The 57,225-nt window shown below is 56.6% G+C and carries 58 protein-coding genes and 1 tRNA gene (2 of these 59 only partly in view); 26 read left to right on the plus strand and 33 right to left on the minus strand.

Annotated elements, in window-relative coordinates:
• Positions 1–1,539: the 5' portion of a protein translocase subunit SecD gene (secD, locus tag GC165_13880; GenBank protein ID MBI1333957.1), read on the minus strand. Its footprint begins 981 nt before the window's first position; 1,539 of the gene's 2,520 nt are visible here — the first part of the coding sequence; it begins with the start codon at positions 1,537–1,539; its stop codon lies off the left edge, out of view.
• Here secD and GC165_13885 point away from each other — a divergent pair.
• Both GC165_13885 and kdsA read left to right on the plus strand, forming a co-directional pair.
• Positions 1,539–2,099 carry a hypothetical protein gene (locus tag GC165_13885; protein MBI1333958.1) on the plus strand — a complete coding sequence of 187 codons (561 nt, stop codon included), beginning with the start codon at positions 1,539–1,541 and terminating at the stop codon, positions 2,097–2,099. The two genes, secD and GC165_13885, sit on opposite strands and share 1 nt — an antisense overlap.
• Entirely contained in the window at positions 2,096–2,911 is an 816-nt protein-coding gene (kdsA, locus tag GC165_13890) for a 3-deoxy-8-phosphooctulonate synthase (protein MBI1333959.1), read from the plus strand. Before GC165_13885 ends, kdsA begins: the two co-directional genes overlap by 4 nt.
• Before the next feature lie 4 nt (positions 2,912–2,915).
• On the opposite strand, the gene GC165_13895 is transcribed toward kdsA, so the two are convergent.
• Both GC165_13895 and GC165_13900 read right to left on the minus strand, forming a co-directional pair.
• Positions 2,916–3,809 carry a hypothetical protein gene (locus GC165_13895; GenBank protein ID MBI1333960.1) on the minus strand — a complete coding sequence of 298 codons (894 nt, stop codon included), beginning with the start codon at positions 3,807–3,809 and terminating at the stop codon, positions 2,916–2,918.
• The gene (locus tag GC165_13900; GenBank protein MBI1333961.1) at positions 3,806–4,045 is read right to left on the minus strand and encodes a FeS-binding protein; all 240 of its coding nucleotides are present in this window, start codon (positions 4,043–4,045) and stop codon (positions 3,806–3,808) included. Before GC165_13900 ends, GC165_13895 begins: the two co-directional genes overlap by 4 nt.
• Positions 4,046–4,102: 57 nt before the next feature.
• On the opposite strand from GC165_13900, the gene GC165_13905 reads away from it, so the two are divergent.
• On the plus strand, positions 4,103–5,248 hold the full coding sequence (locus GC165_13905; GenBank protein MBI1333962.1) for a 2-isopropylmalate synthase: 1,146 nt from the start codon (positions 4,103–4,105) through the stop codon (positions 5,246–5,248).
• Here the strand turns inward: GC165_13905 and GC165_13910 are convergent.
• The 10 genes from GC165_13910 to GC165_13955 all read right to left on the minus strand — a co-directional run bounded on the left by GC165_13910 (position 5,245) and on the right by GC165_13955 (position 14,279).
• Positions 5,245–5,976, minus strand: a complete 732-nt coding sequence (locus GC165_13910) for a hypothetical protein (GenBank protein ID MBI1333963.1) — start codon at positions 5,974–5,976, stop codon at positions 5,245–5,247. The genes GC165_13905 and GC165_13910 overlap by 4 nt on opposite strands.
• Before the next feature lie 40 nt (positions 5,977–6,016).
• Positions 6,017–7,279: a 2-oxo acid dehydrogenase subunit E2 gene (locus tag GC165_13915; protein ID MBI1333964.1), complete on the minus strand. Its 1,263-nt coding sequence runs from the start codon at positions 7,277–7,279 to the stop codon at positions 6,017–6,019.
• Between the two features lie 4 nt (positions 7,280–7,283).
• A complete protein-coding gene (locus tag GC165_13920; GenBank protein MBI1333965.1) occupies positions 7,284–8,237 on the minus strand; it encodes a phenylalanine 4-monooxygenase in 954 nt (317 codons plus the stop codon).
• A gap of 23 nt (positions 8,238–8,260) precedes the next feature.
• Positions 8,261–8,629, minus strand: a complete 369-nt coding sequence (locus GC165_13925) for a hypothetical protein (GenBank protein MBI1333966.1) — start codon at positions 8,627–8,629, stop codon at positions 8,261–8,263.
• Between the two features lie 179 nt (positions 8,630–8,808).
• Positions 8,809–9,093, minus strand: a complete 285-nt coding sequence (locus GC165_13930) for a hypothetical protein (GenBank protein ID MBI1333967.1) — start codon at positions 9,091–9,093, stop codon at positions 8,809–8,811.
• A 67-nt stretch (positions 9,094–9,160) separates the two neighbouring features.
• Positions 9,161–10,099 carry a prepilin-type N-terminal cleavage/methylation domain-containing protein gene (locus GC165_13935; protein MBI1333968.1) on the minus strand — a complete coding sequence of 313 codons (939 nt, stop codon included), beginning with the start codon at positions 10,097–10,099 and terminating at the stop codon, positions 9,161–9,163.
• Positions 10,096–12,231 carry an alpha-glycosidase gene (locus GC165_13940; GenBank protein ID MBI1333969.1) on the minus strand — a complete coding sequence of 712 codons (2,136 nt, stop codon included), beginning with the start codon at positions 12,229–12,231 and terminating at the stop codon, positions 10,096–10,098. Before GC165_13940 ends, GC165_13935 begins: the two co-directional genes overlap by 4 nt.
• Positions 12,228–13,274 carry a LacI family DNA-binding transcriptional regulator gene (locus GC165_13945; GenBank protein ID MBI1333970.1) on the minus strand — a complete coding sequence of 349 codons (1,047 nt, stop codon included), beginning with the start codon at positions 13,272–13,274 and terminating at the stop codon, positions 12,228–12,230. Before GC165_13945 ends, GC165_13940 begins: the two co-directional genes overlap by 4 nt.
• 125 nt (positions 13,275–13,399) lie before the next feature.
• Entirely contained in the window at positions 13,400–13,810 is a 411-nt protein-coding gene (locus GC165_13950; protein ID MBI1333971.1) for a response regulator, read from the minus strand.
• Between the two features lie 76 nt (positions 13,811–13,886).
• The gene (locus tag GC165_13955; GenBank protein ID MBI1333972.1) at positions 13,887–14,279 is read right to left on the minus strand and encodes a response regulator; all 393 of its coding nucleotides are present in this window, start codon (positions 14,277–14,279) and stop codon (positions 13,887–13,889) included.
• Positions 14,280–14,397: 118 nt separating this feature from the next.
• Between GC165_13955 and GC165_13960 the strand changes: the two genes are divergently transcribed.
• The 7 genes from GC165_13960 (at position 14,398) to GC165_13990 (ending at position 21,055) form a co-directional block, all read left to right on the plus strand.
• Positions 14,398–15,117, plus strand: a complete 720-nt coding sequence (locus tag GC165_13960) for a hypothetical protein (protein ID MBI1333973.1) — start codon at positions 14,398–14,400, stop codon at positions 15,115–15,117.
• Positions 15,104–16,333 (plus strand): insulinase family protein, encoded by a 1,230-nt coding sequence (locus GC165_13965; protein MBI1333974.1) that lies wholly within the window; start codon positions 15,104–15,106, stop codon positions 16,331–16,333. Before GC165_13960 ends, GC165_13965 begins: the two co-directional genes overlap by 14 nt.
• A 5-nt stretch (positions 16,334–16,338) precedes the next feature.
• The gene (locus GC165_13970; protein ID MBI1333975.1) at positions 16,339–17,937 is read left to right on the plus strand and encodes a GAF domain-containing protein; all 1,599 of its coding nucleotides are present in this window, start codon (positions 16,339–16,341) and stop codon (positions 17,935–17,937) included.
• Between the two features lie 22 nt (positions 17,938–17,959).
• Complete coding sequence (locus GC165_13975; protein ID MBI1333976.1) at positions 17,960–19,000, plus strand: hypothetical protein; 1,041 nt, start codon at positions 17,960–17,962, stop codon at positions 18,998–19,000.
• Positions 19,001–19,036: 36 nt separating this feature from the next.
• Positions 19,037–19,786: a hypothetical protein gene (locus GC165_13980; protein ID MBI1333977.1), complete on the plus strand. Its 750-nt coding sequence runs from the start codon at positions 19,037–19,039 to the stop codon at positions 19,784–19,786.
• Between the two features lie 19 nt (positions 19,787–19,805).
• Positions 19,806–20,399, plus strand: coding sequence for a hypothetical protein (locus GC165_13985; GenBank protein MBI1333978.1), 594 nt, complete (start codon positions 19,806–19,808; stop codon positions 20,397–20,399).
• Between the two features lie 77 nt (positions 20,400–20,476).
• The gene (locus GC165_13990) at positions 20,477–21,055 is read left to right on the plus strand and encodes a hypothetical protein (GenBank protein MBI1333979.1); all 579 of its coding nucleotides are present in this window, start codon (positions 20,477–20,479) and stop codon (positions 21,053–21,055) included.
• Between the two features lie 132 nt (positions 21,056–21,187).
• Here the strand turns inward: GC165_13990 and GC165_13995 are convergent, their stop codons facing one another.
• From GC165_13995 to GC165_14005, 3 genes are all read right to left on the minus strand, one after another.
• Positions 21,188–21,793, minus strand: coding sequence for an HAD-IA family hydrolase (locus GC165_13995; protein ID MBI1333980.1), 606 nt, complete (start codon positions 21,791–21,793; stop codon positions 21,188–21,190).
• A 240-nt stretch (positions 21,794–22,033) separates the two neighbouring features.
• Positions 22,034–22,891: an ABC transporter substrate-binding protein gene (locus GC165_14000; protein ID MBI1333981.1), complete on the minus strand. Its 858-nt coding sequence runs from the start codon at positions 22,889–22,891 to the stop codon at positions 22,034–22,036.
• 86 nt (positions 22,892–22,977) lie between these two features.
• Complete coding sequence (locus tag GC165_14005; GenBank protein MBI1333982.1) at positions 22,978–23,496, minus strand: hypothetical protein; 519 nt, start codon at positions 23,494–23,496, stop codon at positions 22,978–22,980.
• Between the two features lie 74 nt (positions 23,497–23,570).
• Between GC165_14005 and GC165_14010 the strand changes: the two genes are divergently transcribed.
• Positions 23,571–24,332, plus strand: a complete 762-nt coding sequence (locus GC165_14010; protein MBI1333983.1) for a hypothetical protein — start codon at positions 23,571–23,573, stop codon at positions 24,330–24,332.
• On the opposite strand, the gene GC165_14015 is transcribed toward GC165_14010, so the two are convergent.
• Entirely contained in the window at positions 24,329–25,492 is a 1,164-nt protein-coding gene (locus GC165_14015) for a hypothetical protein (GenBank protein MBI1333984.1), read from the minus strand. The genes GC165_14010 and GC165_14015 overlap by 4 nt on opposite strands.
• A complete protein-coding gene (locus GC165_14020) occupies positions 25,489–26,604 on the minus strand; it encodes a hypothetical protein (GenBank protein MBI1333985.1) in 1,116 nt (371 codons plus the stop codon). The genes GC165_14015 and GC165_14020 overlap by 4 nt, the downstream gene beginning before the upstream one ends.
• Positions 26,605–26,726: 122 nt before the next feature.
• Between GC165_14020 and GC165_14025 the strand changes: the two genes are divergently transcribed.
• Both GC165_14025 and GC165_14030 read left to right on the plus strand, forming a co-directional pair.
• Positions 26,727–27,386, plus strand: coding sequence for a hypothetical protein (locus tag GC165_14025; protein MBI1333986.1), 660 nt, complete (start codon positions 26,727–26,729; stop codon positions 27,384–27,386).
• Positions 27,383–28,087: a hypothetical protein gene (locus tag GC165_14030; GenBank protein ID MBI1333987.1), complete on the plus strand. Its 705-nt coding sequence runs from the start codon at positions 27,383–27,385 to the stop codon at positions 28,085–28,087. Before GC165_14025 ends, GC165_14030 begins: the two co-directional genes overlap by 4 nt.
• Here the strand turns inward: GC165_14030 and GC165_14035 are convergent.
• Positions 28,070–28,417 (minus strand): hypothetical protein, encoded by a 348-nt coding sequence (locus tag GC165_14035; GenBank protein ID MBI1333988.1) that lies wholly within the window; start codon positions 28,415–28,417, stop codon positions 28,070–28,072. The two genes, GC165_14030 and GC165_14035, sit on opposite strands and share 18 nt — an antisense overlap.
• 25 nt (positions 28,418–28,442) lie before the next feature.
• On the opposite strand from GC165_14035, the gene GC165_14040 reads away from it, so the two are divergent.
• Positions 28,443–29,093, plus strand: coding sequence for a uracil-DNA glycosylase (locus GC165_14040; GenBank protein ID MBI1333989.1), 651 nt, complete (start codon positions 28,443–28,445; stop codon positions 29,091–29,093).
• Here GC165_14040 and GC165_14045 read toward each other — a convergent pair.
• Genes GC165_14045 through leuD form a run of 4 tightly spaced genes read right to left on the minus strand, consistent with a single transcriptional unit; the run spans position 29,083 to position 32,829 of the window.
• On the minus strand, positions 29,083–30,327 hold the full coding sequence (locus GC165_14045; protein MBI1333990.1) for a hypothetical protein: 1,245 nt from the start codon (positions 30,325–30,327) through the stop codon (positions 29,083–29,085). The genes GC165_14040 and GC165_14045 overlap by 11 nt on opposite strands.
• On the minus strand, positions 30,324–31,547 hold the full coding sequence (locus GC165_14050) for a hypothetical protein (GenBank protein MBI1333991.1): 1,224 nt from the start codon (positions 31,545–31,547) through the stop codon (positions 30,324–30,326). The genes GC165_14045 and GC165_14050 overlap by 4 nt, the downstream gene beginning before the upstream one ends.
• Before the next feature lie 33 nt (positions 31,548–31,580).
• Positions 31,581–32,282, minus strand: a complete 702-nt coding sequence (locus GC165_14055) for a hypothetical protein (protein ID MBI1333992.1) — start codon at positions 32,280–32,282, stop codon at positions 31,581–31,583.
• Positions 32,221–32,829, minus strand: coding sequence for a 3-isopropylmalate dehydratase small subunit (gene leuD / locus GC165_14060; protein ID MBI1333993.1), 609 nt, complete (start codon positions 32,827–32,829; stop codon positions 32,221–32,223). The genes GC165_14055 and leuD overlap by 62 nt, the downstream gene beginning before the upstream one ends.
• 51 nt (positions 32,830–32,880) lie before the next feature.
• Here leuD and trpE point away from each other — a divergent pair, with 51 nt between their 5' ends.
• Positions 32,881–34,347, plus strand: coding sequence for an anthranilate synthase component I (gene trpE / locus GC165_14065; GenBank protein ID MBI1333994.1), 1,467 nt, complete (start codon positions 32,881–32,883; stop codon positions 34,345–34,347).
• On the opposite strand, the gene GC165_14070 is transcribed toward trpE, so the two are convergent.
• The 3 genes from GC165_14070 to glgP are packed head-to-tail and all read right to left on the minus strand — an operon-like array spanning position 34,344 to position 39,334.
• The gene (locus GC165_14070; protein ID MBI1333995.1) at positions 34,344–35,195 is read right to left on the minus strand and encodes a tetratricopeptide repeat protein; all 852 of its coding nucleotides are present in this window, start codon (positions 35,193–35,195) and stop codon (positions 34,344–34,346) included. The genes trpE and GC165_14070 overlap by 4 nt on opposite strands.
• Complete coding sequence (locus GC165_14075) at positions 35,195–36,733, minus strand: hypothetical protein (GenBank protein MBI1333996.1); 1,539 nt, start codon at positions 36,731–36,733, stop codon at positions 35,195–35,197. The genes GC165_14070 and GC165_14075 overlap by 1 nt, the downstream gene beginning before the upstream one ends.
• Positions 36,734–36,766: 33 nt before the next feature.
• Positions 36,767–39,334, minus strand: coding sequence for an alpha-glucan family phosphorylase (gene glgP, locus GC165_14080; GenBank protein MBI1333997.1), 2,568 nt, complete (start codon positions 39,332–39,334; stop codon positions 36,767–36,769).
• An 84-nt stretch (positions 39,335–39,418) separates the two neighbouring features.
• Here glgP and GC165_14085 point away from each other — a divergent pair, with 84 nt between their 5' ends.
• From GC165_14085 to tsaD, 3 genes are read left to right on the plus strand one after another with little or no spacing between them, the layout of a single operon-like run.
• On the plus strand, positions 39,419–40,123 hold the full coding sequence (locus tag GC165_14085) for an ATP-binding cassette domain-containing protein (GenBank protein ID MBI1333998.1): 705 nt from the start codon (positions 39,419–39,421) through the stop codon (positions 40,121–40,123).
• Complete coding sequence (rimI, locus tag GC165_14090; GenBank protein MBI1333999.1) at positions 40,123–40,593, plus strand: ribosomal-protein-alanine N-acetyltransferase; 471 nt, start codon at positions 40,123–40,125, stop codon at positions 40,591–40,593. The genes GC165_14085 and rimI overlap by 1 nt, the downstream gene beginning before the upstream one ends.
• Positions 40,593–41,600, plus strand: coding sequence for a tRNA (adenosine(37)-N6)-threonylcarbamoyltransferase complex transferase subunit TsaD (gene tsaD / locus GC165_14095; GenBank protein MBI1334000.1), 1,008 nt, complete (start codon positions 40,593–40,595; stop codon positions 41,598–41,600). Before rimI ends, tsaD begins: the two co-directional genes overlap by 1 nt.
• Here the strand turns inward: tsaD and GC165_14100 are convergent.
• Both GC165_14100 and GC165_14105 read right to left on the minus strand, forming a co-directional pair.
• Positions 41,597–42,469 carry a hypothetical protein gene (locus tag GC165_14100; protein MBI1334001.1) on the minus strand — a complete coding sequence of 291 codons (873 nt, stop codon included), beginning with the start codon at positions 42,467–42,469 and terminating at the stop codon, positions 41,597–41,599. The genes tsaD and GC165_14100 overlap by 4 nt on opposite strands.
• Positions 42,470–42,475: 6 nt before the next feature.
• Positions 42,476–44,629: a hypothetical protein gene (locus GC165_14105; protein ID MBI1334002.1), complete on the minus strand. Its 2,154-nt coding sequence runs from the start codon at positions 44,627–44,629 to the stop codon at positions 42,476–42,478.
• Between the two features lie 64 nt (positions 44,630–44,693).
• On the opposite strand from GC165_14105, the gene GC165_14110 reads away from it, so the two are divergent.
• A tRNA-Met gene (locus tag GC165_14110) sits at positions 44,694–44,770 on the plus strand.
• 45 nt (positions 44,771–44,815) lie between these two features.
• Here the strand turns inward: GC165_14110 and GC165_14115 are convergent.
• The gene (locus GC165_14115) at positions 44,816–45,988 is read right to left on the minus strand and encodes a cation:proton antiporter (protein ID MBI1334003.1); all 1,173 of its coding nucleotides are present in this window, start codon (positions 45,986–45,988) and stop codon (positions 44,816–44,818) included.
• A 217-nt stretch (positions 45,989–46,205) separates the two neighbouring features.
• On the opposite strand from GC165_14115, the gene GC165_14120 reads away from it, so the two are divergent.
• A complete protein-coding gene (locus tag GC165_14120; protein ID MBI1334004.1) occupies positions 46,206–47,144 on the plus strand; it encodes a prepilin-type N-terminal cleavage/methylation domain-containing protein in 939 nt (312 codons plus the stop codon).
• Positions 47,145–47,244: 100 nt separating this feature from the next.
• Positions 47,245–48,318 carry a hypothetical protein gene (locus GC165_14125; GenBank protein ID MBI1334005.1) on the plus strand — a complete coding sequence of 358 codons (1,074 nt, stop codon included), beginning with the start codon at positions 47,245–47,247 and terminating at the stop codon, positions 48,316–48,318.
• Here the strand turns inward: GC165_14125 and GC165_14130 are convergent.
• Positions 48,315–49,238, minus strand: a complete 924-nt coding sequence (locus GC165_14130; GenBank protein ID MBI1334006.1) for a pyridoxal-phosphate dependent enzyme — start codon at positions 49,236–49,238, stop codon at positions 48,315–48,317. The two genes, GC165_14125 and GC165_14130, sit on opposite strands and share 4 nt — an antisense overlap.
• Positions 49,239–49,278: 40 nt before the next feature.
• Between GC165_14130 and GC165_14135 the strand changes: the two genes are divergently transcribed.
• From GC165_14135 to GC165_14145, 3 genes are read left to right on the plus strand one after another with little or no spacing between them, the layout of a single operon-like run.
• Positions 49,279–51,150, plus strand: a complete 1,872-nt coding sequence (locus GC165_14135; GenBank protein ID MBI1334007.1) for a hypothetical protein — start codon at positions 49,279–49,281, stop codon at positions 51,148–51,150.
• Positions 51,151–51,210: 60 nt separating this feature from the next.
• The gene (locus GC165_14140) at positions 51,211–52,866 is read left to right on the plus strand and encodes a hypothetical protein (GenBank protein ID MBI1334008.1); all 1,656 of its coding nucleotides are present in this window, start codon (positions 51,211–51,213) and stop codon (positions 52,864–52,866) included.
• 47 nt (positions 52,867–52,913) lie between these two features.
• On the plus strand, positions 52,914–53,309 hold the full coding sequence (locus tag GC165_14145; protein ID MBI1334009.1) for a tautomerase family protein: 396 nt from the start codon (positions 52,914–52,916) through the stop codon (positions 53,307–53,309).
• Here the strand turns inward: GC165_14145 and GC165_14150 are convergent.
• Genes GC165_14150 through GC165_14160 form a run of 3 tightly spaced genes read right to left on the minus strand, consistent with a single transcriptional unit; the run spans position 53,293 to position 54,899 of the window.
• A complete protein-coding gene (locus GC165_14150) occupies positions 53,293–53,475 on the minus strand; it encodes a hypothetical protein (protein MBI1334010.1) in 183 nt (60 codons plus the stop codon). The genes GC165_14145 and GC165_14150 overlap by 17 nt on opposite strands.
• Positions 53,457–54,179, minus strand: coding sequence for a prepilin-type N-terminal cleavage/methylation domain-containing protein (locus tag GC165_14155; protein MBI1334011.1), 723 nt, complete (start codon positions 54,177–54,179; stop codon positions 53,457–53,459). Before GC165_14155 ends, GC165_14150 begins: the two co-directional genes overlap by 19 nt.
• Before the next feature lie 42 nt (positions 54,180–54,221).
• Positions 54,222–54,899, minus strand: coding sequence for a PEP-CTERM sorting domain-containing protein (locus GC165_14160; protein ID MBI1334012.1), 678 nt, complete (start codon positions 54,897–54,899; stop codon positions 54,222–54,224).
• Positions 54,900–55,082: 183 nt separating this feature from the next.
• Between GC165_14160 and GC165_14165 the strand changes: the two genes are divergently transcribed.
• Entirely contained in the window at positions 55,083–55,766 is a 684-nt protein-coding gene (locus GC165_14165) for a GNAT family N-acetyltransferase (GenBank protein MBI1334013.1), read from the plus strand.
• A gap of 52 nt (positions 55,767–55,818) precedes the next feature.
• Positions 55,819–57,225, plus strand: the 5' portion of a protein-coding gene (locus GC165_14170; GenBank protein ID MBI1334014.1) for a phosphoesterase. It continues 993 nt past the right edge of the window; 1,407 of the gene's 2,400 nt are visible here — the first part of the coding sequence; the start codon lies at positions 55,819–55,821; its stop codon lies beyond the right edge, outside the window.

The following is a 57,225-nucleotide window of genomic DNA, read 5'->3' on the forward strand; positions in this document are numbered from 1 at the left end:
CTGAGCCTCGGAACCACCCTGCAGTTCAACGTTCAGCTTAAAGCCACCCGCCGGGACAAACAGCATGCCGAAGACGACGGTGATGGCCGAGATCAGGAACCACTTCTTGGACTTCTGCAGAACCGGCATGACGCCATCGGTCTTCTTCAGGAATGCGCCAAACCAATCTCGGTCGATGGCGTACCACTTTTCGTGGTCGCCGATGCCGGAGTCCACAAAGAAGAACAGGAGCGATCGGGTGACCGTCACCGCGGTGAAGAGCGAAATGACGACGCCGATAATCAGGGTCGTGGCAAAGCCTTTAACCGGTCCCGTGCCAATGTTTGAAAGCACCAAACAAGTGAGGATGGTACAGGCGTTCGAGTCGACAATGGCCGGCAAAGCGCGTTTGAAGCCTATCTCGATGGCCGCGTGAAGCGACCTGCCATTCTTCATCTCCTCCTTAAAGCGTTCAAAGACGAGAATATTCGCGTCGACCGCCATGCCTACCGATAAGATAAAGCCCGCAATGGCCGCAAGCGAGAAGGTGGCATTGATGAATTTCAGAGCCGCCAAGGTCAAGCCAGTGTAGAGAAGTAGGGCGAGGAAGGCGACGAAGCCAGCGAAAGCGTAGTAAACGATCAGGTAGACGCTGATGATCGAGAACGCGATGATTCCCGCAGTGAGAATCTTGTTGTACGCCGTAGCACCGATGGTGGCGCTGACGTTATAAGCGCCAAGCTCGTGCAGGTTCGCTGGTAGCGAACCACCGTTGATGAGATCGACCAGAGCAAGAACGTATTGGTTGGTGAAGTTGCCTTCGGTTACGCAGTTCTGTTCGAGCCGCGTATCCTTCTTCATGTTCGCGATGCTAAGGACCTTGCCATCGAGAACGACCGCCAACGGCTCCTCTTTGCCGAAGTAGCGGGTGCTCCAAGCGGACATCTTTCGCTGGCCGTCAACACTGAATTCCATCAGCGGCTGGTAACCGTCGCCGCCTGGTTTGGGTTCGGCTTTGGCATCCTTGACGTCGGTACCGGCGAGAATTAGGGTCCACCCCTGAATCATCTCCTTATATTCGTCAGATTTCGGCTCAACTTTCTTGCCGTCACTGACTCTGACAAAGTGAACCAGCGGGTCGTTGGGATTCTCGCTCGCAGCCGGCATGTACGTTCGCTTCTGGTCTTGACCAGAAACGACGTTGCGGGCGTGGTAGAACTCCATGCGCGCACTGGTACCCATGACCTCACGGGCCTTTTGGATATCGGTTTCGCCGGGGAGTTCGACAATCACCTGATCGTCGCCCTTGGCGGCAACCAATGGCTCAGCGGCACCCATGCCCATGGCTCGACGCTGGAGGACCTTGATGATCTGACCTCGGGCTTCTTCCATGGAAACCTTGCCTTCGAGGTCCTTTGTGATCTCGAGTCGGTAGGTCAGACGAGTTCCACCCGTGATGTCGAGACCAAAAATCGTTTTTAGTTTGAAATCGCCCAGGAGCGCCAGAGCTGCTAGCGCGAGGACAATTAAAAGGAAGTAGAAGCTTTTACGGCGTTGCAATGCTAAATGGCCACTCCTGGCGTTTTGAACACGTTAGTATACCGACTTATGTCCTATCGCCGAAACGAGGGACCTGCCCTGCGCATCTAACTTATGAGTTCGCTCATAATGAAGTTATGATCACCGCCGCCGCTTCCCTGTTTCTGGCCCTCGGCTTTCAAGAAGTCGCCCCGACCGTCGCCTTCAAAGTCGAGTCCTTTAAGAAGGACGTCGTCAAGGGCACGGTAACCGTCTCGATCCCGCAGGGATGGCACGCCTACCAGAACCCGCCGAAGGACGAATACGAAAATCCGCTGACTCTGACGGCGAAGACGAAAGGCTTTAAGCTCGCCAAGATCACCTATCCGAAGGGCGAACCGATGACCTCGTTCGGCACCGACACGCTGGTCTACCAGGGCGACGTCAAGATTCCGTTCGAAGGCAAGATCGAGAAGGCTCTGCAACCGAAGAAGGGAGTTTACAGCGTCGATTTCGACATCAGCTATCAGATTTGCAACGAATCGACCTGCAAGCCGCCGTCCTCGGTGAAGGCAACCCTGAACATTAAGGTCGGTAAGTGACGCCCTTTTCGGTTGGAAATTTCACCGTCGGTGACGGTTCACTCACGATCATCGGCGGACCTTGTCTTGCCGAATCTCTCGCTTTGTGTGAAGAGGTGGCTGGTGTTACGGCCGAGGCATGTAAGAAACTGGGCCTCAACTATATTTTCAAAGCATCCTTTGATAAGGCCAATCGCACCTCGGGTGGTTCGGTTCGCGGGTTTGGAATCGGCGAGGGCCTCGGAATCATTCATTCGGTCGGGAAGCGGTTCGGCCTACCGACCACCACGGACATCCACTTGCCCGACCAAGCTCAGGTCGCAGCCGAGGTGGTTGATGTTCTTCAGATCCCGGCTTTTCTCTGTCGTCAGTCCGATATTCTTGAGGCGGCCGCGAAGACTGGCAAGCCTGTCAACGTAAAGAAGGGCCAGTTCTTGGCTCCGCACGACACCAAGAATATCGTTGCCAAGCTCCAGTCGTTTGATTCGAAAGGAATCATGCTGACCGAGCGCGGGACGACCTTTGGCTACAACACGTTGATCGTCGATATGCCCGGCCTGGAAGTGATGCGCTCGCTCGGAGTTCCGGTTTGCTTCGACGCGACGCACTCGGCCCAGCGGCCCGGCGGAGCAGGAACGGCGACCGACGGAGTCCGCGAGAGCATTCCGGCGATGGTGCGCGCGGCGATCGCCGTGGGCGTCGACGCCCTGTTCTTGGAAGTTCATCCCGATCCCGACAAAGCTTTGAGCGACTCGGCTACGCAATGGAAGCTGTCTCGGATCATGGAAATCCTCGAACCTGCGGTCGCAATCCACTCAGCGCTCAAGGGCTAAGAAGCTACATCGTCTGGTAGAACCAGCGCTTGTTATTGACAATCATGCTCGGGTGCCAGTCGTGACCCCAATCGATCGTCTCCAGGTGCTTCTTTCCCGGCAAAGCGTCGAACGCCATTTGTAAATTGGGTGGTCGGCAAGATGGGTCGCGCAAACCAACGAGCACGTGGGTCGGCTTGTCGCAGTACTCGGCCTGATAGATCGTGTCGTAGTAGCTGAGCGTGTTTAGCACCCGCTCACGGCCAATCGGAATGCCGTTCATAAAGTCGGCAAGCTCCTTCATCGGATAGCGATAGGCGTACTTCAGGACCGAATCGCCCATGCCGCACATGAACGGCATGTCGGCGCAGACGGCTTTCACAAAAGGAACCCAAGCCCCGAGCCAAATGCTCATGCCTCCACCCTGGCTCATCCCCGAAACGCCGATCTGGTCTTCGTTCACCTGAACCTGAGCCTGAAAGATGCGCAGGGCGATCACGGCATCCTGGAACATCGAGCGAAAAACCCACGTTTCGGGATCGTCAGCCCCTTCGGAAAAGTAGCCGCGTTCCGGCTTATATGCTTCCTGATGAAAAGCATCTTCGCCATGAAAGTTGAACGACATGCTGACCATGCCCGTTCGAGTCCCGTATTCGTCCGGTAGTTTGGACTCCCGACCGTACGGCGGAACCCATAGAAAGCCGGGCAGGCGGCGTGCCCCTTCGGGATAGGCCAGCCAGCCGTGGCGGGCGCGGCCGGTAATCCCGGCAAAAGAGAATGTCTCGACCACGTGAGTGGGAGATTGATCTGGCACGACCCGAAAACTCGAAACCTTGAGCGGAAAATCCATCGCCTCCGCCACTGCGTCGGCCCAAAACTGCTGGAAATCCTCAGGCTTCTCGTACGGGAGTTCGATCATGCACCGACAGCGCGTTGTTGAGATTCGACGTGGAGGCCTGTGGTCATGAGCCAAGCAATCGTTCGCTGGATGTCTTCGATTGCTCCAGAAAGCTCGATCTGCATGGAGCCGTAGTCGGTGTCCACGTTTGCCTTTACGATGTTGACCTTGACGTTAAAGTCTTTGCAGATTCGCCAAATCCAAGGCTCTTTGGCGGCATCGCTACCACCAGACACGTTTACCAGCACCGAAGTCATTTCGGATCAAGTCTACCCCTCAAGGACGTATAATCCAATGTGAGAGTCTAAACGCAAATGAGTACACGAGTTTATGTCTTCGACACAACGCTGAGAGATGGTGAGCAGAGCCCTGGGGTTCGACTCAGCCTTGACGAAAAGCTGGAGATCGGACATCAACTAGTGCGCCTAGGCGTGGACATCATCGAGGCCGGATTTCCCATTTCCTCGCCCGGCGACTTCGAGAGCGTGAACACCCTCGCTCGCGAATTGAAAGGCGTCACGATTTGCGGCCTGACGAGGGCTCGCCAGAAGGACATCGAAGTGGCGGCCGAGGCACTTCAACCCGCCGAGCGACGCCGCATCCATACCGGTTTGGGTGTGAGCGAAAACCACCTGGTTTACAAGCTCAAGATGAGTAAGGAAGAGGCGCTTGAGACCGGCGTGAAGGCCGTCAAGTGCGCCCGCCAGTTCACCGACGACATCGAGTACTTCATGGAAGACTCCGGCCGAGCCGATCTCGACTACGTTTATAAGGTGGTCGAAGAAGTCATCAAGGCCGGGGCCACGGTCATCAACGTGCCCGACACGACCGGCTTCACCTACCCGACCGAGTACTACAGCCTCATGAAGGGGATCGTCGACAACGTTCCCAACATCGATAAGGCGATTCTGAGTTGCCACTGCCACAACGACCTCGGCATGGCCACGGCCAATACCCTCAGCGGAGTTTTGGGCGGCGCAAGGCAAGTCGAGGTGACCGTCAATGGCATCGGCGAACGGGCCGGTAACACCGCGCTCGAAGAGGTCGTGATGGCGATGTACATTCGACGCGATAAGTTCGATATGGCGACGCGAATCGACACCACCCAGCTCATCCAGACTTCGCAGATGGTATCTCGGCTGACGGGCATGATGGTTCAGCGCAACAAGGCGGTGGTGGGCGCAAACGCCTACGCCCATAGCAGCGGCATCCACCAGGACGGTGTCCTGAAGGAACGTTCGACATACGAAATCATCGATCCGTCGCTGGTCGGCGCGCTGAAGAGCGAAATCGTGCTGACGGCGAGGTCAGGCCGACACGGCCTGAAGCACCGACTTCAGGAGCTTGGATACGAGTTCACGCCGGAGCGGTTCGAGCAGATTTACGCTCGATTCCTAGAGATCGCCGACACCGTAAAGGAAGTCAACGATGAGCACCTGCGCGAACTCGTTGCCAGTTAGTTGACCCGGAAGGATTCGGCGACCTGTTTGTCGATGGTCGTCACCACTTCGGGAGATTCTTCGGTGATGAACCGGATCGAGTAGAGGTCCTTGCCGTTCGGGATGACGTAGCTGACTTGAGTGAAGTTGGCTCCGTCAACCAGTTGCCAAGTGTCCTGCATGCGCAGAGCTTGGCCGATCGGCAAGGTTACCTTGGTCGCCGTCGGCTTGGTCTTAAACTGACCGTCTTCCGACTTTTCCGCGTCCTCCCAGTTCCAGTTTCCACCCTGGGATTGCTTCAAAACGTAGAACTGAGTCGGCTTCTCGCCGGGGATCGGCTTACTGCTGTTGATGCAGTGGATGATGATTCCCTTCTCTTTGAGCTTAGCAAGGGCTTCCGCTTCGGCCTTCTTCGCGTCTGCATCCATCTTGGCCGACATCTTGTTGAGGGCGTCCATCGCCGCCGCCGCATCTCCGTTGCCCGAATCGCCGCCTGATGGCATCGGAGGCATTCCGCCGTCACCACCGGACGACCCCATGCCCGACATGAGATCGGCTTGACTCATGCTCGAAGAGACGCCGACCCGCCATCCCGACGGTACGCCGAGCGAGACGGTCTTATCGTCGCTATCGGCCTGAGTTGCTCCCGGCGGGAGCGCGAAAGCCGTCTTGGTTGTGTTGATAGCGGGGCCGCTGCTGCATCCGATCAAGGCGACCAGCGAAACCCCAAAAACGTATGCCCGTTTCATTCAGATAATAGTACTAACTATTATTTGGCGAAGATGCATTTTATTTGAAGAAATCGAAATTCTGGAGCTTGTCTCGCACGCTTGCCAAAAAGGCCCCTGCCGCCATTCCATCGATGATCCGGTGATCGTAGGTCAGAACCAGGTGCATCACCGACCGAATCGCGATCATATCGTTGATGATGACAGGCATCTTCTTGATGGCGTACGTACCGAGGATTCCGGCTTGCGGAGCATTGATCATTGGCGTACCGAAGAGCGCGCCGTACGTGCCCGGGTTGGTGAGGGTAAACGTTCCGCCCTGCACGTCTTCCGGCTTCAGCGAGTTGCTTCGAGCCTTCTTGGCGATGCCTTCGAGGTCTTTTGCAATGTCGATCAACGTCTTCTTGTGGCAGTCCTTGATGACGGGAACGATCAGGCCGCCCTCGCCCTTTGCGCCAAGCGCGACGGCGACGCCCATATGCACGGCGTTGTTCTTCAGGACGTTTCCGTCCGCCTGCAAGGCGGAGTTGACGCCAGGAAATTCCAGAAGCGCCTCGGTCAGCGCCTTGATGAAGAACGGCGTGTAGGTGAGCTTGACACCGTAGGTGGATTGGAACGACTCTTTGTTCTTCTCGCGGAACTGCACCATGTTGGTCACGTCCACTTCGGTGACTGTGGAAACCGTGGGAACCTGCGAAGACCTCACCATGTGGTCGGCGATCATCTTGCGCATGCCAACCAGAGGAATGACCTCCTGATCGGGACCTGCAACAGTCGGCGCCACCGGCTTGGGTTGGGGTGCGGCTGTCGGAGCCGCTTTCGGCGTTCCGCCGGACTGCAGGTAGCTCTCGACATCCTTCTTGGTGACGCGTCCACCATCGCCCGAACCGACGATGCTCGCCAGGGTCGCTTCTGTAAGCTGATGTTCCTTGGCCATGGCGCGCACGACCGGGGTGTACCACTTCTTCTCGCCCGAACCGGCCGATACCGGCTCGATCACGGGCGCAGGAGATGCCGCCGCCGGAGCCGTTTCCTTAACTGGCTCGGGCTTGGCTTCCGCCTTTGGAGCGGACGCAACCGCACCGCCCTCGGTTTCGATGAAGCCCATGGCTTCGAACACTTTGACGGGGGAGCCTTCGGGGATGGCGATTTCGGCCAACACTCCCGAGGCAGGGGCTTGGAGTTCGGTATTCACCTTATCCGTCATGATCTCAACGACCGGCTCGTCTTCCTTGACCGCATCGCCAACGTTCTTAAGCCAGCGGCTGACGGTTCCTTCGTGAACGGACTCGCCAAGCTCGGGCATCAAGATCTCTACGCGCATTATTTTAGTTTACCGAGCCTGATGCGTTGGCTAATGCAATGTCGCCCGCATTCATGAAACTCTTGAGGTCTTCCTCATTGACCAGGGGCTCGCCAGGCGAGACGTTGTCGAGACGGCCATCCTTCATCCAATGCTCAAGTTCATCGACAAGCGAGAACAGGTGGTCGAAGGATTCGACCCAGAACAAGAGCGGCTGATAGTGATCGATTTCAAAGTATTGGTTGATCACCCACTCCAGTTGGATCGGGTAACGCTGGACGTGGGGCGACTCGATGCAGTGCTCGATTTCTCCGTACGAACTTAGTAGCCCGCTTCCGTAGACCTTGAGGCCATCCTTCCCTTTCATTAGGCCGAATTCGATGGTGAACCAGAAGAACCGAGCCATCGCTTTGATGATGCTTTCCAGTCGGAGGAGTTTCTCGCTCTCGTCCTTGATTCCCGATCCGATCTCGGCGGCCAAGTGGGCAAGTTCGCCAAATCGAACCAGTGTATCGGCAAACGCCTTGTCGGTGTGCATCGGCACGTGCCCAGCGATGTCGTGAAAAATGTCCGGCTCAGGCAGGTAGTCGAGTTTGTCGGCCCGGCGAATCGTGATCGTTGTCGGAAAATCGCGGTTTCGCAAGCAGTCGAAGAAGAGAAAAGCCGGAACGTAGCCTGCGACGGCTTTCGCCTTGAATCCGGTCAAAGGATTCAAAAATCGGTTAACGTCTTCGAGCTTCGGAACCTGGTTCGGGTCGAGACATAGCGACGAAATTCCTTTCAGAAAATGCTCGTTGGCGTACTTCTGCCACCGGGGAAGCATGCGAGCATAGAGCTGACGCCAAGCCTCGTGGTTAGACTCGGTGTACAGTTCAAACGGCTGATGAATGTACAGTTGGCCGTGGGCTTTGGCATCCTCGATGAAAGGAGCCTCGGTGGTGGTTAAACCTCGAACGCCATTGTTCGTCGTCGTGCTCATTCCATTATTTTAGGACGCCGAGATCAGTAAACTCGACGCTCTTCCTGCCGTTTCTTGCGAACTTTGTACAAAGCGACGCCAACGGTGCAAAGGATGGGAATAATCAGAGCCGCGTAGTGACTCCAAAGGGCCTTTCGGCTGAGAACGGTTTCGACATAGGCAAACGAGCGAAGGAAGGAGACCCGCTGAATGCCAAGAAGAATGGCGATGCCAAGCGGAGCAAAGCACCACTTCCACCATTTTGCTTCTTTGTCGTAGTTCGCTTCGTAGCGATACGCGCCGATGAACATCATCACCCCGAAAAAGGAGAAGATGAGCGGAACGATCAATATCTCCATCATGCCCTGAGGACTGCCGGTCGGGCTGGAGATGTCGGGATTGAAAAAGTCCATCTATCCCTATTATGAGCAGGATGCGTGCCAATCAGGATAAGGATGCAAAAGGAATCGTGACTTATCGATTCGAATTCGACAATGAGATTGGCAGTCAGGACTAACGGTCTAGTCGGAGACCGTTAACTAGGTAGAGCCCTCCCAAACCATTCGTCCGAAAGGGCTTCCAACGCTTTGTCCTAGCCGCCTGGAGCCTTGGTGGGGGCTCCTCCGGTGAGAACTTCCGGTGGAGGCGTCTTACCCGCCTTCTGGTACAGTTCCTCGATTCGCTTTTTCTTGGCGTCGGCCGGCATACTCGATCCGTTGATGAGCTTTACCTGCTCTTCAACCGGCATCTTATCGAAGGCGGCTTTGACTTCTTCGTTCGAACCGCCCGAGGGGGCCATGCCCATGCTGCATCCGACGACGCACGCCGCGATTGTGCAGAGAGCCAGGACCTGAAGGTTGAGTTTGATGGTTGGCATTTCGTTTTGAATATCCTTTTCTCGACAGAAAGTCCGGCCCACTCATGCGGACCGGACATCGATGTTCTTACTGGTTGTTGGCGTTAGCCAGACTGGTGCCCCAGAAGACCCAAAGGGTTCCTGCGTCGCTTGCCGGCGAGACGTACTGCTCGTTATTGCAGTTCGCGCACTTCCAAGCATCGTTCTGCTCGGTCAGGCCGTTCGGGTGAAGAGCGCCCCACTTCAGGTTCTTGACGTGGCTGTCGAAGAACATCGCGTTCGAGCTCTCAGGATACATACCCTTGTAGTTCTGTCCCCAAACCGTCGGGCCAAGCGTGTCGCCGAACTCCCAGTTCTTGTGGGTCGGACCGTCGATCAGCATGATCGCCTTGGCAACGCTCGTGAACGTCGCGCTAGCCGGGCCGATGCCGTTAAGGCCGTCGCCACCACCAGGACCCGAGGTCATGTTTGCGCCGGGGTGCGAGTAGCCACCCGTACCGCCGCCGGTCGGACAGCCGCCGCCCTTATAGCCCCACATATCCGGGTTCAGCATGTAGTCGGTCTCTGGATAGATGTCCTTCCATCGCTGATAGGAGCTTTGGTAGGTCAAACCAGTTCCGTAGATGCTGTTACCGATAGCAACGCACGGATCGTTCGGCGCTTTGGCGTAGGATTGACCCCAAAGAACGATCTGCTCATCGAACAGAGCGTGCTGGATGGATCCTTCGGTGTACGGGCTGGACGGGTTCTTCCAAATCTGTCGGTTCTTGGTGTACGGCTGAAGCTTGGCGGCAAAAATGTAGGTTTCGGTTTCAGCGTTGTAGACGGGAACGTCCGGCAGTAGGTCGTCATTGTCACCCGTGTAAATGTAGGTGGCGGTACCAATCTGCTTCAGGTTGGAAATGTCGGATGCCTTCTTAGCGGCAACCTTCGCCTGGGCGAAGACCGGGAAGAGGATCGCGGCGAGAATCGCGATGATCGCGATAACGACGAGTAGTTCGATGAGCGTGAAAGCTCGATTTTTCATGATTTTGTTTGGCTCCTAGTATTAAGATTCGCTCGGCGTTGAACCGAATCCCGCTTGGCCGAAGGCCCATGCGAGAGCGATGTATTGCTAAATGAACGGCTGACCAAAATCGCGAAGGATTTCGGCTTCACCTTAATTTCGATTGGTCGGGCGGGTGCCTTGTAGGCTGTCCCCGTGAATGCGTCGAAAAGCCCCTTCTTCGCCAGTTTTTGCACTGACGGTGGGACGTTGATTGAAATCGTTTGCGCCTGATCGGAGCGGTTGAAGGCAACCACGGCCGCATCCTTCTCACCGACGCGGGCGAAAGCGCCGGTTTGGCCACTAGTTTCGATGAACTCGGCATCGCCGGTCGAAAAGGCATTGGTCGTCTTGCGAACCTGGATCAGCTTCTTATAGAAGCGGAGCATATCGTTGTCCTGGGTCGCGCTCTTCCAATCCATGCCGTACCGGTTGTCGGGGTCCTTGCCGCCTTCCATGCCAAGTTCGTCCCCGTAATAGATCGACGGCTCGCCGATCCACGTAAACTGGATCGCCGCGCCGAGCTTCGCCAGGTCCCGGTCGCCGCCGCACTCGGTGAGAAAGCGCGGCGTGTCGTGCGAGCCGAGTAGGTTCATCATGTTGCGGCTCACTTGAGGCGGATAGCTCTTGTGAACGCGCATCAGCGATGCGGCGAACTGGGCGGCGTCCTCGGAGCCCTTCGCCACGAAGCGAATCGCCGCATCGCGGAACTGGTAGTTCATGACGGAATCAAATTGGTCGCCTTGAAGCCAAGGATTGCCGTCACCCCAAATCTCTCCCACGATCCATTCAGTCGGGTTGAGCGATTTCACGTATGGCCGCATCACCCGCCAGAAGTTCATGTCGACTTCGTTGGCAACGTCTAGGCGCATGCCTCGGATGCCGACGTCCTGAATCCAGTACTTGCAGACGCTTAGCAGGTAGTCGCGAGTGGCGGGGTTAACGGTGTTCAGCTTCGGCATCGAGGGGAAGCCGTACCACGCCTCGTAATTGGGATTCTCGCCCACCTTGATCGGGAACGACTTAGGGAAATACCAATTCTTGTAGGGGCTGTTCGCGCCATTCTTGACGAGGTCCTGGAACATCTTGGTTCCCGGTGAAGTGTGGTTGAAGGCGAAGTCGAGAATCGTCGAAATGCCGTTTCGCTTCAGGTCGCTCGTGAGCTTCTTGAACTCGGCATTCGTTCCGAACTGAGGATCGACCACCATATAGTCGTCGGCCTCGTAGCGGTGGTTTGAAGGCGACTTGAAGATCGGGTTAAAGTAGATAGCGGTAATGCCAAGGTCCTTCAGGTATCCCATCCGCTTTTCGACGCCGGCAACATCACCACCGAAGCGGTTGTACCAAGTCGGCTTCGCATCCCAGGGCATCACATCCTTGGGGTCATTGGACCGGTCACCATTTTCAAATCGATCCGGAAAGATTTGATAGATGACCGACCCCTCAACCCACACAGGCACTTCGAATGGTCTGTAAGTCTTTGCCACCACGCGGATGGGCTTTGAGGGAAAGACCTCGTTCGCCTTTCCGTCATTGCAGACGAAAGAAATCGAGAGGTCTTTTTTACGATTCCACGGAAAGTCGGCTCGGTGGTACTCGTAAACGTCATCGGCGTGGTCGATTGTGGTGGCAATCCGCTTGTTGTTAATCTCGGCGGTCACCGTCTTGATGTCGCCGAGTCTAGTGCGCAACAGGACCGAGGCGGTTTCGCCATCGACATTAAAGTAAGGAAGGCTGGCGCTGGTTGCGAGGGCGGAGCTCGCGATCATGCCATCGCCCCGCTTAGCCGGATTCGAGAAGTCGGGCGGCACGATCATGAGCAGCGAATTGATATTGCCGTTGCCGTCGTCTTCGTTCTTGGCCGCCTTAGGGTCGGTCAGCCATTCCTCGCCGTCCCGCACGAACTTATAGTAGTACCGACCGTACTTGAGGTCAAGGTCCACTGACCAGGTTCGGCCGTCTGCTTCCGCTTTCATCGGAGTCGCATCTTTGTTCCAGCTATTAAAAGTCCCCGCCAACGAGACTGACTTTGCAGGCTTATCCGAAACCAAGACGAAGTGATGGCGCACCGTGCCTAGCGCTTGAGCCAGCAGAAGAACGCCGAGGGTCGTCATAGCATCACCTCACTCTTCTTGGAGCTATTGCGGATGCTGAGACTACTGGGCACCAGGATTCGGCGCGGGCCGCTGGTCGCGCGGTTGTCGATGATGTCGAGAAGTTGGCTAACCGAGAGACGAACGATCTCGGGAATGTTCAAATTGACGCTGGTCAGTCCGCCGTTAACAACTTCGCAGAGGCTGGAATCGTTGAACGACGCGATTCCCAAGTCTCGGGGGACCGACAGCTTGAATTCGCGGGAAGCCGCCGATACCCCGAGCGCCATAAAGTCGTCGAGCACGACAATCGCATCGGGCCGATTCGCCATCGAAAGGATTTCCCGTGCCGTCTCTCGGGCCGCCTCGCTTCCGAAATCGGAATGGAAAATGAGGTGCTCGTCCTGAGCCCCCCGTAGCGCGCGCTGGTAACCCGCGATGCGGTCATCGCTCACCGTGATTCCCGTTTTCGCGCCGAGAAAAGCGATGCGATGATAGCCCTGTTCGATCAAATGCCGAGTCAATTGCTCGGAGGCGTGCACATTGTCGTTATCGACTGAATGAACCTCGGCGGCATGGAGCGGATTGCCGATAAGCACAAAAGGAAACTTGTCACGTTGCAGCTTGAGGATTCGGTCATCCGAAGCCTCCGATTCGACCAGAATCAGGCCGTCCACGCGGCGAGATCGAAGCATTTCGTCATAGAGCGAAAGGTGCTTTTCGTTATCGACGGCGCTATCGACGCACAGGTGAAATTCGGTCTCGGCCAACTGCTCGACGATCGAGGCAATGAGGTTGGCGTAGAACGGGTCGTTCATGATGCCGCCCTGGGGCCGCTTGATGACCAAACCGATCATGCCGGTGCGGCGATTGCGGAGCGACTGGGCGCGAACATCGGGCTGATAGTTCTGTTCGCGAATGACCTTGGAGACTCGGTCGCGGATGTCGGATTCGACACGATCATCGCCGGAGAGCACACGCGACACCGTCGCCTGCGAAACATTTGCCAACCGCGCAATATCTCGTTGTGTAACCCTCATTGGCTCCAACTCTTCCCAGTTCATCCTGAGAATTCGTATTCTTGAAGGTCATATTAACACAAGAATTCGTATTCTTAAGCGGAATTCTTCAAAAAACAAAAAAAAATCCCAAGCGATTCGCTTGGGATTTCCTTGTTGGGTTTGCTGGCTTAGAGTTCGATTCGCTTGCTCTTGCCACCGTCGGTACCATCGTTGCCGTCGAGAATTCGCTTCACGAACGAAACGAGCTCCATCGGGTTGAACGGCTTGGTGAGGTACATATCCGCACCATAGTGGTAGCCTTCGAAAACGTCTTTGTCCTGTGCCTTCGCGGTCAACATGATGACCGGGAGCGCTTCCGTCTCTGGCTCTCGGCGCAGAGACTTCAAAACTTCGAAACCATCCATGTAAGGCATCATAACGTCGAGAACGCACATGTCAGGCTTCTCGGCCTTGACCTTCTCCAAGCCTTCTTTTCCATCGAACGCGGTGACGACTGTGTAGCCGTTTCGCTCAAGGTTGACTTGAATTAATCTGACAATATGGCGCTCATCGTCGCAGACCAGAATCTTCTTTGGCATGCAGTTCTCCTAGATATCTCCCTCTAGGTTTGCATCGTACCACAACTGACCTGCTGTGTACATGTCTAATGCCAACTTAGAAAGAATACTGAGAAATTAACTCAGCACAAGTTTTAATATCGTCCGGGCCAAAGGGTTTCGTTAGGTACATATCGGCTCCGTAGCTGTAGGCTTTGTGTACGTCCTCGTCCTCAGTCTTAACCGAAAGCATGATGACGGGCATCCTCTCCTTGGTCTGATCGTTGCGGATCGTCCTCAGGACTTCCAGGCCGTCGACGTAGGGCATCATGACGTCGAGAATGCAGCCAAAGATCTTTTGCGTGGCGAGGATGCTGAGCGCTTCCCTACCGTCGTTGGCGGTGACAACTTCGAACCCAAGGTTCTGGAATTGGATGGCAGTCAGGCGCAGCAGAAACGGCTCGTCGTCGGCGACGAGAATCCGTTTTCTGGTTCGGCTTGCCTGCTCCATATTAGACGATTAGACGACGTTGACGCCAATAGGTTCGCATCTCGCGTGTAGGTATCCTATTAGGGTGAAACTTTGCCGTTTTGAACTTAAATCTGATCCTGGGGTCGTGCGGTCGGGAATGGTTTATTCGGGAAAGATCTACGAAACCGATGGAGCCGAGGCGATCGGCGTCCATGAGGCGGCCGATGTCCGGCCCCTCGCTCCGGTCCCAACGCCGCCCAGCATCCGCATTTTTCGGTCCGATCTCGGCGAGGACGAACTCGGCTTTTATTACGTTAATCCCGGTGCCGTCATTGGCCCCAGCCAGATCGTCAACCTGCCCGACATTGAGTCAGAATTTGTGGTCCGTTCCTACCTTGCTGCAACCATCGGGGGCGGCGGCTACCAAGTCAACGACGAGGAAGCCGAAGCCGTACTCCTTGGCCTTACGCTCGTGAATATCGTCACTGCGAAAACGATCGAGGATAGCGAACGTAGGAATGGATTCGGGATCGGACGATCCCACGATTTCGGCATCGCGGTTGGCCCGGTTCTGACCACGCCAGACGACCTCGACGATGTAATGGTGATGACGAAGAATGGCATTCTTTACAAGCTGGAATGTTCGATCAAGGTGAATCAGGTTGAGCGGGCCAGCGCCCACTTCGAGGAGTTCGCGATCTCTATGATCGATGCCGTCCAATTCGCCTCCCAGACCGGCACCCTTCGCCCCGGCGACATCTTCTGCGTCGGTCCCATTTTCGATGACGAAGACTGTAAGGTCTCGGCTAACGACGAATTTCAGTTCACGATGGAGCGCCTTGGCACGCTCGCCCTAAAAATCAATGAGCAATCTTAAGAAAATCACCCTTTCCAACGGGGTCCGGATTCTGGTAGAGCCGGTTCCCTACGTTCGCAGCGCGGCCATCGGGCTCTGGTGCAAAACGGGCAGTCGCCACGAACTTGATAGCGAGGCGGGAATCACCCACCTAATCGAGCACATGCTGTTCAAAGGCACCGATCGCCGGACGGCTAAGCAGATTGCGGAGTCGATCGAGGGCCGGGGCGGGGTTCTTAACGCATTTACGGATAAAGAATCGACCTGCTACTACTGCCGCGTACTCTCGGACGATGTTGCAAACGGCATCGACGTCCTGACTGACATGATGCTCCACTCCAAGTTCGACCCCAAGGACCTGGAAACGGAGGAAGGCGTTGTCTGCGAAGAGATCAAGCGGAGCGAGGACGAGCCTTCCGACCACGTGCACGAACTGCACCTGAGCTACCGATGGGGCGACCACCAGCTTGGCAAGCCGATCATCGGCACCGAAGAGTCGGTCCAGTCGTTCCGGCGCGATCACATCCTCAGCTATATGGACCGCCAATACCGGGCCGAGAACGTGCTTCTCTCGGTGGCTGGCAATGTCGACGTTGATGAAATCAAGAAGGTAGCAGAACAGGTTTTGGGCAAACTGCCGTCGGGCTTTGCCGACCAACAGCCAGCAAGGCCGAGTGGAATAGCCAGTATGAACGAGGTCGCAAAGGACACTCAGCAAGTTCATTTCTGCATCGGCACGGACGGAATTTCGATTTACGATGAGCAGTTGATCCCAGTCATGAGCATCCTCGATTCCGCCCTGGGCGGAAGCATGTCCAGCCGATTGTTCCAAGAAGTCCGCGAGAAGCGGGGCCTGGTCTACAGCATCGGCAGCTACACCCTGACCTACGGGTCGGGCGGCGCGTATACGGTGTACGGCGGTACGAGCGAGGATAATTGGGAGGAGGTCAAGCAGATCGTGAGGACCGAGTTCGATAAGGTTATGAGTGATGGCTTGGAGGCCGAGGAACTGGAGCGCGTCAAGCGAAGCCTCGCCGGAAACCTGGTGCTCGCGCTGGAAGGCATGAGCAGTCGAATGATGCGGATGAGCCGAAGCGAACTGAATTATCAGCGCGAGATCACAGTCGAAGAGTCGCTGGAGCGCCTGAACAAGGTGACCAACGATCAGGTGCGCGAACTCGCCAACCGGATTCTTTCGCCAGACCTCGTCAGCACCACGGCGATCGGACCTTTCTAGAGTTTATGACGGACCTCGAGCACAGACAACTTTTGCAGATCGTGGCCGGGGCTCGCGGCGAGGACGACATGCTGGACGATCTGGCCGAGTTCGCCGCGCGGGTGGTTAAGGCCGACTCGTGCGACATTTTGTTCCGCGACGCACAAGACGGCTTGGTCCTCCGGGCGAGTTCGATTGTGCCCGAGTTGGTGAACCGTCTTAAGTTGGGCCGAGGCGTCGGACTTTCGGGCGAGGCGCTCGTCGCCAGCGAGGCCAAATACGTATCCAACAAAGCGTTTGCCCACTCCAGCTACGCCAAGTATCCGGGCCTATCGGAAAAGGAATCGTGCGCGGTGGCGGCGATCCCGATGCGGCATGTGGACGGCAGTACCTTCGGCGTCATGATCTTCCGTCGCCGGACGCCTTGGCGCTTTTCAGCTAAGGAAAAGGAAAAGCTCAACGATGTGGCCCAACTGATGGCGCTCGGCTACAAGTCGTACCGCGCCGGGTACCAGATCGGTACGCAATCGAACCGCCTTGGCGCACTGAGTGAGGTGTCGAAAACAATCTCGACGTCGCCGTATATCGATGAGGTTCTTCAGCTTTTGGTCAACCTGACCGCCCAGCAGTTCAACTACCGAGTCTGCACGGTCCGTCTCCTCGACGAGGAGCGGCAGGAGTTGGTTCTGCGCGCCACGCAGGCCACGGCTAAGGCCTACCAGCGTAAGCGGGGCATCAAGCTGGGCGAGTCGATCGCCGGGCGGACGCTCGAAGAAAACCGGCCCGTCATCGTGCGGGACGTGCAGGTGGACTCTGATTATATTGGCCACGATCTCGCCGTCGAGCAAGGTCTGCGGAGCATGATCTGCATTCCGCTCACGATTCAGGACAAGCCGGTGGGCGTGCTTTCGTGTTACACGGGCGAGGTTCGCGACTTCACCTCCGACGAAATTTCAGCCCTGGAGACGCTGGCCCAGCAGGCCGCGCTCGCTATCGAGCACGCCAAGCTTCAGGTGCGCGACACTCTGATGCAGGAGGTCCACCACCGAGTGAAAAACAACCTCCAACAGGTGGCGGCGCTTTTGCGGCTTCAGCTCAAAACCGCCAGCTATAAGACGCTGGAAGAGGCGCTCAACGATGTTCTCACCCGGATTCTGGCCATCTCGGCCGTGCACGACCTGCTCAGCCGAGACGACCTGGACCACGTCGGAATTCGGTCCATCGCCGAGTCGCTGGTTCACCACCAGCAAAGCTCGCTGATCTTGCCCAACAAGAACGTATCGTTCTTGGTTCGGGGCGACGATTTCCGCCTGAACATGAACCAGGCCACGCAGGTCGCCCTGCTGATGAACGAGTTGATTTCGAACGCGGTCGAGCATGGCTTCGATACGACCAACGACGGCGAAATCCATATCACGGTCGAGACTCAGGAGAACACCGTTTGCCTGTGGGTCTCCAACAACGGCGACCAACTGCCGCCGGACTTCGACCCGACTAAGACGAATAGCCTTGGCCTGCAGATTGTGGAGAACCTTGCGCGGGCGATGAACGGGACGTTCAAGATCAGCGACGTGCTGGGCTGGACCGTCAGCGAAGTGAAGTTTCCGAAAGTCACCGGCGAGTAGGAATCCGTCGTACAATCTCGAGATGGGGCAACTTAACCATAGGCCCACACGACTGCTACCACTGTTGATATTTGTCGGGCTCGCTGGAATTACCCTTTGCTGGGGTGGCATGTGGATTTTGCCGATGATCGGGTTTGGCGGCAAAAGCGCCGACCACAATGCAGTCACTTTCAACGTCGACCCGACCGGTAAAAGCATTATCTTTTCGTCTGCAGACGAACACCTCTATCTGCTCGATCTTGGCACGAGCGTTGTCAGTGCCATCACTACTCCTTCCGGGTCTGCGGTAGACGCCTCGTTTTCGCCGGACGGCGACTCCATTGTTTACGCGACACCCAACCAATCGAATGGCTTTGATTTGGAGACGTTAAATCTAAAATCTCGGGCAGTCAAGCACCTCACTACCGGAACTTCAACCTCCGATTCGCAACCCTGTTTCTCGCCCGACGGCAGATCCGTAGCTTTTGTAAGGGCACATCGGTACCGAGCCTATAGCATGGGCGGAATGGTTTGGGATGACTACGATATCTACCTCCTCGATCTTGAGTCTGGAACTGCCAAGCGCCTGACTGATGAAAAGTACTATGCGGCTGGGTCGCCTTCTTTCTCTGATCACGGCAAAAGCATCACCTACTCATGCAGTAGGCACGACTTGAATGTTGGCACAGGTATCAATAAAATCTCCATTTCGTCGGGATCACGTCCCATCACGGTCATGCCGGGCACACAAGATGGCTACCGGGGGGGAGCTTTTGCCTCGGAGGCCCAAATCTCGCCAGATGATTCGAAAATGACGTTCATCTCCGATCGAGCTAAACCCTACGAATACGACGTTTATATTGCTGACACTGACGGTAGTAACCCTCATCGATTGGAGTTGACCAAGGTTTCATCCTATAATCAGTCGCCTCGGTTCTCGGCGGATGGACAAGCAGTCTACGTGCTAGCGGGAATGAATCAGGTCAGCCTCTATTGGATAGATTTTGACGGTCATACCAGAGAGGTTGCCGACAGCGAAATGTTTAGTTCTCCAGAAAAATGGAAGGGGCCATCCAGTCCCTAACGTGGTTATGAACAAGTTTGGGTTATGCTTCCAAATGTGACGACGCTTCTCGCCGCCTTCGTACTTGTCCAGGCTCCAACCGTTCTGACGCGGGTTCATTCGCACAACGACTATGCCCAGAAGCGCCCGCTGGATGAAGCCCTGGACAACGGATTTAGCAGTGTCGAGGTCGACGTCTTTCCGGTCAACGGCAAGTTGCTGGTCGGGCACAACGAGAAGGACATCCGCGACGACCGAACCATCGAATCGATGTACCTGGACAAGCTGTCGGCCCGAGCCAAAGCGAACTCGGGGGCGATCTATCCAGGCTCGAAAGCTACCTTTTGGGTTCTGGTCGATGTAAAGACCAAAGGGCTGGAGGCGTACAACGACTTCAAAGCCACGCTGGACCGTTACCCCTCGCTGAAGCCCGCAACCTCCGCCATACGGTTTGTGATCAGTGGAGATCGCGCGATCGACGCCATCGCCGCCGATAAAGGCGCCTACGCAGGCATCGATGGCCGATTCGACGACATGGGGAAAGGCTATTCCTTCGCCCAAATGCCCTGGATCAGCGGCGACTGGCTAGATTCGTTCAAATGGTTTGGACGGGGAGACTTCCCTACCGATCAGAAGGCGAAACTCGATTCGCTCGTCTCATCGGTCCATCAAGAGCATCGCCTCATCCGCTTTTGGGGCACACCCGACAACACGCTGGCTTGGGACGTTGAATGGAAGGCCAAGGTCGACTTTCTCAACACCGACCACTTGGCGCAGTTGGCGCGGTGGATATCGAAGCAACCTTAGTGAGGGGTAAAACGAACCGGTGGAGGAAATCACCCTCACTCAGTCCAAGCGGTACCACCTTTGGTCGTTAGTTGCCCTGGTGGGATTGTTCGTCCTTTTCATCGTCTTGCAGTACGGATTCCTGTCGAGTACGCGCCATGCCAATCAACTTTTCAGCTTGTTTCGCTGGCCAATTATCGGTGCCTGCCTATTCGGAGGGGTTGTGGCGCTTCGGTCTATCGTGTCTTCGGCCCCAGGATTAACTCTTGGTCGCGAGGGCATCACCGTTTGGCGCTGGCCCTATAAGCCGATGCGGGCGCAATGGAAGGACATCGATCGAATCCAGTACATGAGCGAAGTGGATTACCGATCGCCCCTTGGCATTCGTTCGCCAGTCATGAAAATCCTGATGCCTAACAGCGTGACGATCTACGTTCGGGATGCGGCAAAGTCGCAAAATTGGGCCATCAGCATGAACCGTGGAAATGGGTTGGGCGACCTCATCATCTCAGGCGGGATGCTGGGAATGCAGAAAGAGGAGATCGTGACTCTGATCGAGAAGTACTGGCACACGGCGGTTCCTCCGACGCAGGTCTCGAACTACCCGCGCACACCGACTGACGGAAGATGGTGACCTTGCGAAACGAGCTCGCTAGGTAAATTCTAAAAGCTATCGAAGGTCGAATAGTTCTTGAAAAGCGTAAGTCACGAGTGGTCCTCATGGCCATCGTCATGTTGGGCTACTCCGTCGTTGCCTTTGGGTCATTCGATTTTGAGGCCAGTCGGTTCGATCGCCTGACGGCTCGGCCCGGCGTGGCAAAAGGGGCAGATATTTTCGCGACTGCCACGACGTTCTCCATCCTCTTCTGTTCTTTGGTCGGACTGGTTCTAGCCATCCTCGCCCTCCGTTACCTCTTCGACCCACGCCCGGGGATGATCATTGATAACGAAGGCTTTACGTTCTGGAAATTCAACCTCATCTATACTCGCATCCCTTGGTCGAATATTCAGTCGATCGAATATGGTCAGGACGTCATCACGAGGACCATCTTGCGTCCGTTTTCCGTGGATATGTTCAAGACGGTCTCCATCTGCTACAAAGTGGAACCCCAGAAGTTCAGTTTGTTCAGACGACTAAATCGATTGGCTGGGATCGGTGACCAGATCATTGATTATCGATTCTTACAAACGACGTCGCTGGAATTGGCCAATAGGATGAAAGAGCGCCTCGAAGCGGCGACTGCCTGTGAGTCCGGTCCATTTCGCCCCTATCCTCGTGATTTCCTATGATCTCTGTTGGGCTGGGCTGAGCAGAAGTCCGTAGTTGGTCAGGATTCCCCTCATCCGGTTCGCAAAACTCACCGACTTCTCCATCCGGAGAAGTCGGTAAGGACGAAGTCCGAACCGGATGAGGCGTATCGGCTAAACAAGAAAGTGATAGGCGAACATGCCAGCAGACCGGGCACCTTCTACATTTTGGTGCCGATCATCGATAAAGAGTGTTGCGCTGGTTATGGTTCCCAGTTCGCCGCAGGCCACAATGTAAACCGCCGGATCAGGCTTACGGAACCCGAACTGAGCCGAGCAGAAGATGTTGTCGCCGAAGATATCGCGCAGTTCGGGAAACAGGAAGTCGATCTCCTCCACGAGCAATAAGCCGTTGTTGGTGAGGATTCCGATTTTGTGCGTGTCTTTCAATCCAGCGGCAAACGCCAGCATCTCGGGGATCGGGGTCATCCCCGACTTTCGGTATTCGCACCATTGCCGTCGCGAGATCGGATAGCCGATCCTTTGGCCAAATTCGACCAAATACTCCTCGGCCGTGAACTCCCCGGCGTCGGTTCGATCCTCGAACCCAGAGCCCCAGATCGCGTAGGCGATATCATCGTGGGGCATCCCACTTAGGCCGTGCAGGTATTGGATTCGCTTGGTGTCGTCGAGGTGACAGAGCACGTCGTCCATGTCGAAGAGGACGGCTTCGCACGCCGAGCAAATATCTTTCAGTTGGATGAGGTGCGGATCAATCAATGTTTGGTCCCTTTGTTATCAGCTATCCCCGAGTTCGTTCCTCTCTTCGCCAGGGTGAGTGTCTACATCTTCCCCCTCATCCGGAGAAGCGTCTCGTCTTTTCGAATTCAATCGATTCCTTACTCAAACTGCCAAAGTCACCTCTTGACACCGTCGTCGAACAACCTCGTTCATAACCGCAAACCCAAAGATGCTTCTCCGAATGGAGAAGCCGGTGAGGTACGAATCGGATGAGGCGAATCAGTCAACCACTTCGACTTCGACCGGCGGCACCAGACCAATCCGTGCACCTTCGCTCAACAGCAACTTGATCGCTTGCACGCCTTCGTCGCCCATGTCTCGCGTGCGCTCATTCACGTACATACCGACAAAGGTGTCGCTCGTCTCGGTATCCATTCCGCGGGCAAACTGCAACGCGTAGTCCAACGCGTAACCACGATCGCCCAGACCGGCATCGATGGACTCGCGCATACATCGGCTGACCTCGACGACCGCATCCGGCCCAAGGTCCTTGCGGACCACATTCACGCCCAGCGGAAGCGGCAAACCGGTCTTCTTCTTCCACCAAACGCCCATATCGGCGATCAGATAGAGGCCATCTCGCGAGTAGGTGAGCTGGCCTTCGTGGATGATGAGGCCGACTTTGTACTTCCCTTCCTGAATCGCGGGAATGATCTCGTCAAAGGGTACGACCTCGAACTTGAGGTTTGCGTTGGAACCAAACTTGTCTTCGAAAAAGAGGTTGAGTTGGAGGAAAGCGGACGTGAGCTTGCCCGGCACGGCAATGACGATCTCTTCGAGGCTTTCGACCGAAGTTGGCTCGGACGCCACCAGCATCGGCCCGTAGCTGTCGCCAAACGAACCGCCATGGCGGAGGAGTGCGTACTTGTCGGCGACGTAAGCAAAGGCATGAACTGAGATGGCGGTGCTCTCCAGGCGTCCTTCCATCGCCCATTCGTTCAGGGTCTGAATGTCCCGCAGGATGTGTTCGAATTTGTACTTGCTCTTGACCGCGCCCGAGGCGAGCCCCCAAAACATAAAAGCGTCGTCGGAATCGGGAGAATGCCCGATGCGGATCGTGTCGGTTGCCGTACTCACACCTTATTTTACGCTTTCGGCGGCCCCAGAATCGGCCTTCAACGAATAAAGTTTCAGCTTTCCTTGAAATCTATGAAACGCCGAACCTAGTGACCTGCCTCAAGAAAGACGACCGTATCATCGATGGCTTTCTTGTTGGTTCCGTCCTTCATGTCGGCCCCGGCCGATTTGAGGGCAGGTGCCAAGGATTTGAGGCGGCCATTTCGCGCAATCTGACAATAGTCCTGGATGAGGTTGCTCCGCTCAACCGAGATCGATTGCTTGAGGACCTCCTCCAACTTTGGACGTTCGGTTGCGTCGATATCCTTGTCCCACTTAGCGCCAACCAGGTAAGTCAGAATGAGATTCTTCTTGTGGATATCGCCTTTTGCGTCGGTGAGCCAGGGCTTGATCCACTCCTCCCGGCGGCTGGGATACTTGGTCCACAAATTGAGCGTCACCACTTCGAGCGTGCCAAAGTCCGGGTCTTTTCCCGCGTCCAGACCCCTAAACTGACTATTCAGTTCCTCGAACGAGGCAACCGGCGGAGTCGAGGAAGCAGGTGGATTCGATCCACACCCCCCGATCATCAAAGCCGACAACAGAACGGCCAAATAGACTCGCATCGCTCCGGCTCCAGTATAGCCACGCTTTGGCGCGAAAGTGCCAAAGCAACCGGCTCGGCCCTGTAAAATACACCGTGCCTCGAAGAAAGCCGACGCTGAGCCCAAGCCGCATCACCACGTACCTTGCGTGCCCGATGAAATACCTTTGGACGTACGTCGATTCGCGGGGCAAGTGGTACCTCAAGGCAAAGAGCTACTACTCGTTCGGGAGCACCCTCCACAAAGTCCTTGAGCGATTCCACGATTCGGGAGACACCGGCGTCACCACCGTCGGCGACGCCCTCAAAGTGTACGAAGAATCGTGGATCGACGCCGGATACGCCAGCCCCGAGGAGATGCAGGAGGCTTATGGCGAGGGTCGCGAGATCGTCGCGAACGTCATCGAAGAGGAACTGAAGCGCGACCCAGGAGTGAAGACAGTAGCGGTCGAAAAGTTTCTTCGGGCGGATTTGGGACCGTTCGTCCTGATCGGCCGCGTCGATCGCATTGACCAGCATCCCGACGGCACGCTTGAGATCGTCGACTACAAATCGGGGCGTTGGACAGTGACCAATGAAGACGTCGAAAGCGACCTGGCAATGGCCTGCTACCAGTACCTCGTCCGCAAGAACTTTCCGGGCGTGCCGGTCAAGGCGACCATCCATGCTCTGCGGTCAAGAACCACCGGCTCCGCTTCCCTTTCGTCGGCCGACCTCGCCATTTTCGAAAACGACATTCGTGTCCTCGGCGAGCAGATTTTGGCCACGACCATCGACGATGTTGCGCCGAGCGTTAAGCCTCTATGCGACGGTTGCGACTTCCTTCCGCTTTGCTCAAAGGACCCACGCTACGCTTAAAAAACGTGCACGTCTGACTGGTCCACGAGTTGGAGAAGTAGCTTCTTTAGGTCCTCCAGCTTCGCCGTCTGCATTTGGCCGTAAAGCGAATCCGCGCTCCACACAAACCCAAACTTGCTAAGCCAATAGTGCCGTAGATAAAGCTGATCGTTGGGGTCGTTTGTCACCGCGCTTCCGATGCCCAGAATGAGCGGCATGGTCGGAATGCTGTTCTTGAGATACCCTTTGCCGAGCCCGATTGCGTGGTCCAAGTCTGCCTGCGTAAGTGCGGCGCAACTGGCACGAATCTTCTCTCTCAGCTTGGCGATCGTTTCCGGTTTTACGCCCTGGTCGTCGGTCGCAAACGCCATACGGAATCGCCATCCCTCGTCGGTGGGCAGCAAAAAGGATTCCTGGCGGTAGCTAAGGCCCATCTCCTCTCTTGCGATTTGCCAAAGAATCGACTCCTTGCCGACGCCCAGTGCGTTGGCGGCCAGGAAGTAGAGCGGCATATTGTCGCGAGTCAGCTTGATGGGCTTGCTATCAAAAATGAGGAGCGGAACTGGGTTGCCGAGGTCGATTTGCTTGGGCGGATACTTCAACGGAAGGGCGGTCTCGAGCGGCGGATTCCAGCCTCGCCAAGTCGTCGTCCATTTCTCAGTCGGATCATTGGCGGTGAAGTTTCCCCCCACCGCCACCGAAATGTTCTTCGGGCGCATGATGCCTTGCCAAATTTGGAGAATGTCCGGCTGGTTCAGGCCGACCTCCATGGTCGAAAAGCCATTGTACGCCGGTTGCCAGGGGTCCTTTACGCTGGACTTTTTCGCCTTGATTGTGTCTTCCAAGAACGAAGGTTTGGTCATCACACTTCGAAGCAGGCTAAGGCCCGTCCCTAAATCCTTGGGTTCGACGGTGAGGCCGATCCTTAGGTGGTCGGCGGCCTGATAGAGCCGGAACCGGGTACCGGTCTTCAGCACACGCAGGACGTCGCGACTTCCATATTCCTGAGTGCGCTGGACCGCCAGCGTCAGCGCCTGGCCCATCAGGTACCGCTGAGCCGGATTCAGCGCCGGCAGTGTCACGATCGCCTCGATGGATACCGAATCCTGCGTGGACGCAGGATATTCGTGAATCTCAGGCATTGAGCTGACCTGGAGCGCAAATATGAGAGCCGGGATCACTTTGCCACCCCCTTGATGAGGTTCCAATTCTGCTTGAAGTCATCGAACGAGGCATAGACGATGTTCTCCGCGATCTTCGACGGCCTCAAGGAGGGCGAAATGGAGAGCAAGGTGCCATTCAGTTCGGCCGTACCTTCGGGAGTCGAAAGCTTCGAGTCCAGCCAGGCAAGGGCGTTCAGGCGTCCGAGGATGAAGATGATGGCGGGGTCCTCGCCGTCGGCAACTGTCTTGATCGACTCGTACGGGTCGTAGCTCCCAACGATGGCCAAGCCGTACCGATCGCTCGGTGTGTAGGTTAGATAGGGCCGATTGAGCCGACCGGCGAGACCGAATGCGGCTACCAATGCGTTCGCACTAGACTTCGTCGTGATCGGTGGGATCGGAACAGCGACGACGTTACCATCGCCGTAGCTGCCGTCGATCGGCCGACTGGGCAACGGAGACTGCGTCGAGGAATAGAGTCCGCTGAGCACCTCCTTCGCTGAGGCGGTAAAAGTGTCCTTATCCAGCGGACCGCAGGCCGAGATCACGACGTTACTCGCCCGGGTCATCTTGTGCCAGATGGCCTGCAGGTCTTCTGGCTTGGCGGTCAGAACAGAATCCTTACTCCCCAGAGGGTCGATCCCTCCGGCGCCATATACATCCTTCCAAGCAGTAATCGATTCCTTTTCGGAGGAGGTCAAGAGGTCGAGTTCATGGGAGATGGCCACGGTTTCTCGCTTGATCGCGGCTTCGGTCGCACCGCAGTCATTGAGGATTCCTTCCATGCCTTTGAAGGCAAGGTTCAGCTTTTCGGGCGGCACCCGCCACTCGAAACGCATCCAGTCCCGGCTCGTGCTGGCCAGGATATATCCACCTGCTGTCTCGACTTCAAAGTCCTGGCCCTTCACGGCTCGCGCGGCGATATGCTCGATCAAGTGGCGATAGCCGTAGGTGCTGGGCTGGTCCAACGTGTCGCGATTGTTGAGGATCAGTTGAACCGAAACATAGGGGGCGTCGCGCTTCTCACAATAGACCACCGAGCCGTTCGCGAGGAGCGTTTTGAGCTGGTCGGCCTCGCGGTAGTGCGGTTGCTGGAGGGCGGCGGCCAGCGAGATGAAAACGGAAAGCATTGCTGAAGGGGGCCGCGGAAGACCGGCCACCCTAGATTGTAACGCGTATCAGCGGCGAAATTGAATTTGCTGAGCGCGGATATCCAAGAAATCGCGACGATTCGGATATCCTAATTTGGTTCATGCAGAAATTCCGCATGGTCTTCGCGGCCTTCCTCGCTCTGGTGCTTGCCGGCCTCTCGGGCGCTCAAGTCACTCCCACCAAGAAGGGCTATCTGATCCTCATTCGTTACAAAAAGGGCCAGGTCCTCAAATACAACATCGACATGAAACTGCTTGGCACCACGAATTCGTCGAGCGTGCAGATTGTCACCAAATGCTTGGATGTGGACAAGAAAGGTATTTCCACCCTGGAAGTTTCGACGCCCTACGGAAATAAGACGAATTCGCGAAAACTGAAAGTTGACCGGCATGGAAAGCCGGTCGGCCAGGTGATCGACGGGTTCAGCGGCAACTTCATGTGGCCGGAAACGCCGATCAAGATCGGCCAAACATGGAACGGCGACTTTAACCTCGGTGCCGACAACCCAGGGGCAGGAATGCTCAAGGCGACCTATAAGCTCGCAGCGATCAAAGTCGTGGGCGGAACCAAAGTGGCTGTCGTCACGACGGTCATCGACTACAAAGGTGAATATCAGGTTTCCGGTACGGGGACGATTAACGTTCGGGTCTCCGATGGACAACTGAACGACGCCACCTTTAATGTGAGGATGGACCAGTACACGGACAGCAGCAAGACGGGCGTCATGAAACTCCTGATGACGATAAGGACGAAATCGTGATCAAGGCTGGATCCGCGAACCCGATCCTGCGGGACCTGCTGGCCAAACATCCCGACGTAGCCGAAGTCATCGACACGAATTGCCCGGGAATCGAGTTTGTTACAAACCGGCATCGGTTTGTTCAGCCAAGTGGCGCCAAGGTCGAGCTTGGTGGCGTTGTCGAATTGATGGACAATAATCCACTAGTCTGTGCCGACTCGGCTTGGGTTCCGAGCCCGGGTGGCGCTTTGACCACATTAGGGCTTGGGCCGATTCTCGAAGCCGGGTTGGTCGTCGAGCCTCCCGCCGTTCTCCTATCGTTCGAAGACGATGAAGCCAACATTGTTCGCGCCCTGACCACCACTGGTTATTCGGGCGGCATAACGTTCAACTGTGAAAACCACGACCTAGGCACAGTTCGCGGCGCGTACCTTATCGCCAAGATCATTAATCCGGCTTCGTTCGACGAGATCGACGACATCTTCGACGAGCGGTATGGACGGTCTTTTTTCATGCGGCGCGAAGAGGAGAAGCCGTGGGAGCGTCCGTTGGTCGAAGGCAAGCCGTGGGCTTGTTATCGGCTGGAGTTAACGCCTGGCGAAGACACTAGCCTGCTGGCTATCCACGTGATGGCAGACATTCATGGAAAGGCGGGCGAAGGTCAGTTCATCCATACGATGAACGTGATGTGTGGGTTCGAAGAATCACTCGGTCTTGTCTAGATCGAGCTTCTTCGCGGGCTTTTGCTTTTCGGCCTCAATCGCGGCCATGTCTTCCTTCGATCCCACTAGGTAGTCGGCCCCCTCCCCTCCGACCTTCTCCCAAACGCCCTTCTCGGATCGCTTGTAGGTGGTGAAGCCTTTAGAACCCGCGTCTTCGGCTCCATGATGCTTTCGGAGGTTAAACGACGCGCGGCTGACGACCTTCTTAATCTCCATTCCGCAGAACGGACAAAGGTCCAGCGCATCCTCGCTGATCCCCTGCATCATTTGAAGCCGGTTCTCGCAAATGAAGCAGTCTCGGTCGCAAGGCTCGTACTCGTAGATCGGCATCGTCGTTCAGCTATAGTGTATCGGAGTGTCCTCGCAAATCCTCACGATCCAACACGATATTCCTACGTGCGAACGGTGTCCGCGCTTGCGCCAGTGGTGCCGTTCGGTGGCGGCGGACCCGCCAAAACGGTATCGAGGCGAGACGTATTGGGGCAAGCCGGTACCACCATTCGGTGATCCCGACGCAGAGTTTCTGATCGTCGGCCTTGCACCGGCGGCGAATGGCGCGAACCGTACCGGAAGAATGTTTACCGGAGACCGTTCGGGCGACTGGCTCTACCGCGCTCTCCACAAGGCGGGCGTTGCGAACCAAGCGACATCGACTTCGGCGGATGACGGTCTGACGCTCTCGAATGTGGTCATCGTGGCGGTTTGCCACTGCGCCCCGCCCGACAACAAGCCGACCAACGAGGAAATTCAAAACTGCCGCCCTTGGCTGGAAGGGGTGGTGCAAAGCCGGACCTGGACCGGGGTTCTCTGCCTTGGGAGCATCGCCTGGCTGCAGGCTCATCGGGCGATGAGCGCCAAAGCGCCAAAGTTCGGTCATGGCGCTGTTTCGATGGTTGGGTCGACGCGAGTGGTGGGAAGCTACCATCCGAGCCAACAGAACACCTTCACCGGCCGCCTGACGGAGCCAATGCTAGATGTTGCGGTTGAGAAGTGGCTTAGGGGTTAGGAATCCACTTCGTGTTGCCGTCTAAATACACGACTGCGCGGCCACCAGGTCCCATGATGAAACCTAGCTCCGTCTTGGCCGGGTCTTCAACATTGATCGAACCGCCTTTGAAGGTGTAGTTGAAGCGATTAGCCAAATCAATGTCCTTGATGTAGGGCAGAACCTTATCCTTCCATTCTTTCGCGCCGGGCAACACATCATCGTTATCGGCGGCTAGTATAAGGGAAGCCAAGCCCATCTGCTTTGCGTCATTCATCAAAGCTTTTTGAAGGTTCGTTTGCGTGACCCTCAGTGCCAAATCCAGCGAAATCGGATGGATGTCGCGCAAAAGCAGTGATCCAGCCTGCTGGTAAACAATGGACATTTCGTCAAACGACCTATCGTAGTGCGGCCCGGGTCCAATCCTTGCCGAGACAGGTACAGCAGTCTTCTTTGGCGTCTTCTCGTCGCTCGCAACTGACACCGAAAGCCAACCTTGGTCCGAGTCGACCTCAAATTTTTCGTCGGCACCAAACATTGCAGACGAAAGAATCTTCTGGACCTCGTCTTCATTCAGACTCTTTGACATAGTGGTGCCCTTCTTGCGATCGACTGACAGCCGAACATAGTCGCGTGGAGTCCTGTCCAGCAAGGAGTCACTCTGACGCCCGACCGTGGTGAGAAAGACCATCGACTCGCGGTCTTCTGAAACTGGGCCAAGCAATTCGAGCTTGGAGTCTAAGTCAAAATCCAGCGTGGTTCCATCAGAAAAAACCAGCCGAACTCGGTTGCCGCGAGAGTACGTCAGAAAATCGAATTGCGAGCCATCGTTTATCGGTCGGACCTCGGGCTCTGCAACTAACGTAGTCAGCTGCTTTTCAATGTTGTAAAAAGTCCGCTTCTTGGCTTCACTGTCCAGGTACGTCACCACCTGATCTCCCGCCATCACGACCGGATCTAACGCCTTATTGGGAATTTTGAGTCGTTGACTCGTCTGCGTCAAACGGTTGTAGGCATACCACTCGTACTCATCTGGCGACTTCTCGTACAAATAGTCCTCTGGTTTCTTGATTTCAAGCCTTTTGTACAAAATGACCTTACCGCTTCGAGAAAAGGAACCAATTTTGGTGGGGCCACTCGAGATTACGACTGCGGGCGACAATACAAACGCCTCGTGATCACTGCCAAAGACTTCTTGCGCATATCCAATGGAAGCTACCGAAAGGACAGCAAAGACCAGCAGAATGCGCTTCACGGGTTAGGTATCCACTTCACGTGACCGTCGGTATAGGCCACGGCGCGTCCGCCGGGTGCCAAAACAAAACCGAGTTCCGTCCCTGCTGGGTCTTCGAGCGAATTCATGTCGCCACCGTGGAAGGTGTAATTGAAGTCCTTCATCATGTCCTGATCTTTCAGGTACGGATCAACTTTGGCTTCCCAACCCTGTAGCCCAGGCAACACGTCGTCATTGTCCGCCGCGCACATGATCAGCCCTAGCGCGACCTGCTTGGCTTTGGAGATCGCCGCGAGCTTGAGGGCATCGTTGTAGAGTTTCTTCGCCGTATCCGTGTCGATCGGCTGGATGTCGCGCACTAAAAGCGCACCGGCGTCCTGGTACACCACGAACTTGTTGTCGTAACTGAAGCGGGGCGAACAGTCGACCATTCCGAGCTTGGCCCGAAGCGGAAGGTCCGACTTCGCATCCTTCGGCAAGTTCATCATCTTCACGTAGGCAAGATCGCCTAACAGTTCGAACCAAAATCGGTTGGTATCCTGGAAATCTGGGTTCATGGCGATCCATTCTTCCCGCGTGCATGCCTTGTACGAAACCTCGCCGCTCGAAAGCTGGACGACAGCCTTGCCGTATTCAAGGGGACTGGTGCGCCGAAAGGCGGTAAAAGAGATGGAGTTCCCGTCGCCCCCAGTCGGCGTGCCAAGTCTGACCTTCGGCGGAAGAACGATGTTGGCGGTAGCGCCGTCGGTACGAATGATTTGGGCCTTTCCTTCATCAGTCGCCACGACGTAAGGTGCCGACGGCAATTCGCCTAGGTAATCCAGGTGTTGGATGTCGATGCTGGTCTTCCGCACTGCCCCGCTATCCAAATTCACAAAGCCCTGCGAACTACGATCTGGACCACCAAAGAAGAATGCGGTGACGCCGTCGCCGAGGATCGCGACGTCGATGGCAGTCTTGGGCACCGGAAGGGGCTTGCTCTTCTTTGTTGTCCGATCGTAGTAGTACCACGGTCCCGGCTCGGTGGATTTGCTGACAATGAGCTTGTCGGGGCTCGGTACATCGTTTCGCCGGAAGAGCACATACCGGCTAGTCAAACTCACCGAAACATTGCTTACGATTCCGCTCGAAATCACTTCGGCCGGCATCAGTAGGTAGGTCTGTTTCCCGTCGCCGAATAAGTCTTGCGCATTCGCAAGCACGGTGGCCATGAGGCCGACAACCAACAATATCCCCTTCATCAGAATACTAGACGCTATGAGGAGAGAACACCATCACGGTTTTCCGACTAAATTCGACGGAATATCCACGGTCGCACCGGGGTTCAAACCGAACTTGCCCGACATGCCTTGCTTGACCTCTATCACGTAGAGATAATCGCCTTCCGTTTTGACCTGATCGTCGCTAAACGGAACGCCTTTCCCGACGTTGATCAGCTTCTTATCCTTCGAAATGTAGTCGATATCGAGGGGCAATATTGTGTTGTGCATCCAGAAGCCGTAGTTTCCGTTCTTCTTTTGCGCTTCCGGGAAAACAAAGATCATCCCTTCGTTGTCTTTCACCTCTCGATCGACGAGGAACATCATGCCCTCCTGTCGCTTGGACTCTGTGTCCATCACCCAGAGGTTGAGGTCGCCACCGGGTGTCTTGATCTTGATCTTGGGCAAATCCTTTAGCTGGTAGAGACGGCTGGCGTTGTTATTGGGATCCGAAGGCTTCGTGCTCGGCTTTGACGGCTCATTGTTGCTCGCCGTATTGGAATCAGAATTGGACGCCGAATTCGTCGATGGTTCGTTGTTGGTTGCCGTCGTCGGTTGGTTATTCGAAACCGGATACTCGTCACCGTTCGCCGAGCCAGCGCTTCCATTACACCCGCTCAGCGCTAGGCCGAACGTCAGAGCTGCAATCCAGCTCTTAGACATGGCTCGTCTCCAACGGCTTCGGTACATAGGTCTTGGACTGAGCCTCGAAGGCATCGATATCGGCTTGGTAGCGAAGCGTCGTACCGATCAGGTCCAGGCCCTCGACTAGAGCCATCTTCGTGGCTTCATTGATGTCGAATTTCAGCACTTTTCCGTCCACCGTCACGGTCTGGTCGGGAAGATCGACAGTAGCCTCCGATCCGGTCGGCTGGGAGGCGATGACCTGGTGGTCTTCCGGCGAAAGCTCGATCAAAAGGAGTCCGCAGTTGGCGGCGTTGCCGCGAAAAATGTCGGAGAATCCTGGTGACGCCGGGTCTTTTCGGGCGATCACGCACTGAAAGCCGCCTTGCTGGATGGCCCAAACCGCATGCTCGCGAGACGACCCGCAACCGAAGTTAGTCCCAACCACCAGGATCGATGCTCCCTTTGCTTCCGGCGTGTCAAGTATGAACCCATCTTTGCGCACATCGTTGAAGAGGAGCTCGCCGTAGCCACTCTTTTCAACCTTCGATAGGAATCGAGCGGGGATTATTCGGTCGGTATCGACCTGATCCTCGTTCAGGACGGCGATTTTGCCCGTATGCGTGGTGAAGCCAGACACAAGTTCAGTTTGTCACATCTTGCGCGAATTTCAGTTCATAATTCAGTCGGAATGCTCACACCCACGCTTGACGATTACCGGAAGCTTTCGGCGGAAGGGCGCGCGATTGCCGTCTATCAGGACATCCGCGCCGATATCGAAACCCCGGTGAGCGCCTACTGGAAGCTGGCCCACGACCAAACGTACAGCTTTCTGCTGGAGAGCGTGACCGGTGGCGAGCAGTTGGCTCGCTATTCGATCCTCGGCGTGACGCCGAAAAAAGTAATCCGATGCAAGAACGGTGCAGGCCGAATCGTCGAGGGTTCAACCGAGACCCCCATGACTCTGGAAGCTGGTCAAGACCCGCTGGACGTGTTGCAGAAGGAATTAGAAGGTACGACGCCGATCCCGATGCCGGGACTGAAGCATTTCTTGGGTGGCGCGGTCGGCATGATGGCGTACGATATCGTTCGGTATTTCGAGAAGCTTCCCGACACCTGCACGGACGATCTCAACGTCGACGATCTGGCGATGATGATCACCGATCACGTCGTCGTTTTCGACCACGTCAAGAACCTGATTCGCGTCGTCGTGATGGCCGATGGCACCGAAGCGGGCTACGAGGGGGCCAAGGGCAAAATTCAGTGGGTCGTCGATCGACTCTCGCAACCGTTGCCGCCGCTTCCTAAGGGCGCTGTCGCCGAACCGATCTTGTCCGCTAACCAGACTCAAGAGCAGTTTGAGGACACGGTGCGGAAGATGAAGGAATACCTGCGCCTCGGCGACGGCCAGCAGATGGTCCCTTCCCTTCGCTGCATGGCCGAACCGGCCACCGATCCGCTTTCGATTTATCGCGCTCTGCGGAGCATCAATCCGTCGCCGTACATGTTCCTCTTGCAGTTTGGCGATTTCGAACTGATCGGCGCGTCGCCCGAGATCATGGTCTCGCTTCACGACGGCATGGCCCGGGTCCGCCCCATCGCCGGAACTCGATGGCGCGGCCAATCGGAGGAGGAAGATCAGCGATTGGCTGACGAGCTACTGGCCGACGAAAAGGAGCGGGCCGAACACATCATGCTCGTCGATCTGGGTCGAAACGACATCGGACGAGTAGCCAAGTGGGGCTCGGTCAAGGTCAACGACCTCATGGTGATCGAGAAGTACAGCCACGTCATGCACATCGTCAGCGACGTGACCGGCGAGCTTCGCGACGAATTCGACACCTACGATCTCATCCGCGCGACCGTCCCGGCAGGAACCGTCAGCGGCTCGCCGAAAGTCCACGCGATGGAGTTGATCGACCAGCTAGAGCCAACTCGCCGTGGGGCCTATGCCGGAACCGTCGGCGTCATCGGCTACGACGGCAATATGGACACCTGTATCGCTCTGCGCACGATCTTTAAGCGAGGCAACAAGGCCTACGTGCAGGCAGGATGCGGCGTGGTGTATGACTCCGACCCGGCATACGAGTACAACGAAGCCAAGAATAAGGCCAAGGCTTGTCTGAAGGCGATCGAAGTCGCGAACGAAGGACTCTAGAACTTCAGTTCATCGAGGAAACGGTCGAGCATGTCGTCGTCGTAGCGATCCATCTGGCTCGACCGGCTGACCTCCAATTCGGCTTCCTCATCCTGCCCGTTGGCGCGCAGTAACTCTTCCAAAATCCCGTGGTAAAGGTGCTTCTCCGGGTTCAAATCGCTCGCTAAGCGAACCGCCTTGATCGCCTCGGTGCGCATCCCTGAATTCCAAAACGGCACTACGCAGCGCAGATAGTAAAAGTCGTCGCCGGGCGATAGCTCAACGGCCGCGCGCAATGACTGCAGAGCCTCCTCGTAATTGCCCAGAACGGTGTGGAGGTCGCCAATCCAATAGTGGAAGAACGGATCGTCCGGCTTGATGACCACTGCGTTGACGGCATACTCCAAAGCTCGCCTCGGTGCTCCCGCATCGCGCAGGGTCTCAGCCATCTTGAAGTTCAAAAATGCGCTGTTCGGGTCCTTCTCCAGACCTTGACGCAGGTACTCTAGAGACTCACGGAACTTGCCATGCCGCTTCAGCAGGTCGGCCAGACCCGCGTGGGGTTCGACCTCGTCGCCCTTCAGGTTTAGCGCCTTCATGTACTGGCGATAAGCCTGTGGGAACTGGTCCGAGGACTCCAGAGCGCCGGCCAAATCGATTCGCGAGGACACGTCGTTCGGGTCGCGCTGTTCCACCGCGCGCTTAAAATGCTCGATCGCCTCCTGGTACTTCCCGGCTTCGAGGCTCAGCTTGCCTAACTGGTCGCTTTCGTCGGCGCTTCGTCCTTGCTTGATGGGTCCCGCAGGCTGGGATTCGTCGGCCAAATTCGTGCCGAACAGGTCGGCGATGGCTCGGTAGCTGTCACTCATTAATCTCTCTTCGTCAAATCAATGATATCCGAGGCAGACCCGGCACCAAAGATTCGAACGAAAAGTGTAGCAGGATAACTGGACCCGGAAAGCGGCATCGTCAGGATTTTGATCTTGCGTGTCTCGCCTGGATAGAGGCGGTAGCGAGCAATCCTCGCCTCGCCTTTCGTGGCGATTTTTGGCGTGATCACGTACTTGTCGTCGATGAAAAAGATTCCGCCCGAGTAGCCCGCGCTTGGCTCGAAGACGAGTTCGATATTGGTGGATTCCTCCTGCGGATTCGACAGCGTCGCGTCGATCGTGTAGATCACGCCGAAGTTTCCGTCCAGCACGCCCGCGTTATCGCTCCGCTCTATGGACTCTTGGCCAAGGCGAATAACCGCGAAACGACCACCAACCGAGAACTCGGCCGACTTGGCCTTGAACGGTTCGGGGTAGACGTGCTCCGAGATGTTATAGGGCGTGTTGTCCCACGAGCGAACGGTCATCGGTCCGACCTCTCGCCAAGGCGTTGAGCTTGCCAGCGTCGGCGCCCAACGCGGCTCCAGGTCTTCCACCGGAAACGCATCGGCACGAACCAACAGCTTCTTCTCGCCGTCCACATAGCGGATCGCACAAAGGCCGCTGATGACTTCCTTCGGCTTCAATCGTCGGCAGGAAATCGGCAAACAGGTCCGTGGCGGAAGGTTGACCACTTCCCCGCTATCGTTCACCCATGCGCGAAGGAAAAGGTCTCCAGCCCGAAGGCCGGCCGCGACTGGGTCGGTCGTCGGAGAAGAGTCCCCTGGCGTTAAACAGATCGTCGCCGGAAAATCCGAATCGTTCACCACCATGGTTCGAATCACCATGTCTCGCGATGAGTCGTTGATGTGGTGGTACAGCATCCGCGCCGACTTCTTGGGCTTTAGCTCGGCGGCAAAAAGGTTTTCTTTCTTGGTAACTCGCTCCGGGTCGTTGCAATACCAAAGCGCGTCCTCATCTTTCTGCTTCAGACCGATGTTCGAAACACGGACCGTCAGTGTGCCGGTCTTCGTCAACGTCCCTGGGGCCGTCACCGTCAGCTTGATCGGCACGTCCACGATCTTGCCCGGCGAAATCGACGGGACATGTTCGCACTTGATCGCCACTTTCGCAAGCGGAGCGAAAGTCAGTTGTTGCTTGACGCTTCCCTCGATGGCACCTTGAACCGTGCCAGGAATGGCGGGTTCACCGCTGACCTCAGCCGTAATCTGGCCGGGAATCTTGGCCGCATACGGCTTAACCGCGAAGTCGATTCGGCGGTCCTTGCCTTTCTGCGTAACCGTGACAAAGCCTTGCCCAGGTCGAAGACCTTTGGCGGTAAAGCCGCTCTTAGCCTTCGTCACCTCCAGGATGAGCGGATCGGATGACGCCACTTTGACGTTGCTCTGGTCACCCGGAAGCCAAACGTTACTCGTGTCACCAACGCCAAGTCGAATGCCTTTGCTGACGCCTGCCAAGCAGGAGGCGGCCAAGCAAAGACACGCAACAAAACCAAGGACTCCACGTCGAGATATCACGCCCACCCCCACTAACTTACCAGCATTGGCCGTTTATTGCCACCGCACAAAGTTGAGTTCTGCTGGAATCGAGAGGTCTTCGTGCTTTGGCACAATCCGAAGCGCATAGCCCTGGTGGCCCGGATGAGTGCACAGAATATCACCCTTGAAGATCGCAATCGAATCCTCATAAGCTTCAAATTCCAACTCGACCGGTTGAGTGTCCGTCAGTTCGCGGTTCATGCCGACCTTACCAGTCACGGCCTGGACCCGAACGTCGTCCTTCGACAACACGCCAAGATGCACCTTCGCGGTGATCGTCAGCGGACTGCCCAGCAGGTTCGATGACTTCGCGTTATCCGTCACGTCGAGGATTTTCACCTGTGCCCAGTTCGCCTGAACTCGGGTTCGCCATTCAAGCCCAGCCTTGGCTCGTGCCGAGCCGTTAGCGCTCATGTCTACGTACTTGTCCGAAGCCGGGATATAGAACTTACGAGCGTAGTCCTGGACCATTCGGTCAGTCGAGAAAAACGGTCCGAGATGCTTCAGGCTTTCGCGTATCATGTTGATCCACCCAAGCGGCACGCCCTGTTCCACACGGTGGTAGAAGATCGGCGTGACCTGGTTCTCCAAGACTTCGTAGAGCGAGTGCGAGTCCAGCCAGTCCTGGTGTCCGGCGTCCGGGCTCATCGAGCGGTCGCCGATGACGAAGCCAAGTGACGGGTCATAACCCTCATCCCACCAACCGTCGAGAATCGAACAGTTGAGACCGCCGTTCGGTACGACCTTCATGCCGCTCGTGCCCGACGCCTCGTTGGGTCGGCGCGGGTTGTTCAGCCACACGTCGACGCCCTGAACGAGCATGCGAGCCACACCCATGTCGTAGTCCTCCAAGAAGACCATCCGGGTTCGCGCCCCATCGTCGTTAATGTAGCGGAAAAGGTCCTGGATCAGCTTCTTTCCCGCATCATCTCGTGGGTGGGACTTACCGGCGATCACGATCTGAACGGGTCGCTCCTTGTGATACAGAATCGACTTGATGCGCTCGGGATCGGAAATCATCAGCGAGCCTCGCTTATACGACGCAAACCGACGGGCAAAACCAATCGTCAAGACACGAGGATCGAGAACTTCGTTGATCACCGCGCTGTCCACACGGCTCCGCATGTGGCGGCGGGCCAAATCCCGCTCAAGCCGGCGCCGTACGTAGCGGATCAGCGCCCCTCGCTGGTCCTCACGGACCTGCCAAAGCTCGTTATCGGGAATCTTATCGACGCCTTTCCAGTTATTCGGATCGCTCGGGTTTCTTCGCCATCCGTCTCCGCAGAATTCATCGAGGAGTCGAGCCATTTTTCGACCGACCCAGGTCATCGTATGGATGCCGTTCGTCACGTGGTCGATGGGAACTTCATTCTCAGGATATTCCTCCCATCGCCGGGCAAACATGCTTCGCGAGACCTCGCCGTGGAGCTTGGCTACGCCGTTCACGTGGTTGGCCGTCTCCATCGCGAAAATCGCCATGTTGAACGCTTCGCCCGTGTTCTCCGGCTCAAACCGGCCGAGTTTGATGAAGTCGTCGAACTTCAATTTCACCTTCTCCGCCATATTCGAAAGGTACTTCTCCAGCAGTTGAGGCGGGAAGAGGTCGAATCCGGCGGGAACTGGCGTGTGGGTTGTAAAGACGTTTCCGTGGACCGTCGCGGCGCGCGCCACGCGGAAGTCGCAGTTCTCGCGCTCGATGTACTGGCGGATTCGCTCGATGGCAAGGAACGATGCATGCCCCTCGTTCATATGGCACACCGTCGGGCTAATTCCGAGGGCGGCCAGAGCCTTCATGCCGCCGATGCCCAGAATGATCTCCTGGCGGATGCGCATCTCCTCGTCGCCCGAATAAAGCGAGTCGGTGATGCTTTGGTCGTTCGGCGCGTTCTCGAGGACGTTACTGTCCAAAAGGTAAAGGGGGATTCGCCCCACGTCGGCTCGCCAAATCTGGAGCGTGACCACGCGGTCGGGAAATTCGATCGGAACCCGAATCGGGTCTCCGTTCGTGTCGCGCATCAACTGCAGCGGCATCTGATAGAAATCGTATTGCGGATAAATCTCCTGCTGCCAACCGTCGTGCGTTAATTGCTGGCGGAAGTATCCGCGGTTGTACAGCAATCCGAGGCCCACCAGCGGCAGACCGAGATCCGACGCCGTCTTCAGGTGGTCGCCAGCGAGAACGCCCAAACCGCCGCTGTAGATCGGCAGTCCTTCGGTGATACCGAACTCGAAGCAGAAATACGCGATCTGCGCCTTCCCTTCTTGATCGGGAAACTCCCTCTGGAACCAGGTTTCTTGGTCGAGATAGTTGTCGAGGATCTGTTCGCAAGCCTTCAGGCGATTCATGAACAGTCCGTCTTTGGTCAACTGCGCCCAACGTGCCTTCGGCACGCGATTGAGAAAGAGGATCGTGTTATGTTCGCTTCCGTCCCAAACGTCTTTGTCGATGCTGCGGAACAAATCCCGAATTTCGTGGTTCCAAGACCAGAGGAAATTTCTGGCCAGTTTTTTCAGAGGCTTCAGCGGCTCTGGAAGCTCGGAAACAACTTCGAACGCTCGCGAGAACTTAGGATTCTTCATTACCTGGTATTTATTCTAGGGTATTTGGTGAGTACAATTCAGGCCTGATCGGGCCTTTTTGAGGTAGAACCGATTGGTTTTTAGATGTTAGAGATCAAAGGTATCAACGTTTTCTATGGCGCGATCCAGGCCCTGCAAGATGTAACCCTCCACGTCAACCCTGGCGAAATCGTTGCGATCATCGGCTCTAACGGGGCTGGAAAGTCCACTTTGCTTAGGACGATCAGCGGCCTTCTCCGCGCCCGATCGGGCAGTATCAGCTATAACGGCGTGGAAATTACGAACGCCCAACCGCACGAAATCGTCAAGATGGGGCTTGGCCAAGCGCCGGAGGGTCGCCGCATCTTTACCAACATGTCGGTGCAGGAAAATCTTCAGCTGGGCGCTTACCTCCGCAAGGACACCGTCAAGATCGCCCAGGACATGGAAGCCGTCCTCAACCGATTCCCTCGCCTGCGAGAGCGATTCAAGCAAAGCGCCGGAACCCTCAGTGGCGGCGAACAGCAGATGCTCGCCATTTCCCGCGCGCTGATGTCGAACCCCGAGATTCTCTTGCTGGACGAGCCGTCCCTCGGTCTCGCACCGTTCCTCATTACCGAAATCTTCAATATCGTCAAAGACCTCAACAAGGATGGGCGAACCGTGCTCATCGTCGAGCAAAACGCCAACCGCGCCCTGGAAATCGCCGATCGCGCCTACGTTTTGGAAACTGGGGTCATGGTTCTGGAAGGCACTGGCAAGGAACTTCTCGTCGACCCGAAGGTCAAGGAAGCATATCTGGGGGGCTAATGCTCGCGACGCTTCGCTTCGTACCGCTGGACAAATCCCACATTCCGAGAATCCTTGAGATCGAGCACGTTACCCACAGCGCGCCGTGGTCCCAAAAGAGTTTCGAAAACGAACTTGAACACAAGTACGGCGTCTTCCTGGTCGGTTTGGTGGACGGCGACGTCGGCGCTTACGGCGGCGTCTGGATTCTGGTCGACGAAGCCCACGTGACCAACGTCGTCGTGTGCGAGCACCTTCGCAACCAAGGCATCGGACGAAAGCTCATGATCGAACTGCTCACCCGCGCTCGCGAGAAAGGCGCTGTCTGCGCGACCCTCGAAGTCCGAGCTTCGAACGTCGGCGCAATCCACCTCTACGAAACGCTCGGCTTCGTCCAATCGACCGTCCGCAACAAGTACTACCCCGACAACCAGGAGGATGCCGTCGTCATGATGCTCAACGACCTTCTCTCGTGGAAGCCGGGAGCCTGATGACCCTTTTCGAAGGCCCGATCCTCGCCATCGAGACCAGTTGCGACGAAACCTCCGCCGCAGTGCTTCGGGGTAGTTCGGTCCTCAGCAACGTCGTCAGTTCCCAAATCGCCATGCACGAGCAATGGGGCGGAATCGTCCCCGAGGCAGCGGCTAGAGCCCATATCGAATCGATCCTTCCGGTGATTGAATCTGCTTTGGATGAGGCTCAGATTGCTATGGATGCGATTCGGGCCATTGCCGTCACGAATCGACCCGGTTTGGTCGGCGCTCTTTCGGTGGGAGTGACGGCCGCAAAATCCCTCGCCTATGCGCTCCGCATCCCCATTCTTGGCGTGGACCATTTGGAAGGGCATCTGCTGGCGTGCCTGGCCAATGACGAGCCGCTCGCTTTTCCGATGGCCTCGCTTCTGGTCTCAGGAGGGCACTCGGAATTGGTGCTGATTCGAGGGTTAGGCGACTACCAACTCATCGGCCACACAAGAGACGATGCGGCGGGCGAGGCGTTCGATAAAGGGGCTCGCCTGCTTGGACTTGGATACCCGGGTGGACGGAGGGTCTCCGAACTGGCGATCCAAGGGAACCCCAAACGTTATTCCTTGCCCCGAGGCCTCGCCAAGGAGCGCTACGATCTCAGCTTTAGCGGCCTCAAGACCGCCATGCTTCGCCTGGTCGAAGCCGAAGGAGAGGCAATTTCCGTTCCCGACGCCTGCGCGTCCCTGCAAGCCGCCATCTGCGACTCCCTCATCGCCAAGCTCTCGAACGCGGTCGAAGACTTTTCGCCCAAGTCCATCGGACTTTGCGGCGGCGTCGCCGCCAATGGCGAGCTGCGAAGCCAGGTGCTTGATCTTGGCAATCGCTACGGCCTCCCGGTCCTCATCCCGGCTGGCGATCTCTGCACCGATAACGCCGCGATGATTGGCCTGGTCGCCGCCTTTCGGCTCGAAAGAGGCGAGCAAAGCTCGATGGACCTCGACGTTCAGCCGAACTCCGAACTCTTCCGCTAGCGCGCCGTAACCGCTAGGGCCACGTTTCGAACCCCGATTGTCACCGTTCTGGCTTTGAAGGCGTCGCCGTCGACGACAAAACGTCTGGTCCGCTGCAGGGTCACCTTAGCCTGCTCGGTTTCCACATTCCAAACCTCGGGAAGCCGCGTCTGCTGGCCAAGCAAAAGGGCCGCGCCGTAGCGCATCAGATTCTTCTGGGTAGTCGCTTCGACCACATAGATTGAGAGGCGGCCGTCATCGATTTCCGCGTCTCGCGAAACCGGAAACGGTCCCGCATGAAGACGAGTCGAGGCCGCAACAAACTGCATCGCCTTGCCATCGAACGTTCCCTCGTTCGTTTCCACCCGAATCTGAAACGGACGTGTGGCGCTGTACGCCCGGGCCACCGCCGGGAGATAGACCAAACGTCCGAACGTGCCTTTGTCCGACGCTTGCACCTGCTCCATGATTCGCGAGGTCAGCCCCAGCGTCGCTACATTAACGAAGACCTCATCGTTAAACGTCCCGACGTCGATGTAGCGAATGCGGGCCTCGTACAAATGGAAATGGATCGCCGCCTCGATTTCCATCGGTATCTCTAGCTCGTGGGCCAAGGCGTTGCCTGTCCCGAGCGGCAGGATGGAAAGAACCACCGACGTCCCGGCAAGGGCTGATGCCGCGGCTCGAACCGAGCCGTCCCCGCCGCCGATCCACACATTCTCGATGCCCTCACGCTTCGCCCGCTCAATCGCTTCATGCTGGTCCTGAGGACGTCGGGAGAGGACAATGAATTCGGCCTCATCACCGACTAGCTCGGATACGCGGTCAAAGAGCTTCTGACCACTTCGGGCCTTGGCGTTCAAAATAACCGCAATCCGACGATTAGTCATGAACAGCTACAGGGCAAGCCAGTTATCTGGCCGCAAAGGAAAATGCACTTGGCCCCGCAAAGCGCGGCCAAGATTGTCCACCAAACCGACATAGCCGTGGCCAATATTTGGCGGCATCTGCGAGACGCCCAAACCAATCAGGCATCGCTTGCCACCGCCAAGCTCCACAACTGCCACCGCCGCGTTCGACTTTAGATCGATGATCGTGCCGTCAAACGTCAGTTGATCGCCATCGACCTGGAATCCGGCTCTATCACAGAGGCTCTTCAGTTCGGGCATAGTTGCCGGATTGCCGATCAGGAACTTGCCATCGAGGGTACTCAAATCAGCCGTCGTCTGCCCGGTGAACGACTGCAAGTACTCCGGATGCTTGGCATCCCGCACGATTTGGACATGTCCTTCGAAGTCGCCAAATGACGCAAAGATCGGATCGGGTCCAACCCGAAGCGCTCGGTGGTACGGATCGAAGTACACCTTCTTTGCCCCAACGCCGATTCCCTCGATCTTGAAGTTCCCTTGGGGATCAACGTTCTTGGTGTCCAGCATCTTCACTTCCCGTCGGCCCGAGGCATCTTCAAACCAAAGGTCCACCGGCATTCGAAAAGTCGGGCCGGACCATGCAAGTTTTCCGCTGAAGACGCCCTTGGCAAAGGAGCCGGAGGCCAGCTTCACATTGGCGTATCCCGGACGTCGAAACCAGTCGTTGAAGAAGTCCTTCAATTCGAACTGGGGCAGCTTCTTCAGCACCACGGCCTCAAATCCCTCCCATTCGGCTGGTTCGCCCTTGGGATGGTTAGCGATCCAATCGTGCATGCATCCGACGAGGTTCTGCGTTCCCACCAACTGTTCCAACATTGCCAAGACAAGCGCCCCTTTTCCGTAGCCGAGCGAGCCAGCCGCCGCGCCTATCGACGCGCCGGAGGCCATCAGGGGAGCTTCGTTATAGTCCTCCTGCGGCATCGATACGGTTTGGAAAAGCATCTTTCGATCGTCCGTATTGCCAATAGCGACTCCACGTCGGAAACATCCTTCCGACCAGTCGGCGAAGCTCTCATTCCAAAACGACTTCAGGTACGTGTTCGGCATGATTCCGCCCCACCAGGTGTGCGATGGCTCGTGAGCGTCTTCTTCGGGTAGGCCGCCGCCATATGTGGCGTACGAGTACGCTTCTAGCGCGCCTCCGCCATACGACGGGCTGTCCAGGGCCCCGTAGGAATCGAACGGAAACGGGGCAAAGTTGCGGCTGTAGAAGTCGATAATCGGTGCGTACAGCTTCGGCTGAAGCTTCATTCGGTCCACACTGACACGCGGGCTCCACATCTGCAGGGTTCGACCGTCGATCTTTTCCGCCACATGCTTAGTCTTCAGCACTGTCAGGCTCCAATAGATCGCCGGAAGTTCCATGTCGAACTTCTCTGCTTTGCCATCCTTGCCTACGTAGTTGCCTTGCGCCACGACCGTGTACTCATTCGAAGGCGGCACTACCGAAATCTCGTAGGTGGCGGGCATCCGGTTCGCCATCGGATACCAGTAGTCGTTGGTCAGCGTGATGACTTCCGGCGTGATCGACCCCGCATAGTCGGGGAGATTGACTATGCCCGTATAAGTCACATTGAGCTTCACATTGCCCGGCTTCAGTTTTGGAATCATCACGATTCCGCCGGTCTGCTTGAACGGGACTGCCTTGCCTCCGTCCGTGATCGAACTTACCGTGTAGCACGGCGAGAATCGGAGCAGGTGAAACTTCTTCTGGTTCGGCGAGATCTCCGCAGAGATCTCGTCGGTTAGGAACGCCTCCTTCTTCGCAACATTGAACGATACATGAACCTTGTGATGTCGAAGCCGAATGCCGTCCTTGTCCTGCTCGTCGATGTACTTCAGCTTGGTGCCCGCACGCTCGAAGAGTAGTTCGCCGATATCCTCGGAAGTGAGCGGCGTGGTGAAGACTACAAAGTCGCCGATACCGTCAATCTTTAGCGATTTGGCGGTCCAACCGAACTTGCCGACGTCGTATGCTCCGCCCCGCAAAACCTTGAATTCGTGCCCGTCCCCGGTCGAGTACTTGGCGAGTCCGGCGATGTCCTTTTGCTTGGCGAGAGAGGTCAAAGTGTCGAGCGACGGCGACTGTTGCCCAAGCAACAAAAGAACGAGTGGAACCATTCAGTGTTTAGTATCGCCCAAGTTGCACCGAAGATTCCAAAACAGGTATCTTTTTCGAGCGCGTGGCGACGTAGCTCAGTTGGTTAGAGCGAACGGTTCATACCCGTTAGGTCAACAGTTCAAGTCTGTTCGTCGCTACCATCCTTTCCCCCTCACTAACGAAAGGATTTCTTGGCGCGAATCACCCTATGCCGAGTCCGATGGGATCGTGCTAACCTTGTCGTCCCTTACGAACCATTTCAATATTGGAGCCGCTACCACCGAGGTCAGAAGCGACATCCCGACCAAGAGCGAGTAAATATCCTTGCCGATCACTTTGAACTGGAATCCGAGTCCGGCGACGATGATCCCAACCTCGCCACGGGGCACCATCCCCATCCCCACCACTTTACGGTTCTCCTTAGCGCCCAACCAAGCTCCCACGTACTTACCTGCAATCGCCAGCACGGACACCAGCAAAAGATTGCCGATCGCCCCAAAGTTGTTGAAGGCCATGATGTCTACGTTCAGTCCGGCGGAAATGAAGAAGAATGGCACGATGAACTCGTTGAGGTCGATGACCTTTTCGTGAATCCACTCCTTGTAATCCGTCTCGGCCAACACCGTTCCCACCAAGAACGCGCCGATGATGGCGGCCAAGCCGAGCTTGTTTGCCAGCACAGCCACGCCGATGCACAAAGCGATCGATAGCGACCAAATCGAGAGCGGGCTCATGGGCTTATCGAGCATTCGGCTGTTCTTCCGCGCGAATCGTCGTCCTAAGGTCGCCATCAGAACGATGAATCCGAGCGACTGGACAATCACGATCGCGATCGACAGAATATTCACCCCCTGACCAGTTGAAAGGGCGGACACGATGGTCAAAACCAACATCGCCAGGACGTCGTCGATGACCGCCGCACCGAGAATGACCTGGCTGTAGGTTCGGTCAATCACCCCTAACTCCTGCAAGACCTTCGCTGTGATGCCCGCGCTGGTGGCGATGAAAGCCGCCGCGACAAACGCCGCCTGGTTGTTGGGAAAGCCCGAAAAGTGCGCCCAGGCAAAGCCAATGACGAACGGGAAAATGACGCCGAGGATGGCAACCACCATCGCCTCCTTCCCTACCTTGCCGATCTTCTCGAAAGGCGTCTCAAGGCCGACCGAGAACAGCAGGAACGCCGCACCAAGCTCGCCCAAGTCATAAACGATGGAGTTCGGTTCTCCGCCGACCCACCCGAGCATCGACTTGCCGACGACGATTCCGCCAAATATCTGGCCAACCACGGAAGGCATTTTCAGCCGCATCGCAATCTCGCCGCCAATGATCGCCGCCATGTAGGCGACGAAGATGGTGAGCAAAGTGGCGCCGTGATCCATTAGTGTTCTTACTCAAGATTGTACGCTTTCGTTGCCGTTCCTCACCGAACTAGACCACCCAGCAAAAGCCCCCGCAAGCCTGCCAGGTTTGTTAACGTAAGGTTAGCGGCTTGTTAAAGTCCCATTAACCTAAAGTTAAGCCCGCGTTAACCCCAGATTCCTGAAATCACACTATTTGAGTTGTAGGGAGCCCGAAAAGCTCTCACATGGTGTTCAAATGAGAAAGGCCTTCACGCTCATCGAGCTTCTCGTGGTTATCGCAATCATCGCGATTCTTGCCGCTATTCTATTCCCGGTCTTCGCGCAGGCCAAAGCTGCTGCCAAGAAGTCCGCTGACCTCAGCAATCTTAAGCAGATCGGCACCGGTACCATGCTGTACCTCGCCGACTACGACGACATGCTCTATCCGCACCGCTTTAACTGTAAGGTTAACGGCGCGCTTCAGACTTGTTCGCAGTACCTCGATGGCAACGGCAACCTCACCGCCGAAGCTTCGAAGTTCAGCGGCGGTTCCGAGCAGCGATACTACTGGATGTTCATGCTCCAGCCGTACATGAAGAACAAGCAGATTTTCCGCAGCCCGATCCAGAGCGACGCTTTCGCCGCGAACGAGGGCCCGGTTCTCAACTGCACCGGCGCTGGCTGCATCGGTACCAACTACGGCGGCCAGAACAGCTATGGTCACAACGATGGATGGCTCAGCCCGGCTGATCCGTTCGACGCTTCCGGTCAGGGTCTCGCTGCTGCGGTTAGCCACACTTCGATCAACAGCCCGGCAGGCATCATCATGATCGCCGATGCACGCTACTATGGCGCGGTTCCGGACATCATGAACGAATCCGGCAAGCTGGACCTCACGAAGTTTACGGGCACCGAGCTCACCGACATGCAGAACTTCATCAACAACCAGGGCGGCCAGTACAAGTACTACTGGAAGAACCTCGGTGGCGCCAACTGGAGCTACACCGGTGGCGAGTCGGGTCCTCTGGCGGCTGGCGCGGGTACGGCTAAAGCCTATGCCCTCGGTAAGGCTTTCGCGGGCGGCACGCTCAACGCTCAGTTCGCCGACGGCCACGCGAAGAACATCCCCTACGACCGAATCATTGGCGACATCTGCCTGTGGGCCGCGAAGGGCATCTCCGCTTGCGGCGGCTAGTCCTCACGACGCAAAATTGATCTCAAAGCCACCCCAAATTGGGGTGGCTTTTCTTTTGACTTCCATCGTCTGCCGACCAAGGCTGTATGATGAAAATACAATGTTCTCCCTGTTGGCGATTCTTGCCGGATCAGGTGTTCCTAAACCCCTTCGCCAAATCGTTTTCGACGCCAAACCCATATCGGTCTCCAAAAAAGGCATCGTGAAACCCAATGGAGACGGTGGCCTCTATGTCTACACCATCGATTCAGGCAAAACCAAACTCCTGTTTCGCTCCCAGCAGATTCTCTCGAACCCGCGATTCGTGGACTTCAAGACCGTCCTGTATGTTCAGCACGATTCCAAATCCAACGCCAACGAGCTCTACACCTACGACCTAGAGTTGCGCGCCCGCAGAAAAAGAGGCTCGCTTCCAGAAGGTAGCGTGGAACGACTCGAAATCTATTCGGGAGGCTACGTTTTTGTGTCCTACTTAGTGCCCGATGGAAAATACACGGACTGCGATCCTCGGCAGATCGTCGTCCTTAAGGACTACCGACCATACTACGCCCCCAAGCAACTTGTCTCGGACGCCACTCTCGATCCCGACGGCAAAAGCATCCTCATGGTCAAAGCTGACCATTCCGGCTTGACCCATTGGTCGCCCGGACAACCAAATGCGACGGAAGTTCCGACACCGACGGACAAGAGGATCTACTACACCGGCGGCAATGGCAAAGACACTTTTGCCCTCGCCATCCAAGAAGACGGCTTCGACTTTATCCATTCGGGAACGGTGAAAAGTGCTCCAATGCCCGAATCGAAGGACGAAGACTATGGACCGGCCTTCTTCTACGATCCAGGATTCGACCATTGCTATCCCGGCTGGACTAAGTTCAAAAAGGACCAAAACCAGTTTTTGCTATTCGCGCACCACGGAATGTCAGACGGCTGGCATGCCCTCACCTTCTCCTTCGATCCCGACCATTCGAAAGTGGAATCTCTGTGCATGGGTCAATATATCGGTCCTGGACCGAACGCCAAGATGATCACGATATACAATCCTTGGATCGGACCTTATAAACGCGGTGGAGCGAGGGTTGGTCGCCTTTTCCTTACCAAGCGAGACGACCTGCAAGACGCAAAGCCCCTGACGCCGCAAACACTCGATGTCGGAGACGCCGACGGAATCTAAAGTGACGACTCGAAGTACAAATCGCCATCGAGATACTTAAGGCCAGAATCGCAGATCACGGTGACCACGCGGTGGCCGTGGCCCAATTCTTTCGCTTTCTGAAGCGCGGCCCAGACGTTGGCCCCCGATGACGTTCCACCGAACAATCCTTCCTTCTTCGCTAATTGCCGTGTGGTCTCCATCGCGTCTTCGTCGCTGACCGGAACCGTGCCATCGCACAAATCATCGCGGAAGATGCCAGGCACAAAGCCGGCTCCCATGCCTTCTAGGCGGTGGCCGCCCTTCGGCTCCTCACCCGCAATCACCTGAGACGCCATCGGTTCGACTGCGTAACATTGAACCAGTGGCAGATGCTCCTTAAGGTACTCCGCGTTCCCCGAAAAACATCCGCCGGTGCCGACTCCCGCCACAAAGGCGTCCAGCCGTCCCTGCAGTCCACCCAAAATCTCTTTGCCCATAATGCGGTAGGCCCGCCGATTATCGTTGTTGTTGAACTGGTCGGTAAAGAAGTAACCCGGTTCGTCGGTCAGTTCCTGCACGCGGTCAATGCACTTGGCGATCAATTCCGCCGTGATCTTGCCACCTTCACAAGGGATGATCTCGACCGTGGCACCGAACGCCCGCATCGTCCTCAGCTTGCTCTCGGCGAAGGCATCGGACGAGACGAAATGCGCTTTGTAGCCCCGCGCCGCGCAAACCATCGCGAGCGAACTGCCGGTGCTGCCGCCCGTGTAGTCGACCACGGTCCCGCCCGGCTCCAGCAGTCCGATCGACTCCGCGCCCATCACCATCGCGAGCGCCATGCGATCCTTCATGCTTCCCGTCGGGTTGGCGCCTTCCCACTTCACCCAAACCTCGGCGTCGTCCGGCCCAGGCAAGTGCTTGAGCTGAATCAGAGGCGTATTGCCGATGGCGTGGATCATGGGGCCATGTTACCCACGGATCAGGTTAAAATGAGCCATGCTTGTCGCCGTTGTCTTGCTCGCCTTAGCTCCCCAAAAACTATATCTTGGCGAACGAGGGAACGACGCCAATGACGGCCTTTCGGCAAAGAAAAGCCTACGGAGCTTCGAGCGGCTGACGGAGGTCATCCATAGTCTTCGTTCGAAGGATTCTAGCGTGCCGATCGAAGTCCACCTTTCGGGCATGCTAAGAACGACAACGCCTATCGACCTCGGACCCGACTACTCAGACGTTGACATCCTAGGCGAGGAAGGAGCCAACATCTCGGGAAGCGTCGTCCTGACTCATGCCAAGGCGGACCAATTTAATGGACAGGAATGTTGGAGCGCTGAGGTGCCCGATGGCGTTAACCCCAAACAGCTTTTTTGGCACGGCAAGCGCCTCCCTCGTCCTCGGCTGCCCGAGACCGGGTTCTATCAGTTCGCTGGCTATCCTGAAGGTCAGGAAAACGTCGCATGGAATAGCGGTCAAACCTCAATGCGGTTCCGAGCCGGAGATATCAAAAACTGGAAGAATCTCGATCAAGTGGAGATCGTCGCCCACCACTATTGGGTCACCTCGACTCTGCCCATCAAGTCCGTTGACGAGAAAACGAATTCTGTCGAGTTCGCAAAGAAAAGCGTTTTCAAACTCGCCGACGATTACACCGGAGCATGCGCCCCTTACGTGGTTGAAAATGTCGCCGAAGCATTCGATAAGCCGGGAGAGTGGTACTTCGACAAGCCAAGCCGCAAGGTCTATTACCTTCCCATGCCAAAGGAACGGCTGCAGGATTGGCGACCCGAAGTACCTGTCACGCCAATCCTGCTCAAAGTCCACGACAACCAAAACTTTGGACTCGACGGCGTGCACTTAACCGGAACCCAGTGGGACTACCCCGCCAGTCAATCCGGCGATGGCCAAGCGGCAGTTGGCGTGCCTGGCGCGATCCAACTCTCCAACGCCAAACAGACAACGATCAGCAACGTAAAGCTGACCAATCTTGGCACCTATGGCATTGAACTTCTAGGTGGGTGCGAAGGCGCTAACGTTATCGGTTGTCAACTGATGGACCTAGGTGGTGGCGGAATCAAGATTGGGCACAACACGTCCGAGACGTTCGTCCAGAACTGCATCATCGACGGCGGCGGGCGAATCTTCGCACCAGCAGTTGGGATCTGGATTGGAAATAGCGGAAATAACACCGTCACCAACTGCGACATCCATGATCTGTTCTACACAGGTGTCTCCGTCGGCTGGTCATGGGGTTACGGGCCAAGCAATGCCGTCAAGAACGTCATCGAGAACAACCATATTTGGGACATCGGGCAGAGCGAGCTCTCCGATATGGGTGGCATCTACACCCTGGGTGTCTCCCCCGGAACAATCCTGCGCCATAACCGAATCGACAACGTACAAGCCCGCGGTTACGGCGGCTGGGGAATCTACACCGACGAAGGCAGTAGCGGGATACTGATCGAAAACAACATCGTCACCAATACCAAAACCGGCGGGTTCCACCAGCACTACGGCAAAGAAAACATTATCCGCAACAACGTCTTTGCGTTCGCAAAACAAGACGGCCAAATCATCCGAACGCGTGAAGAGGACCACATCAGCTTCACCTTCGAGCACAACGTGGTCCTCTGGAAAGGAACCGAGCTCCTTGGCGGAAACTGGAAAAACGGTCAATACGTATTTGGCCACAACCTCCTGTGCAGAGAGGATGGACCCGTCCACTTGCCACCTGGCGACCAAGGAAGCGAAATTGTGCCATCGATGAAGCTGGGCGCAGCCTTCATGCCACCACCGGAGTTAGCGAAAAAAGTCGGCTTCAAACACTTCGGAACCGACAACATGGGCGCTTCCAAATTCAATCTGCCGGACTAATTGTTAAGAGACCCTTAAGGCCCCCTCCACCGCAAAAATACCGGCAGGTATTCTGAACCTGTGACCACGTTCCTTGCTATGCTCGCCCTCGGCTCTGCCCAACAGGGGCAGGCGTCCCGAATCGGAATCAACCCTCCCAAACTGGTCGTCCTCTTCTCCATCGACCAATTCCGTGGCGACTACGTCGAGCGGTTTTACCCGTACTTCCTACCTTCCAAGTCGGGCGGCAAACTGGGCGGTTTCCGATATCTGATGGATACCGGCGCAGACTTTCGCAACGCGATGCACAATCACCTGCCGACTGCCACCGGCCCTGGTCACGCAACCCTCATGACCGGCTCAGAGCCGGCGTACGATGGCATTGTGGGCAACGATTGGTTCAACCGGACCACCGGTAAATCGATGTATGTGGTCTCCGACCCCGACGTCCAGACCGTTGGCGGTACCAGCGGACCGATGAGCCCTAAGAACCTCACCGTCACGACGGTCGGCGATGAACTTAAGATGGCCACCAACGGCAAGTCTCGCGTGGTTGGGGTTGCCGTCAAAGACCGCGCCGCCATCCTGATGGCCGGGCACGCCGCCGACACCGTCATCTGGTGGGACAATGGCACCGGTAACTGGGTCACCAGCACGTGGTACGCACCCAACAAACAGTTGCCGTCCTGGGTTTCCAAGTTCGACTCTGAGCGACCGTGGGACAAGTATGCGGGCAAAGTTTGGGAGCCTCTGCTCTCCGACGACGTCTATTCGATCTCGCGCCGAGCGCCCGCCGAGAAGCCAGCCGCCAATGGCAAGCCTTTCTCGCACGCCATGAGCACCAAGGTGGACAAGTCGCTTTGGGGACCGATGATCACCAGCCAATACGGCAACGAGCTGACCTTCGATGCCGCCACCCACGCCGTGGATAACGAGCAGTTGGGCCAGCGCGACGTCCCCGACATCCTCGTGGTCAATCTCTCGACCAATGACTACGTCGGCCACCAGTACGGGCCAAACAGCCCCGAGGTCATGGACATCACGATCCGCACTGACCGCCTTCTCAGCGAATTCTTCAACCACCTTAACGCCAAGGTTCCGGGCGGCATGGATAACGTCGCCGTCGTCGTCACTGGCGACCACGGAGTCGTGCCTATCCCCGAGGAATCCAACGACGTCTACAAGACCGGTGTGTTCCGTGGTCTCGGCGATGAAGTGAAGGAAACCGCCCAGAAGGCGCTCACCGCCAAATTCGGCGAAGGATCGTGGCTGATGGGCGACGGTCTTTATGAACAGAACCTTTATCTGAACCGCGATTTGGCCGCCAAGAAGGGCCTTAATATGCCCGAGGTCGAACAGGTCGCCGCTGACGCCGTCGCCAGTGTGAAGGGCGTCTTCGCCGCCTACACACGAACCCAGATCATGCACAACCAGGTCCCGCAGGTTCCCTTCCTCTCGCGCATCGTCAACGGTTTCAACACCCAGTTGGGCGGCGACGTATTCATGTTAGAAGCGCCGGGAATCTACCCCGATGGTGGAACCGGAACCGGCCACGGCACGGTGTGGGACTACGACGCCCACGTCCCGATCTTTTTCCACGCGAAGGGCATCAAGCCGGGCAACTACCTCAAGCGAGTCCACACGTCGGACATTGCGCCGACCATCTGCCGCCTCCTCGGCATCGAATCGCCAACCGGAAACGTTGGCGTGCCGCTCGTCGACACTATCTCGAAGTAAGTCGGAAGCCCTTGCCTTCGGGCAAGGGCTAAGTACAATTAAGCGAAATGCCCAACGTCCTCATCGAGGTGCGACGCCAGTACCCGCCGGAGCAGGAAACTGCCCTCATGGCCGCCGTCCACGCCGCCCTACGGGACGCGTTCAAGATTCCGGCTCACGACCGAACCATTCGGCTCGTCACCCATGATCCACATCGCTTTGCCGTTTCTCCCGAACTGGCCAAACCAGAAGCCTACACGCTCGTGACCATCGAGGCCTTCTCCGGTCGGTCGTTGGAAGCCAAGCGAACCCTTTACCGGGAAATCGTCGGCAACCTCGAAAGGCTGGCGATTCCCAAGGACCACGTCACCATTGTTCTCCACGAGATTCCGACGGAGAACTGGGGCATCCGCGGCGGGCAAGCCGCCTCGGATGTGGAACTCGGCTTCAAGGTCGATGTTTGACGAGCCGCTCCGGCTTGTCTTCCTTTAACGCCATCGACCCCGCCTGCACCTTGATCTTCGCGATCTCAGCCGAGTCGTCGCTTGAGGAGAACCGCCAGGCGATCACCCCAACAACGACCGCGGCGACCAAGCCCACGGTCCACAGCGCTACTCGCTTCCGGTCCATAGCCTTGCTTCCTTCATAGAAGTCAGCGCCCGAACCTTCACATGCCCATCGGCGAAAAGCACGCCGGTGTGCGATCCTCGAAAGCGCGGCCACAAATGGCCAAAGCTTAGGCCGTTCAGGGGCGGCGATCCTGCCCATTCCGCTGGTGGATAGATGCGGTAGTACCCAGTCTTCGGGCTCGTCGAATTCGTGCCCCAATAACTGCTTCCCATCAGCATCGCCTCCGAGGGGTAGCCGAGCGACGTCGCCGAGACCGGCACGAACTCGCCAGTTGTCTGGTCTTCTGGGCAGAAAAGCTCCTGGTTGTACCCCCAGCTCGGGCTTAGCCCAAAGAGATAGCCCCAACTGGCATCGGTCGCTTTCGTGCCGAGGAACGCCTGGCCCGCTGCATCGCCGGGAGAGAAGAAGATATCGTATGACTTCGTATAGCGTTGCAGGAGCCATGGCCACCGCCAAAGTCCGAAGTTAGTGGGCGTCGATACCTTGTTATAGTCGACGTAGTACAGCGGATAGTAGACGTCGTCGTTGTCGGCTAGATAAAGCTGGGTGGCGGTGCCGATCTGCCGCAGGTTGCTCACCTCACCGCTCTGTTTCGCCGCCACTTTCGCTTGGGCAAAGACGGGAAAAAGGATGGCGGCCAAAATCGCGATGATGGCAATGACGACGAGAAGTTCGATCAACGTGAAAGCGCGGGAATGTTTCATAAAGTGAAGTGCGGCCCGCCTTTTATGCGGGCCGCTGGTCGATCAGCTCTTCTTTCGCTTTCGAGCGAAGAGGCCGATAGAGAAAAGGCCTAAAGCGGCCAGGCTGGCCGGCTCGGGTACCGGCGCATATTCGACCCGACCGCTCCAGGACCGAGGTGAAAAAGTGTCAACGTCGAAAAGCTGATCGACGCCGGGATCAAAGCCGCCTCGGTAGCCCTTCGTCAATCCGGTCGAGATCGTCGCCGTTCCATCCGAGTAGCTGTGTGCCCCCGAGGAATATCCAATGAATCCGTCAGAGGGAAAGTTGCCGTTGGAGTCTGGCCCAGTAGCCAGGAACACTGCCAGGCCGATTGTCTGACCCGCACCAACCACGAACGTATTCCCCACATCGATCGTGGTGAAGGAACCCTGCGGGTTGGACGAGGCTACTGCGGACGTTCCCAAAAGTGTCCAGGCCGAAGCGTCGGTTTCCTGTCCCGAAAGAGCCGACGACTTGGTGTAAACCTGATACGAGTTCGACGAGCCTCCGGCGCCGCTGAGATTCAGGTCGAATCGCCCTGTCAAGAGCAGGTCGGTTGCCGAGTCGTTGGTGAAGTTGAAAAGGCTCCCCCCGTAGTAGGTTGTCGCCGAAGGAGACGCCGTTAGCCAAGTCTGGGCCGACGAAACGGCGGGAACGACGGCAAGCCCGATCATAATTAAGATTGAAGAGTTTCGCTTCATAGTGATTCTCGCGTGAGTTCCCGCTCGGACCACGACATCTGGCGGGGCTCACTTCAAGATTGTGCCGAGTCTCAATGCCCCGAGGTCCCACAAATCCAACGATTCCTTTTCAATCTTGACTAATTTGTATAGTTTCCTTACGCCGAGGGCTACGTTAGCCCACGAGATACAATAAGGACGGCGATGGCTGAAGTACCGGAAGACGTAATTTGGCGAACGATGACCGGCGTGCAAAGCCATTTTGCCATCGGTTCGGGCGGCGTCCGTCGCTATGCGGACGGATTCTCACCCATCCTCGTCTTTGCCGATGTCGCGAATCCCGACTTCGATTCCCTCATGTCTTGTTGTCAGCCTGGCGACCGATTCTACTGCGAACGATGGTCGGGCTCGCCTCCAGAAGGCTGGAGCATCGAAGCCGAGTCGACGATGTTCAAGATGATCTATGAGGGTCCAACGCCGGAACCAGTCGACGATGATGACATGGTCGAACTCGGTCCCCAGCACGCCCAGCAGGCGCTCGATCTCGCCCTCCTCACCAACCCCGGACCGTTCGGCCTTCGGACGTTGGAATTGGGTAGTTATTACGGTTACTTCGACGACGATCGCCTCATCGCTATGGCTGGAGAGCGCTTCGACGCCCCGCCGCTGCGAGAGGTCAGCGGCGTCTGCACCCACCCCAACTATGTCGGTCGGGGCTACGCCAAACGTCTCATGCATCGCGTCATGCGCGAGGAGATGGAGCGGGGCCAGATTCCCTTCCTCCATGTGCTCAGTCACAACGAAGTCGCCCATGGAATGTACCTTCGCATGGGCTTCCGCGACTCCCTCGAAACCATTGTCCGCATCGTCAAGCGTGTCTCCGCGTAAAGGTTTTGTTACGACACCTCTGGCGGTACCAAAGTTCTGGTAGCCTCGGAGCATGAAGTCCTGGAAGCCCATCCTCCTCGTCGGCAGCGTCGGTGCCACCATTGCCGTCGCCGCCCTCGGTCCCAAAATCGCGATGATGGTTCCGGGCATCCACCTTCTGTTTAATGGGTGGGGTGTCACGCCAGTCGGTGAGCACACCACCATCGGCGATATGTCGTTCAAGCTTGTGCTGTCGCCCGACGGTAAACAGGTCGTGACCACCTCCCAAGGCTTCAAAGGTGTTCACTTGACGAGTTTGGATCTCAAAACCCACGAAGTCATCGAAGACAAAACGCTACCCAAAGTCTGGAATGGCCTTGCCTTCTCGCCGGACGGAAAGACGCTCTACGTGGGCACCGGCAATGCGGGAGGAATCAGCAGTTTCGGATACGACCAGGGCAAATTCACGTCCAGCGACGGTCACGTCGACGAAAAGGGCGCGTTCGTTGCCGGTCTGGCGGTCAAGCCGGGCGACGGAGACCTTTACGCCTGCGACGAAGCCAACGCTTGCATTTGGCAGGTCGATCCAAAATCATGGGAGATCAAGAAGAAGATTCCCGTCCTCGCCAACCCGCACTCGTGCGCTTTCGGTGCCGACCCTCGTTACCTCTATGTGAGCGAATGGGGCTCCAGTAGCGTCGGCGTGGTCGATGTCCAAACGAGTGAAGTCGTCCGCCAAATCCACGTTGGTATCCGTCCAAATGATATGGTCGTCGCGCCCGACGGCCGCCTTTTCGTCAGTTGCGCCGGCGACAACACGGTCCACGTCATCCAGACCAAGACCCTCGAAAACGCCACCGACAAATCCACTCCAGCGACCCGCATTCCGGAAAACTCGCGCGAAATTCTCAACACCGCCATCGAGCCTACGAGCCTCGAAGGTTCCTCACCGGTCGGAGTCTCGATCAGTCCCGACGGCAAAACGCTCTACGTCGCCAACGCACTCAACAACGATGTGATGGTCGCCGACATCTCGGATCGAGAAGAGACCGAGATTCGCGGGTTCATCCCCACCGGCTGGTACCCAACGTCGGTCCTCGCTGCCGGTGATCAGCTTCTCGTTTCTGTCGGGAAAGGCCTCAGTTCGGTTCCCAACTATCCGCCTGCCAAAGGCTCACTCCAAGTCAAAGTCGGGGGAACATCGTTCAACTACATCGGCCAAACCCTTCAAGGACAGGTCTCGTTCATGCCTGTCCCCGACCGGTCGGCTCTCGACAAGTACACCGCCCAGGTCCGAACCAATACGCCTTTCAAGCTGGCCAACGTGATGACGACTGCCAAACCGAGCAACTCGATCGTCCCGAGCGAAGTTGGGAAAGGGTCCCCCATCAAACACGTGGTGTACGTAGTCATGGAGAACCGAACTTACGATCAGGTCTTTGGCGACATTGCCGAAGGAAATGGTGATCCTAACCTCTGC

It is taken from the genome of Armatimonadota bacterium (genome assembly GCA_016125185.1).
Classification (GTDB): domain Bacteria; phylum Armatimonadota; class Fimbriimonadia; order Fimbriimonadales; family Fimbriimonadaceae; genus Fimbriimonas.

Coding starts and splice junctions, on each gene's coding strand:
- GC165_14160 (MBI1334012.1), bottom strand. CDS start 54,899: ATGAAGCGAAACTCTTCAATCTTAATTATGATCGGGCTTGCCGTCGTT.
- GC165_13910 (MBI1333963.1), bottom strand. CDS start 5,976: ATGAAACGGGCATACGTTTTTGGGGTTTCGCTGGTCGCCTTGATCGGA.
- trpE (MBI1333994.1), top strand. CDS start 32,881: ATGCTCACACCCACGCTTGACGATTACCGGAAGCTTTCGGCGGAAGGG.
- GC165_14070 (MBI1333995.1), bottom strand. CDS start 35,195: ATGAGTGACAGCTACCGAGCCATCGCCGACCTGTTCGGCACGAATTTG.
- GC165_13970 (MBI1333975.1), top strand. CDS start 16,339: ATGACGGACCTCGAGCACAGACAACTTTTGCAGATCGTGGCCGGGGCT.
- GC165_14120 (MBI1334004.1), top strand. CDS start 46,206: ATGAGAAAGGCCTTCACGCTCATCGAGCTTCTCGTGGTTATCGCAATC.
- tsaD (MBI1334000.1), top strand. CDS start 40,593: ATGACCCTTTTCGAAGGCCCGATCCTCGCCATCGAGACCAGTTGCGAC.
- GC165_14055 (MBI1333992.1), bottom strand. CDS start 32,282: ATGCCTTCGAGGCTCAGTCCAAGACCTATGTACCGAAGCCGTTGGAGA.
- GC165_13960 (MBI1333973.1), top strand. CDS start 14,398: ATGGTTTATTCGGGAAAGATCTACGAAACCGATGGAGCCGAGGCGATC.
- GC165_14145 (MBI1334009.1), top strand. CDS start 52,914: ATGCCCAACGTCCTCATCGAGGTGCGACGCCAGTACCCGCCGGAGCAG.
- GC165_13900 (MBI1333961.1), bottom strand. CDS start 4,045: ATGACTTCGGTGCTGGTAAACGTGTCTGGTGGTAGCGATGCCGCCAAA.
- GC165_13905 (MBI1333962.1), top strand. CDS start 4,103: ATGAGTACACGAGTTTATGTCTTCGACACAACGCTGAGAGATGGTGAG.
- GC165_14085 (MBI1333998.1), top strand. CDS start 39,419: ATGTTAGAGATCAAAGGTATCAACGTTTTCTATGGCGCGATCCAGGCC.
- GC165_14105 (MBI1334002.1), bottom strand. CDS start 44,629: ATGGTTCCACTCGTTCTTTTGTTGCTTGGGCAACAGTCGCCGTCGCTC.
- GC165_14165 (MBI1334013.1), top strand. CDS start 55,083: ATGGCTGAAGTACCGGAAGACGTAATTTGGCGAACGATGACCGGCGTG.
- GC165_13920 (MBI1333965.1), bottom strand. CDS start 8,237: ATGAGCACGACGACGAACAATGGCGTTCGAGGTTTAACCACCACCGAG.
- GC165_13935 (MBI1333968.1), bottom strand. CDS start 10,099: ATGAAAAATCGAGCTTTCACGCTCATCGAACTACTCGTCGTTATCGCG.
- GC165_14005 (MBI1333982.1), bottom strand. CDS start 23,496: ATGCGAGTCTATTTGGCCGTTCTGTTGTCGGCTTTGATGATCGGGGGG.
- GC165_14035 (MBI1333988.1), bottom strand. CDS start 28,417: ATGCCGATCTACGAGTACGAGCCTTGCGACCGAGACTGCTTCATTTGC.
- GC165_13930 (MBI1333967.1), bottom strand. CDS start 9,093: ATGCCAACCATCAAACTCAACCTTCAGGTCCTGGCTCTCTGCACAATC.
- GC165_14115 (MBI1334003.1), bottom strand. CDS start 45,988: ATGGATCACGGCGCCACTTTGCTCACCATCTTCGTCGCCTACATGGCG.
- GC165_13895 (MBI1333960.1), bottom strand. CDS start 3,809: ATGATCGAACTCCCGTACGAGAAGCCTGAGGATTTCCAGCAGTTTTGG.
- GC165_14020 (MBI1333985.1), bottom strand. CDS start 26,604: ATGCTTTCCGTTTTCATCTCGCTGGCCGCCGCCCTCCAGCAACCGCAC.
- glgP (MBI1333997.1), bottom strand. CDS start 39,334: ATGAAGAATCCTAAGTTCTCGCGAGCGTTCGAAGTTGTTTCCGAGCTT.
- GC165_14135 (MBI1334007.1), top strand. CDS start 49,279: ATGCTTGTCGCCGTTGTCTTGCTCGCCTTAGCTCCCCAAAAACTATAT.
- GC165_13885 (MBI1333958.1), top strand. CDS start 1,539: ATGCTAAATGGCCACTCCTGGCGTTTTGAACACGTTAGTATACCGACT.
- GC165_13965 (MBI1333974.1), top strand. CDS start 15,104: ATGAGCAATCTTAAGAAAATCACCCTTTCCAACGGGGTCCGGATTCTG.
- GC165_13915 (MBI1333964.1), bottom strand. CDS start 7,279: ATGCGCGTAGAGATCTTGATGCCCGAGCTTGGCGAGTCCGTTCACGAA.
- GC165_14025 (MBI1333986.1), top strand. CDS start 26,727: ATGCAGAAATTCCGCATGGTCTTCGCGGCCTTCCTCGCTCTGGTGCTT.
- GC165_13945 (MBI1333970.1), bottom strand. CDS start 13,274: ATGAACTGGGAAGAGTTGGAGCCAATGAGGGTTACACAACGAGATATT.
- GC165_14125 (MBI1334005.1), top strand. CDS start 47,245: ATGTTCTCCCTGTTGGCGATTCTTGCCGGATCAGGTGTTCCTAAACCC.
- GC165_13975 (MBI1333976.1), top strand. CDS start 17,960: ATGGGGCAACTTAACCATAGGCCCACACGACTGCTACCACTGTTGATA.
- GC165_14155 (MBI1334011.1), bottom strand. CDS start 54,179: ATGAAACATTCCCGCGCTTTCACGTTGATCGAACTTCTCGTCGTCATT.
- GC165_14050 (MBI1333991.1), bottom strand. CDS start 31,547: ATGAAGGGGATATTGTTGGTTGTCGGCCTCATGGCCACCGTGCTTGCG.
- rimI (MBI1333999.1), top strand. CDS start 40,123: ATGCTCGCGACGCTTCGCTTCGTACCGCTGGACAAATCCCACATTCCG.
- GC165_13955 (MBI1333972.1), bottom strand. CDS start 14,279: ATGGAGCAGGCAAGCCGAACCAGAAAACGGATTCTCGTCGCCGACGAC.
- GC165_13950 (MBI1333971.1), bottom strand. CDS start 13,810: ATGCCAAAGAAGATTCTGGTCTGCGACGATGAGCGCCATATTGTCAGA.
- GC165_13940 (MBI1333969.1), bottom strand. CDS start 12,231: ATGACGACCCTCGGCGTTCTTCTGCTGGCTCAAGCGCTAGGCACGGTG.
- GC165_13925 (MBI1333966.1), bottom strand. CDS start 8,629: ATGGACTTTTTCAATCCCGACATCTCCAGCCCGACCGGCAGTCCTCAG.
- GC165_14100 (MBI1334001.1), bottom strand. CDS start 42,469: ATGACTAATCGTCGGATTGCGGTTATTTTGAACGCCAAGGCCCGAAGT.
- GC165_14150 (MBI1334010.1), bottom strand. CDS start 53,475: ATGGACCGGAAGCGAGTAGCGCTGTGGACCGTGGGCTTGGTCGCCGCG.